This is a genomic window from Candidatus Poribacteria bacterium (genome assembly GCA_009839745.1).
Classification (GTDB): Bacteria; Poribacteria; WGA-4E; order WGA-4E; family WGA-3G; genus WGA-3G.
Genome location: VXPE01000088.1, coordinates 2,309 through 49,533 on the forward strand (window position 1 = coordinate 2,309; position 47,225 = coordinate 49,533).

Below are 47,225 nucleotides of genomic sequence, written 5' to 3' on the forward strand. Positions count from 1 at the left end.
CAGATATCGCCGATGTCCGATCAGAACTCAAGGCAGATATCGCCGATGTCCGATCAGAACTCAAGGCAGATATCGCCGATGTCCGATCGGATATTCAATCTTTAGATGATCGATTTCGAAATGTTGAAACCGCTGTAGCGGGAACGACAGCCGTTGCGACATACAAGAAAACATTGATTGACTGGTTATTTCGTATCGCAGCCGCAATCGGTGTCGGCGGTGCAATCAAGGCGTTTTTGTCTTGAAGGCGATCATGTCCGAGGCGCCGACTGGGGCAACGCGTCCGTGAGTGTTCGCTATTGAAGGAAACCCATCCAAGCCATTTTCCATTAGCAGAGGTTATCAAAATGTTCTATTCTAACAGATACACATGAATCGTCCTGTCTTTTGCCCGTGAAAACGCAGGCAGTGTTTTTACCATGCGTCCCCGTTGGCGAATCCAAGTGCGAACCCTCGCCTCAGCGTCAAAGACGTTAAAACTCGCTACATCCACAAGAAACCATAAGCGTTCCCTTTCCGAAGTTTTCCATTCTCTTTCAAATGCTTCCGAATCTTCTAATAACCCACCGATGTAAATGGGTGTTAATTCCGGAAGATAATACCGACCCATCTCAGGTTCTGAAAGCACAACTTTATCGGTCGGTTTCTTCTCCGCTTCTACGACTTCAAACGCCTCTCGCCACTGCGGTCTCCCACCGTTTTCAATTTTAAAATAGAGATAATCTTGCGACAGGAGTGTCACCAAAAGCACACACGGCACAAGTATACCGAGCGTGTTTCCCGATGCCGTCCCTGTTGCTTCCCAGACCCGTTCGCACCCACCTTTCCCTGTAGGAGCGAGCTGTGCTCGCGATTGCTGTGTCTTTTCACAAATTCGTTCGCACGCAACACCTGCCAGAATGAAATAGGCAGGTGTTGTCCAAAATAGGTAATAACCCGCAACGTTTTGGAGCTGCGATGCGATCAGAAAAAGAATTAACGGGATACCCGCATAACAGAGTAAAAAAAGCGTAGCTCTGTTGAATCGGGTCGCGATGGGGGCAAAAAAGGCGGTAACAGCGACTGGAATACTTACGCCTTGGACGAGCGTTAGCACGATATAGAGTGGACTCCGCTGCCAGACGTTGCGTCCCCATCCAGAGAAGAGATAACCTCGCACCTGTGGTAGTATGAGTGCCAACACCGGCACCGCGAACGGGAGAAAGAAAATGAGGAGATTCAACCACCGCTTTCTGTTGGAGTTTTCTAATAGGCAGATCAGGGTGTATGCCGCTAAAGCCGGAACGATCACAACGGCGAGCGTATGCGAAAGAATTAAACAGAGACAGGAAACGAGCGCGCCTATGGTTAAAAGCGTTGAATCGCGTTCAAGGGAGGCATAGAATAACCACCCCGTCAGGACACCAAAGAAAAAGGTGAAGACCGGATAACGCGCATTTTGTGCCCAGAACAGGTGCCAACTTGAGCATGCCACAAAGGCACTGCTCAGGAGTCCGATCCGCCAATTGAAAAGGGCTCGTCCGAACCCAAAAACCATGGGAATCGAGGCGATTCCGACCAGGCACGGAATTAAGCGGCTCCCCCACTCACGACTGCCAGCAATTGAGATTGATAGTTTCACTGCCAGATAGGGGATCGGGTTTGGGATAACTCGCCAACTGTCGCCTGAAAGGTTTTGTGCGTCTCGAACCGTGAAAACCTCATCAATCCAGAAACTCCACTGCCCAAGGTTCAAAAATCGGAGTGCTGTCCCGAACAATACAACAACGCTCAAAAACATAATATGCATCTTTTTTGGGCAATGTTTTGTTGAAAATTTCAGCATTTTTTTAAGAGTTTGTCTCGCAGTGAGAGTTATCCGTTATCTGTTATCAGTTTTAAAAATTGTCCGCTATCCATTATCCACTATCGGTTAAATGCTTGTGGTGTTTACATTACTAACAACTGAAAATGAGCGAAGCGAATGTACTGACAACCGATAACTATTAATTGGCACGCGTTTTGCTTTAAGCGAAAACAGGTGCACAATACGCACGGGTGAAAGCCTGTTCTCCTTTTATTCAAAAAGTGTCGAAAAGGAGAGGCAAAATCACTATATCACAAATTTATGCTGAAGTCAAACGGTCTCTTTCGCTATGAAAACCGCAGACTGACAGTATCGCACCGTGAAAGTACGTTGCTCAAATTTTAATATAACCTTGTAGACGCGTTTCAAAACGCGTATAAAGGAGATTTTGATGAAAACGCATACGTTTTGGATGGTTCGTTTGTTGGTAATGGTTTGTATTTTCGCAGTTGGTAGTATCCCAATGGCTTATGCAGACGCGCATGAAGCCGGTGAAGAGATGGCAGAAGAAGAAGCATCAGAGGTTTCTGGGTGGTTCCGGACGGATACAGATAGTTTAGGGACACAGATCTGGGTGGGTGCCAGCCATTCTCCAAGTTTCCTCGGCGGTCTTTCTCTGGATACCGATATTTACGTCGTTGGCACATTCGGTGAATTAGACATCGGACTCGGCATTCCCGTCGTCGATAGCGATGACCTGTCCCTTAGTTTTCTCCCCATGGTGGGTATTGGGTTTGATTACGCCGCCGCGGACGGCCCTTCTTCCTTGATTGCCCCGCAGCTGTTTACATATCTCACCGCGGGTTCCATCTATTTTGAATCATGGATACAAGGGTTCTTGAATTCCATGTTTGATTATGGTGACGATTCCTTTTACACACGCAATTTTGTCCTCTATTCGCTGAATGATACCGTTGCTATCGGTCCACAAGTAGAAGTGACCTTTGATTTGACCGCAAGCGAAATCAGTAGTATAGCACCCGGTCTCCGTGCCAATGTCGGCTATGGGGAAAATAACACGCTCGGCGTTTTTGTCGGATTTGAGACCCAAAAAGGTGAAGATGAAACAGGGATCACCGGCAGAATGACTTTCGTCCGTTCCTGGTAAGGATGGAAACTATCGGTTGTTAGTTATCAGTTATTTTAGTACCAAGAACGGGTTTGATGTATGAGTCTTTCTTCACTGACTGCTGACAACTGATAACTGACTGCTGCTCTACAAGGAGATATTTCAAATGAAAAGTAAGGTTATCATAACAGTTTTGGTACTCACCTGTTTGCTGAGCCTGAACGTTTTCGCCTTAAACGGATCCATTGAGGGTGAGAAGGTTTCTGACGCGAAGTATATGGCAGACACGTTGTGGGTGCTTGTTGCTGCATTTCTGGTTTTCTTTATGCAGGCAGGCTTCGCTATGGTGGAGTCTGGCTTCACCCGTGCCAAGAACGCCGTCAACATTCTGATGAAAAACTTGCTGGACTTCTCGATGGGTTCGATTGCTTATTGGGCGATCGGGTTTGCCATTATGTTTGGCACAGGTAGCGCATTCATGGGATTGAGTGGTTGGTTTGTCCCCGCTGATTCTACAGCGTTTGCTTCATTAGAGTGGAGCTCCGTCCCGACACACGCCGCTTGGCTCTTCCAGTTGGTGTTCGCCGCAACCGCCGCAACTATCGTTTCTGGGGCAATGGCGGAACGGACACAGTTCAAAAGCTACCTGATTTACAGCGTCTTCATCACAGGTATCATCTACCCCGTTGTTGGACACTGGGTTTGGGGCGGGGGTTGGCTATCAGACTTCGGTATGTCAGATTTTGCGGGATCTACAGTTGTTCACTCAACCGGTGGCTGGCTCGCCCTGACAGGTGCCGTCGTTTTGGGTCCCCGTGCAGGTAAATACGATAGCGATGGAAATCCACGACCGATTGCTGGGCACAACCTACCGCTCGCCGCACTCGGGGTCTTTATCTTGTGGCTCGGTTGGTTCGGATTTAATCCCGGGAGTCAGATGGGTGCGGATGCAGCCGAAATTTCAGGTATTGCCGTAACAACGAACCTCGCAGCTGCCGCAGGTGCCATTACTGCGATGATTACCGCATGGATTTTCCTTGGCAAACCCGATGCTGGTATGTCACTCAACGGTGCACTCGCTGGATTGGTAGCAATTACTGCAGGGTGCGCATCGGTGAGTCCTGTCTCCGCAGCGATTATCGGTGCACTCGGTGGTATTGTGGTCGTTTTGAGTGTTCTGATGTTTGAAAAACTTCGCATTGATGATCCGGTCGGTGCCATCTCTGTCCACGGAACGTGTGGTGCCTTAGGCACAATCCTCCTTGGATTTTTCGACAGTTCAAACGGGGTTTTCTTCGGTGGAGGCTTTGGACTCCTCTGGGCACAAATCGTCGGTGTCGTTTCCGTGCTTGTATGGTGTCTCGTTACTGGTTTTATTCTATTCTATGGAATTAAGGCTGTTACAGGGTTAAGGGTTAGTGAAGAGGAAGAACAAACAGGACTCGACTATGAAGAACACGGCGCGAGTGCGTATCCTGATTTTAATGTTTCCTCAATGCGTTAGATATATTTCAATGTAGTCTTCGCTCCAAATAGGACGGAGACATAAAACCGAATAGGAACGTCCACATGAAGTTTCACTTATATCCCTGAGTTTACTTCACGTGCTGTGGACGTTCCACTTTTTTTATTTACCACTTAACCGAAAGGAAAAATTAAAAACGTTTGATACTATTCTGATATTCTGATAAAATGCTGAAGTAATAGATTCTCAGAATTAATATCTCTTTCAAGAAACCGTGAGTGGGACACAACTACCTGTCCCTACAAAAATGGAAGAAGTAGACAAAGTTGTCTACTTTCAAAGAACAAAAAACAAGCAACATCTGCTTGTGCTGAAAGCAAGCCTTGGCTTGCGAGATTCATCGAATGGAGGATACAGATGCAACAACGATGTGCATCGCAATCTGCGCTTTTCACAGCAAGTTTTGGCTTGCAAGCTGCGCCAAAAAGCCGATCTGGTTATACACGAATTAGAACGCTAATTGTTATTTTACTGTTGTGTGGCGTGCCGAGTTTAGCGATGGCGCAAGAGACAGCTACCGCTGATTCAGGCGACACGGCTTGGATGCTGACGGCTACTGCCCTGGTGCTCTTTATGACGATCCCTGGACTTGCACTTTTCTATGGCGGACTCGTGCGCGTCCAAAACGTCCTCTCTGTGCTTATGCAATGTTTCGCATTGACAGGCTTGATTACGATTGTGTGGGTCGTCTGTGGCTACAGTCTCGCCTTTAACACTGATGGCATGGAGGCAGGGACCTTGACCGTCACTTCTTTTGTCGGCGGATTCGGGACCATGTTTTTACGCGGTATCGGTGTGGACACCCTCTCTGGGACTATCCCCGAAACCGTTTTTATTACGTTCCAGTTGACCTTTGCCATCATCACACCCGCCCTTATTGCGGGAGCATTCGCGGAACGGATGAAATTCTCGGCAATGTTAATCTTCTCCGTGGTTTGGTCGATTATAGTATACGCCCCCCTCTGCCACATGGCATGGTCAGGGGATGGTTCGTTATTTGGCGATATTATTGGCGCGCTTGATTTCGCAGGCGGGACCGTTGTGCATATTAACGCAGGTATCGCAGCTTTAATTGCTGCCATCTTAGTCGGAAAACGACTCGGTTACCAAACAACAGCGATGCCTCCACACAGTTTGACGCTCACCGTCGTTGGGGCTTCCATGCTCTGGGTAGGCTGGTTCGGCTTCAATGCTGGCAGTGCTGTTGCTGCTGATGGGGCCGCTGGTATGGCGATGCTTGTCACCCAGATTTCAACAGCTACCGCTGCTGTTGCGTGGATGTTTGTTGAATGGGCGAAACACGGAAAACCGAGTGCCTTAGGCATTGTCACTGGAGCCGTGGCTGGCTTGGTTGCTATTACCCCCGCCTCAGGTTCTGTCGGACCGATTGGCGCACTTGCTATCGGTATTGTCTCTGGCATTGTCTGCTTCTGGGGCGCAACCAGCCTGAAGGCACAACTCGGTTATGATGATTCTTTGGATGCATTTGGCGTTCACGGTATCGGTGGAATTGTCGGTGCCTTAATGACTGGCATTTTTGTCGCTGAGGGCTTAGGCGGTGTTGGATTAGCGGAAGGTATGACAATAGGCACACAAGTATGGGCGCAGCTACTCAGTATCATTGTTACTGTTGTTTGGAGTGGCGGGCTTTCATTTATTATCCTCAAAATTGTAGATGCCACAGTCGGCTTACGCGTAGAAGAGGATGACGAACGGATGGGGCTCGACCTGTCGCAACACAACGAACGTGGATACAACCTCTCATAGAGGCATCTGCTTTCTGATTTTGTGTGGTTAATGTAAGGGCGGATCCTTGTGTCCGCCCTTTTATGGTGCATTAGAAAAACCGGTAGGTGCGGTTTCTAACCGCACGGATCCGTCGGTGTACACTCAATTTTCCTATAATGCGCAGCTCACAAATACATATTGCAAAGTCTATCCAATGACCTGTGTGATTATATCCTCATCGGACAACTTATCTTTTTCGACAAGCAAGTTCTGACCTGCTCCGATATCCCCATAAACCTCAGTGATCCATCCCGTATCAAATACGTCACCAGTGTTATGGATAGCCAGCGGTCGCGGTGCGACAAGTGTTCCAGCTGTCCGAAGATCGCCTGCTTGACGGATGCTCGGTATCGGTAAGGTTTCCAAGAACGCCGCATCGCTGTTGAGGGCGTATGCGGCCGCATCCACGACAACGTTTTTGACCTCCGTAAATGCAGCTGCCAGTAAACTCCACAATCCCGCTTCCCCTATCCCGATCAGATTCACCTGTGAAACATCGCCTCTGTTTGTGAAGCAGTGCAGTGCCGTTACAATATCTTGCACGCGTAGGGCTGCGGTTGTTCGGTTATAGGTGGTGAAGTAATTGGTAGTTTCCGATCTCTCATAGTCGCTATGCTCACCCGTCCCAAAAACATCAATAACCAGTACTTTCTGGTCAGCACTGAGTAAATCCGTGATGAGCGAAGAAGGTTCGCCTGTCTCCGAATTGATTAAATTCGCCTTACCCTCTGGATGAACAATCAGTGTTACCGGATCGTGTTCTACTTGGGGTTCTCGACTAAATAGAAGAGCAGGGATGGCGTCCCCTATACCTTTTCTACCAATGACAAGATGTTTCGCGGATAAATTGGTATGATACGTTGTCGGAAATGCGCCGTCTGGTTCAACAAGCGTTACATCCGTGCTTTTCGGGAGGTGCAACCCGAGCGCGTGTTGTAACCCGCTACCTATTTCTTCGCGAAATGTTTGGAGTTCCGTTTCGTTCGTCGGCTTCACTTTTTCGAGGGCTTCTTGGGATCTGTTCGCCCAAACCGGTAGAAACTCGTCCTGTTTCATGGCGTGCGGCGGTAGATCGCGTTCCGAGAAAACCAGCAGTGCCTCATCTGGTTCAACTTCAAACGCCACCTCTTTAAACGCCGAAGTGTCCGCTGCTTCCAGAAACCACTTCGCGAACCATGCGTAGACCGCTTCACGGCTTTCCTTATTGTAGTTATGCTCTGCGTCTATCTGAACCTGATGTACTTTGTCTTCCGCATCGAAGTGCGCATAGATACTTCGGATAGCGGGATATTCAACCGTGGGTGTATTTACCGTCCAGTCGCCTGTCGCGGACACGAGTAGGAGTGGACGCGGTGCCATCAGCGCGCCGATTTCAATGTTACTCGCATCTAAACGCAGGTTCGGTGCGTTTTCACAGATACATCCGCCTTGCATCGTGGCTGAGATCATATTGACGGGTGCGGAGACCTTAATGCGTTCATCAACCGCCGTCAATATAAAAGTCTGTGTGCCACCGCCTGATGCCCCCGTACATCCAATACGTTCATTATCCACATCTGGTAGACTCTCCAAAAAGTCGATGGAACGGATACTGTTCTGGAGTTGAAGTCCCATCGCATTGAGTCCCCACAGTCCTTCGTGTATGCCGCCGTAATTGTGTTCTATCTGTTTACCGCTGTCGTTGTAGCCGATCATATCGTAAGCAAAAATGACGTAGCCCTGCTTAGCGAAGTTGATACAGCGACCGGGGATTGAACCCCGCTCGATACTCTCAAGCCTCCCGCGACTCCAGTGTCCATGGGGACTCACAATTCCTGGGAACGGACCGGATTTCCCAAGGGGTCGGTACAGATTTCCGGTCGTGAAGAAGCCGGGAAAGGGTTCAAAATAGACCTTTTCGATGGTGTAATCGTCTCGCTCGATTCTCCCGAAGATCTCGGCATTTAGGGGTGTCGGTTCGTGCATTGGAACCAAGCCGTTAGCGACACGAACCTGCTGACGCAAGGCTGCCGCTTTTTCAGTCCATTCCGCTTTCGTATAACCGGGAAAGGTATAAGGGGTGTTGAGGGTGCGCGGCGTGCCACCGCGGGCATCGCTAACACGCTGCGAAGCCTCAGCAAAAACGTGGGCGAGTTCGTGATGTTGTTCAGCCATTTTTTATCTCCTCCAAATGCTTTGCAATGAATAAATCCATGTAATGATACCTCGCAAATAGCGCATAGACTGTTTCCTCTTACCCCTACAGATTTCGCTGTAGCACGGTTGTTTACCTATGTTGTAAATTAAGTCGCAGTCAGTATAACAGGTCGCGAGGGCTTTGTCAAATTAATAAACGTCCTTGATTTTCCGAACACATTCTGGTATAATACAGTCAAAAAGGATATGTAGCATGAAAATTCTGGTTGTGGGGCAAGGCGGACGCGAACATACACTCGTCTGGAAGCTTGCACAAAGCCCACTCATTGAAAAAATCTATTGCACCCCCGGTAATCCCGGTATTGCTAAAATTTCAGAACTTATCTCGATGCCGGATCGGTTTACCGAGTTAGCGGATTGGGCGGAGTCCCAAGACATTGCCTTAACCGTTGTCGGTCCCGAAGCCCCTTTGGCTGAAGGGATCGTTGACGTGTTTAGTGAACGCGGGTTGAAGGCATTTGGACCGGATAAACGCGCAGCATACTTGGAAGCGAGTAAAGATTTTGCTAAGCAGCTCATGGTAAAAAACGGAATCCCGACAGCTGAACACCAGACGTTTACGGATGCCGAAGAAGCCATGGCTTATGTCGAAGATCGCAATGCTCCTGTTTTCGTTAAGGCAAATGGACTTGCAGCAGGCAAAGGGGTTATCCCCGGACGCACCTTCAAAGAGGCGTTACAAGCCGTCACAACAATTCTGGTAGACAGGGCATTCGGAGAAGCGGGTGATAGTGTCGTCATCGAAGAGGAGCTCATCGGCGAAGAAGCCTCCTTCACCGTGCTTACCGACGGCACTTACTGTCTCCCTTTTGTCAGTTCCCAGGACCACAAAATGTCCCACGATGGTGATACCGGCAAGAATACCGGTGGGATGGGGGCCTACTCTCCCGCGCCTGTTATCACACCAGAATTACACGACGATGTGATGCAGCGCATCGTTTATCCGACTGTCAATGGCATGGCAGATATCGGAAGACCCTTCAAAGGTGTGCTATACGTCGGATTGATGATTACCGATGCCGGTCCGAAAGTGGTAGAATTCAACTGTCGTTTTGGTGATCCTGAGGCTCAAGTCCTCTTACCTCGCCTCAAAAGTGATTTGGTGCCTTTGTTGATGGCGTGTATTGATGGAACGCTTGAACAGCACGCTGACGTGCAATGGCATGATGCGGCAGCCGCATGTGTCGTTATGGCTTCGGGTGGGTATCCAGACCCCTACCAGACGGGGATAGTTATCACAGGACTTGAAGATGCCGATGCGGTTGATGGCGTTACCGTCTTTCATGCAGGCACAAAGCAGAACGGTGAAAACATTGTCACGGATGGCGGTCGAGTGTTGGGTGTCACGGCTATGTCGGGCGGATTGCGCGATGCGATTCAACAGGCATATAAAGGTGTGTCCGCCATTCATTTTGATAACGCACACGTCCGAGATGACATCGGATATCGGGCATTGGAACGGTAACGAGATAAAGATATGGCAGCGGAACTCACCTATAAAATTGCCAAATGTTGTATGCCCCAAGAGGGGGACTCGATCACTGGGTATTTTAAGGAAGACAGCACGATAACCGTCCATCACGCCGAATGTAATGCGGTACAAGGCTTCCGATCAGAACGATTGTTGGCAGTCGCATGGGATGAGATTCGGACAACCGAGACGCCGACGGATTCCCTGACACTTCCCCCTGCGTTTGCTGAACTCGATGAGACCGATTACTTTATACTGAAACACCATCAAGAATTGGGAATGGACTATTCAATCGTTGTTGCTGAAACCTTGAGAATTCCGCTTGAAGAGATGCACCAACGACATCGTAAATTGAGGAACCTCGGTGGTTTGAAACGGGTTGCGGGGCGTATCATCCATTATCGAAAAAATATCGTCAAGGGAAAATGGATCAAGCACCGAAATCATACCTATTATGAACTGACACCTGAAGGCAGAACGTGGATCCAGGCGTTTGAAAATCAGCAAACTGCGTCAGGGACGTAGGCACACAGAAATCCCAAGACATATTGCTCACAAACCTTTGATTTTGAAAGAGAAAATAAAAATGGAAACGAAACGCGGAGGGCTTCATCATGTTAAATCAATTGCTGAACTGGGGTGTTGATGCACGACGACGTAGGAACCGCACGCGCTCTGTCATCTTATTATCGCTTATTCTACACATGATTTTCGCGATTGCCTACCTATTTCTCCCAATGAATCAACTCACCCAAGAACAGGCAGATGCCCTCGCTGTGGACCTGATTAACGATGCCGAACCACCCAGAAAACGGAAGCAGAAACCGAAACCACCGCTCACGAAGAAGATGTATGATCCCAACGAGGAACTTGCCAGAAATGCAGAGCAGAAAAAGATTGAAGCCGCTCGAAATAAAATAGATGAGGTCATGAAACTCAGTCCACGTGTTGTTCTCGAAGACGTAGAGGTCAACAAAGCGCCAGTGAGCGAGATTATTCCAGATTTGATGACGGATGCACAATTACGCGATGCGGAAGCCTCGAATCTCAGCAGACTTATCGCACAACCCGGACAGACAGATGGGCGCGGTGTTGTTACCGGCAGGGTCCGCGCGCGCGGCGACGGTATGGGTAGATTCCGTGGAGATGGACAAGGGGGTTCCGACGGTGGACTTCTCGGTGGCGGCGGAAAGGATGGTTCCGCAGACCGACTCGGCATCATTGATTTTCTCGATGAATTCGGGGGACCTAAAGATGTCGTCTACTGTCTTGATATAACCGCAAGTATGCAGGTACTCGGAATGAAAAAATTGCCACTGGCAATAAACGCTCTCAAAGATTCCGTGATGATGTTAGGGAACAATGACAAGCTGAACATTGTAACGTTTGCTGAAACAGCTGAACCTATGAGCGAGAAAATGCTACCGGCAAACGCTGCAAACATAAAACGCGTCTTGAAGTATCTTGACAGATTCACACCGGAAAGTATTCAGGGCAATACAGCAACGAATATTCTTGCTGCCCTTGAAGTAGCACTAACACTGAATCCATCCGTTATCGTCTTAATAACTGATGGACTTCCTACGACAACTGCCAACTATCCTATTGAAGTGAATAAGGACGTAATTCTTGAAAAGGTCCGAGAACAGAACGTCAACAACACAATTATCTATGTGGTCGCGCTGGAATTTGATTTCAAACTTTCCCATGCTGCCGCACTCCTTGTCTCTCTCGCTGAAGAGCACAACGGAAAGATAAAGGGTATTAATAGTGACCAATTGTTTGAATTCGCAGAACAGGATGGACTGACCGATTAATCACGAACAATCTTAATGCGTGGCACACACCCCCGAGAACTGCAATTCTATAAGGTTCCAAATGGAAAGGAACCTTTCACTGAATGGTTTATAGTAGATTTTGAAAATAAGTTTACACTTCTGCCCCCGGTAGGCGAGGTTTCCTAACCTCGCCGATGCAAAAAAGTGTAAAGGTAATTACGGGTTTTACTATAAAACCATTCGGGATAAAAGAGTACAAAGTAATATTCGGTCGAGATTTATCTATCTTGAGCAGGGTAATTTCGGTGATTACCGTTCTGTTGGTAGTGGTGTTTTTGAATTACGTATTCATGTCGGGGCGGGGTATCGTGTTTATTTTGCAGAGGTAGATAACACGATCGTGCTTCTGCTTTGCGGTGGTGATAAGTCATCACAGACACAAGATATTCAACGAGCAAAACCTTATTGGCGAGAATACAAGGAGGCACACACATGAGAAAACTAAGAAAATGGCGCGATGTTCTCATCGAAGATCTCGCCGCTGATCACGACGCTGCTATTGGATTTCTGCAAGCCGTATTGGCGGATTACCAAATATATGCAAACCCTGGCGCGCTGGTAAGCGCGCTCCGAGCGGTTATAGACGCACAGGGAGGGCTCTCGGAACTTGCCAAGCAAACTGGAATGGATCCACAAACGCTTTTGGAAGTACTCTCATGCGAGACGGCACCGCGCGTTGATATGCTCGTAACTATTCTTACCGCGCTTGGATGTCGACTTTCAATTGAACCCATAGAGAACAAGGACTTTCGTTCAGCGTGTGTAGAGGTGGATACTCGGGTTGCACCACCAGAAGCTATCAAATCCGATCCAGCACTCGCCACAGATAACAAATAGGATTGGACGCAATAAACTTAGTGAATTGACATAACATGAATCGGAGTAAAATATGAATCAAAAATCTGCTACGGGAATCGTTGAACAATTTCGGTTAGAGGGTAAAGTAAGTCTCGTCACTGGGGCGAGTCGCGGCATTGGGCTTGCAATGGCAGAAGGGCTTGCGGGTGCAGGTTCAGACCTCGTCGTTGTGGGCAGAGAAATAGAGACCTTGACCCCCGTCGCTGAACGGATTGCCGATGAAACCGGCAGAAACGTTCTCCCTATTCAGGCGGATGTCAGCGATCTGACAGAAATTGACGCGCTCGTCGCACAGACTGTGGAGACTTTAGGACGACTTGATGTCCTCGTCAACAACGCTGGCGTCAATATACGCAATCCTGCCTTGGAATTTACCGAGGCGGATTGGGACTTCGTTACGGATATTAATCTAAAAGGAGCATTTTTTCTCGCAAAAGCCTGCGGCACTGTCATGCAGCGACAAAAATCAGGTAAGGTTATCAACACGTTGTCGCTCACCTCAGCGATTGGGCTCCCCACGAGTGTCGCCTATACCGCAGCGAAGGGGGGACTCCTCCAATTAACGAAGTTGCTCGCCGTAGAATGGGCGGAGCACAACATCCAAGTCAACGGCATTGCCCCCGGCTTCATCCGAACCGAGATGACTGCTCCCGCACGCGAGGACAGCCGAAACCGATGGATTCTCAATCGCACCCCGGCAGATCGGTGGGGTGAACCTGAGGACTTGGCAGGATTAACAATTTTCTTCGCCTCTAATGCCTCTGACTTTGTTACCGGACAGATGGTTTTCGTTGATGGTGGGTTCATGGCGGGTAGCGATTGGAGGCGACAGTCTTAAGATGGCAAGAGATCCGGATACGGTGCAAGCCGAAAGTCTCGCAGCATTGGTAGAGGTGAAGCAGATCCTGAGCGAATTCGCGCTTGAAGACGTTTCACTTTTTGACCATACGCCAGTGTTGCGGATACAGGTTTCGGAAGCACAATTTACGCGTGCCCTCCAATTGCGGGAAACCTTAGTCGATCGGATAAAACCCTTGGGATACCGATTCATCGCACTCGATTTGGATGAATTATAGAACGTAAACAGTGAAGGAAAACACTTAACAATCCCAATGCTTTAGCTTTGGGTCAATCCCACGTTATCCGTGCCTTCGCAAGTGATTTTTATTTGACAAACACCGTAAAATGTAGTATAATTAGAGTATCCAACAGTGGGAGTCAATGCATTCTTCACGAACCTTCGCGAAGTGGCTCCCCGTCCAAAATGCATAGAGGACTCTGTTGGTTTGTTGGAAACTCCGATTTAGATACCGATATACCTATAGAGGCGTATATCGCCTAAACATAGATGAAAGCACTTTACGCTTTCGCGACACGTGCCAACTGGGCAGTCGCGTATCAGGGAATTCCACAACTCAAAAACTTTCCCTGTAGTCGGGTCGGTGGTGCGCCCCGCGGTTGCTTGCATCAACCGTGTCCCTTCGGTCAACAGGTCACCCTCTGGGGACTTATACCGTTGGAGTTCCTATAAGGAACAAAACGCTGCCAGTATGCCTTGTGGGAGGCTGGTCTTCTAAAAGAAGCCCACGCATTTATGCGTCGGGAGTGCATCACGAAGACGTGAAGGCAGGAAAGCTTGACCATCTGCGCAAGGAGGCACTTGAGGATGTTCGGGCAGGGAGATTCAAGTATCTCTAAATCAGGCTCAGAGTTTCCGGGATATATCCACAAGACAACACCTCGTTTTTGGGAGGGTTATCAAAGACATCCGATGAAAACCATTCTCGTCCTCTTGATGCTCTTATATGCAATCGCCTTGCCAGCTCTCGGGGCGCTCACCGACGCGGACCTTGATAAAATTCGCTTGATTGTCAAAGAAGAGATCTCGAAAGAAACCAAACCTTTGAAGGTTGATATTGATAAGTTAAAAACGGATGGTGCTATTAGGCAGACCGAAATCTCGAACCTAAAACAAACCGTCAATACCGGCTTTGCCAATGTTCAAAAGAATTTTGACAGACAAAATAACATCATTGCTTGCATCGGTATCCCTTTAGCGATTCTTGCCATCGGGGCAACTGTATGGAGCATCTTAGCACATAGGCGAAGCAGAAAAGATCAGACACTCGAAAAACAGATTGAAACGCTCACACAAGAAATCGAAACACTCAAACAACATCGAATCGTAAGTCCCTGACACCAATAGAATGTTACACTTTCCGCCGATTTATTCTTTTTTTAAAGTAGAGGATAAAACAAAAAACGCCTCTAAACCCTTACAACCACTGGGTTCTCTGACCATAACCGATGTACACCAAATGTTACACAAGTGTAACATTTTTAAGGCGAATTCTCGTGAAAACTGACAACTGATAGCGCAGAATCGCAGAGTTATTCCGTTTTACGATAAGTTAATTTAGTTTTCACATTAGTTGTCTCTCTAATCCTATAATCACAAAAATCACAGTTCAGACAGTGGACAAATATTCTGCACTTCCTACCCAACAAAAATTTGATTTTCACCCCGCAATGTGTTATAATTTTAAAGCGAAACTCGCGAACCAACGCTTCATGAAGCTGGATGTTCCTGCTCAGGGACCCGACAAAATCATGGGAGGGCTGAGTGAGATAAAAAGACGGCAAAATACATAAGGAAACCCATGCAGAAAACTGGACAAGACCCCTCACCCACAAAGCATCTTGTCGCAACATACCTCAGCGATGTCAAAAGTAAGGTCGATGCCTGTATTTTTGATTTTCTCCCGACTACCCACAAGCACCCGGATGTCCATCAGTTGTACCAGATGATGTTAGACTACCCGCGCCGCGCCGCGAAAGGGTTACGTCCCGCGCTCTGCATGCTCATGTGTGAGGCGTTCGGCGGTGATACACAGCGCGCCGTTAACACGGCTGCTTCCCTTGAACTCCTCCAAAATTGGCTCCTGATTCACGACGATATTGAAGATGGTTCCGAGCTGCGCAGAGGCGAACCGTGTCTCCATCAAAAACACGGCATTCCAATGGCTATCAACGTTGGGGACGCGCTCCATTGCAAGATGTGGGAGATGCTGCACCGAAACACGGAGATTCTCGGACATCAACTCGCCTTCCGAATTTTATCGGAATTCATACAACTCAGCAACCAAGTCGTTGAGGGACAGCACATTGAATTGAGTTGGGTGAGCGATAACCGCTGGAATCTCGATGAAGATGACTACTTAACGATGTGCATCCAGAAAACCGCATGGTATACCTGTATCACACCCTGTCGGGTGGGGGCAATCATCGGGGGCGCGAGTGAAACAGAAATAGATGGACTCGTAGAACTCGGTAAAGAGCTCGGCGTCGCCTTTCAAATTCAGGACGATGTCCTTAACCTGATTGGGGATGTCGGCAGGTATGGAAAAGAGATCGCCGGGGATATTAGTGAAGGCAAGCGGACCCTCGTCCTTATTCATCTTATCAATGCTTGCAGCTCCGCTGAAGCCAAGCAGGTGATTGACATCATGGCACGTCCCCGCGATGAGAAAACCGAGGCTGAAGTCGAGAGCGTGCTCCACTTAATGCAAAAATATAAATCCATCACCTATGCCCAACAGCGGTCTCAGGCACTCTTACAGGAAGCCGCTGGACGGTTTCAGAACAATTTTGCCCATCTCCCTGATGGACGGGCAAAGCAGTTGTTTTTCTCTTTAATCCGTTTTTTCGTTGAACGTGAATACTAATGAAAAAGGAGAACTAAATGAACGATATTTCCTCTGGTAAATTGCGGGGTATCATGAAACTCGCAGATGCGAATGGTCGCTTTAAAATGATGGCGATTGATCAACGGGGTTCTATGGTACAGGCACTCGCAGATGCGCTTAACAAGGATAACGCTGAAGTCCAATACGAAGATGTTGCAGCCCTGAAAACTCTGATTACTCGCATCCTTTCCCCAAATTCAACAGCGGTTCTCACCGACCCAATTTACGGGCACCCCTACTCTATTGGCGAGATTCCACGGGATGTCGCATTGTTGTTAGCCTATGAAGAATCAGGCTATGTCAGCGAAGGGGTTGCCGAGAACGAACGCCTCTCCAATCCGATTGAAAACTGGAGCATCGCTAAGGCACAGCGTGCCGGTGCAGATGCCATTAAACTCCTCGCCTATTACCACCCTGATGCCTCCGCTGAAACCCTTGAACACCAGCAAGCCTTTGTGCGTCATGTCGGGGATGAATGCGAAAAGCAGGATTTGCCGTTTTTGTTGGAATTAGTGAGTTATGCGCTTGAAGGCACCACCAAGAGCGTTGCCTTCGCAAAACAGAAACCCGACCTTGTGATTCGGAGCGTCGCGGAGTTCATAGATCCAAGTTACAAAGTCGACATTCTGAAGTTAGAATTTCCTGCCGATCTGAAATACACAGCGGATTATCAAGATGCCAGTTTTTACGCAGGAGACTCGGCGTATGAACTCGCTGAAGTGAAGGAAATCTGCCAGAAGTTAGATGAAACCTCAACACTCCCCTGGGTAATTTTGAGTGCCGGTGTGGATATTGAAGAATTCATTGAAAACGTTGATCTCGCGACCGGTGCCGGTGCGAGTGGTTTCCTCTGTGGCAGAGCCATCTGGAAAGATGCTGTCCAATACTATCCTGACACTGGGGCGGTTAAGCAGTTCTTGCAGAACGAAGCAACAACGAACTTCAAGAACGCGAACGCTGCGGCGGAGAACGCGTTACCGTGGTTTGAGCATCGCCAGTTTGGGGGTGTAGAAAACGTTCAGATCACCAAGCAATCCGCAACGTGGTATCAGGACTATTAACTTTACCGGTTCGACGGCAGCGCACTCTGAATTTTCTTGGAAATTTTTTGGGCGATCTGGAGGGTTGTTTCCTCGGGAACCTGCCCTCCTACTTCGGCAACCAGCACGACTATCGTCTGTTGGACGAACAGAAAATTCGCGCCAGCCTGCCACACAATATCACCCAGTTCATGTTGATCGTTTGCTGGAGGTTGATAGATAGAATCGCGTCCACCTAATTTCGGCACAGTCTGTGCTGAAAGCCGAAATCTGCCTTCATCAGCGGCTGTGCATGCTTCGTCGTGTGACTCGAAGAACCAGTAATTGATGACAACTTGCTGGGCTGCTGTGTGGTTTAACCACCATCTATCGCGCCAACCGAATTGGGCAATCGGTCGCCTTGGGGCTGTGGGAGAGTAGATTTCTTGGGCAGAAGCACGACGCGCGGCTACGTCCGCCAAGTCATCCGTTGTGAGTTGAATGGATTCAAGCGTAAATTCCATGTAGGTATGATAACATCTTTTATACCAAAATTTCAAATTAAATTATGAAGGTTTTTCCGGCACAAATCAACTAACAAAAAAGGACTGCATCAGTTCTCTGCTTCGTTTACGGAAAGCTACGGTTACAGAAATTATCTTAAGACAGCAGCCTGTAACAATACGCAGAAATACGCAGAAACGCCCAAGCAAGACCCCAAGCGAAAACACGCAGGCGGATATAAGGAAAACAACTCATAAACAGACCATCTTATTTTAACGTCTTGTGAACAATTAAAAAATGAGAATATTAGCGCGGTATATACTTAAAGAATTTCTTCCACCATTCATCATAGCACTTATCTGTTTTACCTTTATCCTCATCTTCGATGACCTTTTTCGGTTGACGAAGCTTTTCGTGCAAAAGGGGATAAGTCCGGTTTACCTTGTTGAGTTGCTCCTCTATGTGATGCCCGCTTCGGTTGTGTTATCTCTTCCGATGGCGGCTTTGGTCGCGATTTTACTTTCTCTCGGAAGACTCTCTACCAATAATGAAATTATCGCAATGAAAGCACACGGGGTCGCTTTCCATCATCTGATGCTTCCGCTTTTAGGCATAGCAGTGGTGCTGAGCGTCGCTGATCTCGCATTGATGGACTACGCACTACCAAGGGCAAATCTCGCTTACGCCACACTCAAACGCGACATTCAAAGACACAATCCGACGTTCGTTCTGGAAGAAGCCACCGTTATGAAGGAGCTGGAGAGAGAAGGCAAGTTATGGATGTACGAATCCACAGATGCTAAGAGCGGACGCATGCAGGATGTCAAAATATGGGATGGTATTTGGACTGGACGCCCTCGGTTCAGTCACGCGCAAGAGGGGACCCTCGGTTTTGAAAATGGCAGAGCCGTGCTCACGCTTTACGATGGACTCACTTATGAACCGACAACCGATAATTTAGATGGATATCGTATAACAAAGTTCCAGCAACAACAACTTGCACTGCAGTTGACCGAGGATCTGGAGCGTGGTGCCTTACAGAACCAAACACCACGGTCAATGACTATTGTCCAACTCAAGGCATTCATCAATAAGTTAGAAGCCTCCGTCCCAACGAGTCAGAATCCTGATTATACCCGTAGTAGACTCCGTTTGGCGGAGGTTGAATACCACAAAAAGTTTTCTATCCCTTTCGCGTGTTTAGCGTTCGGATTAATGGGCGTGCCCCTTGGGTTGATGGTAAAACAGGGAGGTAAGATGATTGGGTTTGGCATCGGCTTAACTGTCATCTTGGTTTACTACCTCCTGCTTCAAATCGGTCAAAGTGCGGGTTTGAACGGCATGGTATCCCCTGCCCTTGCCATGTGGCTTCCCAATATTGTTATTGGTGCGTTCGGCATTTTTCTGAGTGTCCGCATGATAGGCGAAGGAACGCTGCGGACGTGGCGTGCCCGAGACAAGCTGACGCTTGTCGTCAATAGGAAAGCCGAATCTTGAATATTTTAGATCGATACCTGCTTCGCGAATACCTGAAAGCCTTTTTTGTGGGGCTTTTATTTTTTATTGCACTGATTATTATCGTCCGTTTGCTGGATAAGGACATCAAGAAGTTTGATGATGATGTCGCTTATATAACGGCTGTTAAAATCGTTCTCTACCAAGCACCTCGTCGGATTATGGAGGTAGTGCCTGTTGCTGCATTTGTCGCTATCTTTTTTGTGCTGGGTAGGATGGTCCAAAGCAACGAGTTCACTGCTATGAAGGCGGGGGGGCTTAGCGTTTACCGGCTCCTCGTTCCTATTGTGATTGTAATGATCGTTATTTGTGGATTCTTCGCGCTTTTTTATAACCGAGTCGCGGCACCCGCCTTTCATGAAGCACATCTTTTACAAAATAACGTTAGACCGCGTCGCGGCAGAAACATCGTCTTCAAAGGCAAGGGCGACCGTATTTTTTACTCGCAGCGAATTGCTTTGGACGCACGTAAAATCCAACAACTCACCATCTATGAACATGATACAGAGGGGAAACTCGCTCGCGTAACCTTCGCAAAGGCAGCGGAGTGGACCGCTACCCACTGGCAACTAACGGATGGATACATTCGCCACTTTGAAGGCGGGATAGAGGTTGGTTATGATGCCTTCGATAGGCATGCGATTGAACGATACGAGGATCCTGCCCGTTTTATCGGGAGTGAAAAAGATCCGAGAGCGATGACCATTGAAGAACTCCGCCAGCAGATCACCTATAAGCAGGAAGCCGGACAGATTTCGCGCAAAGAGCAGGTAAAGTTGTATCACAAAACAGCGTACCCGTTCGCGGCTGTCGTTGTTGTTATGCTTGGCGCGCCTATTGCTATCCGTTTTGGGAGAGCAGGTTTCTTCGCGGGGCTCGTGATGGCTTTCTTCCTCTCTTTTATCTATTGGGCACTCTCCTTCGCAACACTTGAGGGATTGAGTGAAAGCGGAAAACTTCATCCCTTTCTTGCCTGTTGGGGCGCGAACATCCTCTACGCTGCTGTCGGAGGTATCATGATCTGGCGCACCCCGAAATAATCAAACCGACTTCACCGAACCGCAAGGAAAATTAGGCGAATAGTGTATGGGTAAACCCAGAGCCAATAGCCCGTAATGAAATGGAGGGCGGCTATACGGAGAGGCATATAAAAGTTCAAACCGACTTCACCGAACCGCAAGGAAAATTAAAAGAATTGGCAACTTCTTCTTCAAAATTCGCAGTTTCACGCCTATCCCTTTCATCCTCGCACTCCTCTATTTTGCTGAACCTGTGTGGTACACTGTAGGCATTGGCGCGTTGTTCATTGCTGCAGGTGAGTTTCTCAGGATATGGGCGGTCGGATATGCCGGAGCCTCCACCCGTGCGCGGACACTCGGTGCCGCCCGCGATCTCGTCACAACAGGTCCCTATAGTTACGTCCGCAATCCACTCTATCTCGGTAATTTCCTGCTCAGTCTCGGTGTTTGTTTTGTTGTGAATGTCTATTGGCTCGTAGCCGTGTTAGTTGTTGGGTATTTCCTCCAATACTTACCGATTATTGCAGTAGAAGAGTCGTATCTGATGGAATCCTGTGGTCCCGCCTATCAGGCATACCGAGACCGAGTTCCCCGCTTTATTCCCAAACTTCGTTCCTATCCCGAACCCTCTCCACACGATTTCTCTTGGACACGCGCCATCAAAAGCGAAAAGCGGACTTTAACAGCGATTGCCTGCGTCATCGGCTTGATGTTCACAAGACAGATTATAGGTACACTATAGTAACCCAATTTTAAAGTTAATCAGTCCTATCCGCATAATTTCTTTGTAAAGCAGTTATGGTCGATCCTAAAAATAAATAGACACAACCCCCTCTTGGTAGGGTTCTGCTTGGATGTTTCTTCAAGATTTCCTATTAAGCATGGGCCTCACTCTACTCTAAGTTTAAACTCTATTTTAAAGGTATAGAGATCCTTCCCTTCTGCATTTAGTGATTTTTCTACTTCCTCCCAAGTCATTAATTTCTCTTTCAACACATCCTGATATTCCTCCGGTGCTCCATTATCTTTGGCCATTTCCAAGTTTAGCCGGCTAAGTTGCAGCATATCAGGTAGCGCGGCTATGCCTGCACGATCTATCCTAGATACAAGATGTGCCCACTCAACCGACTTCTCGTGATTTTGAAAGGTTATCTTAGCGTGTTGTGTTAGTTCTATTAACGCTGAATCAGGATTTTTCTTCTTCAACTTCATATAGTTTCTCAAATGCATTCTCGCAGGATCATCATGAGAATGATCGTGACAACCTAACACTATTACACAAATGAGTGATGCTATTAGAATTTTCATTCAGACGAACCCTGTTCCTGATTTTTACTAAGTCTTTCTTTAACCCTTTGCTTAGCTAAGTTCACACGGTTACAGCAATCACAATCTTTTTTTTGTAGTTCTTCGCTTGTAGGATTATTGGTTGAATCAACCTGCGGACTGTATAACAACATACCTATTGCAAGTAAACAAATCATCCCAAATACGATTAGTAGTATTCTGTATTTCAATTCAGTTATCCTCAACTCTGATACCGTTGAATCTGACAGTTGGTTCATTTGGGTCACGCCCGTGCGATTCTTCTATTTTTTTTCTATTTTCCCAAAACTCCAATCTGCCTTTCAAATATTCAACTTGTTGTTCGTAGGGGCTGCTTTCTTCAGCCATTTGAATTTCTAATTCTACTCTGCGGATCATATCCATTACAGATACTTTGCCTTGTGTATCCATCTGGAAGATGAGTAGTGCCCATTGTTCAGACAAAGGGTTACCCCACCAAGAAATCTTAGCTGCCATTTTGAGTGCTACAAGAGCATCGTCTGGATTTTTAGTTTTCAGTTCATTGTATCGTTTAGCATATCTTACAAACTCTTTACCGCGTTCTTCTTCCGTTAATTCCTCAATTCTTTTTTCTGTAGTAATAATTTCGTCTTCACTATAATCAGGTTCAGTTACTACAGTGTCTGTATTAGAACAGCCAATAAAAAATATGAGTAGCAACACGACAGGAGTACAGACTACATATTTCATTATGTATCCTTTTTTGTAGTGTATATTCAAAAAAATGAATATACACTACTTTTGGGGCTAATCACAAGGATCTCCGTGCGGCCAGAATTTTCCGTGCCAGAAATCATCGCAATCAGATTCTTCTTCCCACACCCAGACATCGCCACCGGCTTTCAACGCAGCCCACGTATTACTTTTCTTATAAACCAATACAGTGGTGCAGCAAGAATGATGGGGCCAACTGTCAACTGTATGAGTAGTGATAAAAGTGAGACTAACCACTAATATCGCTGCTATAACAATTCCAGTCAAAATTTGAGGCTTCATAGTGTACCCCTTCAAATAGAATTTAATATGCAAGAAAAGTATACAAAAAAACATTAATTTTGTCCATCAAAAAATTTCAAGACTGTGAAGTGCCAATGTTTATTCAGACCAAAAATTAGCAAATTTAAGACGAGTATTGTCGTTCAAATTCGATAGGAGTCAAATACCCTTTCTATGGGACATTTTTGGGTGATGTTGAAACTGTAAATCTGTTTCGGAATTCACAATTTTTCTTGACATTATTTTCACAATAGGGTATCATGAAAAGCGATGATGTTGTTCGACTTTCAGATGTATGTTCACGAGTTACCGCCCAGATAACCTGAGACACACAGTTTTTCAGAAATAGAAGGAGACGCATCTCATGAAAAAAATAGTATTCTCGCTCATGATACCTTCCGTCCTCCTGATACTGTTGGTTCTGCCGGTTAACATCGCCTCAGCGCGAGCGTTTAACAACGATTTCGAGACGGGCGACCTCACGGATTGGGAGCCAGATGGAGAGGCATTCGATTTCCAACCTACTTGGGGAGATAATCCAACAGCACGAAACCGCGGTCAACCCTCTGAACATCAAGGGGATTGGTGGTTAGGTTTATACGAAAAGTACCAAGGTCCAGATAAAGGGAAAAAACTCGGACAGAATCCGGGTGCTACGCAAGGCGATGGACCGCAAGGCACCCTGACATCAATTGAGTTCACGATTATCGGCAAGACGATGAACTTCCTTATCGGCGGCGGCAATCACCCGTGGAAGGATGCCCCTGCTCCATGTTGTGTTAACCTTGAGATTAAGGGAAAAGTCGTGCGCACAGCAACAGGGAAGGCTACCGAAACAATGGCACGCGTAGAGTGGGATGTCGCCGAATTCAAAGGCGATACCGCCCAAATTGTTGTTGTGGATAACAATAGCGGCGGATGGGGACATCCGAATTTTGATGATATACATCAAGCCGATTCCAAAGGAAAGAATATTCCGTGGGAACAGGTCCTATCTGTCGATGCTCGCGGGAAGTTGGCTGTCACTTGGGCACAGATGAAAAAGTACTATTAGGTTGAAGGTTGAACAACATCATCGTTCATTCATTCATTATCTAATACCATTTCTGATTGAAAATGCTTCAATAAACGAGATCTTTGTAGCATAGGCTGTTAGCCTGTGCAGTCTTTGAGGCGATCTGTCAATGCGATATAATCTCTTAGAAATGGTATAATAGACAAAATTCGCTTTGCTCAATAGCGACTATATCTGCGCCAACCCCGCGCGCTCCCGGAAGCGATTGAACGTTTTCAGAATTCCACGTTCCATCGTGTAATCAGGCGTAAACCCCATCTCCTCAGCGATAGGTGTTGCGTCGTAGTCCCACGAGATTCCAAACACCCCTGGCTCCAGCTCAATCTGGGCATCTGGCACCAAGGTCTTGAGGTATGCCACGCCGTCCTTGACAGGTCGGATACCGCCCTTCACATTGAAGACGCGTGTTTGCGTTGTTCGACAGGTACAAGAGATAACGATCGAACGAGACACATCCTCTACATACTGCCAATCCACGGCATCATCGCCGAACGGACAGACGTGTGGTTTACCTAACGCCACTGCTTCGATCATTTGCGTCGTGAATGAACTCATGCCCCGGGTTCTACCGACCCCATAGACCGCAGTAAACCGAAGTCCGATCGAATCCACACCGTAGGCATCAAAATAGTGCATCGCGTATCTTTCGTTGAGGGATTTGCACGCCCCATAGATAAACTTTGGATAGTGGGGCGCATCATTGAGAATCTGTTCGTGGTTGTAATCCTCGGGTGCTCCAAAGACAGCCACACTGCTTGCCCACACGACACGTTTGAGTTTGAAAATACGAGCCGCTTCCAATATGTTGATCGTGCCTTCGCAAACCACCTTTAACGCTTCTGGTGGATTCGCATTGCACGCTGGCACCTGCCACGAGGCGAGATGGATGATCCGATCAATCTCATGGTCTTGGACAGTGCGTAAGATATGCGGCAGATCGGTGATGTCCCCCTGCACAAAGGTGAACCCTTCAAGGTGTTCATCCGTGAGGACCATTTTCGGAATCGTTAGGTCGTAAGCAAAATCGTAAACGACTACCTTTTCACCGGCGGTCAATAGGTCGCGGATGACGTAAGTACCGATGCACCCCATGCCACCGGTGATCAGATATGCCATAATTTTTCTCCTTCTTTTCAACGGGCGCGATCGGAGGACCGCGCCGTTTTACCAAGTAGGGACGAGGTAACCGCGCCTCTACATGAGAGGCGTTTCCACATTCACAAGGATGTCTTCACCCTCCACTTTAACAGGATAGGTGGGTAATTTCTCCTCACCCGGCCACACACATTCGCCTGTCGTCACATCAAACTCCCACATGTGGAGTGGGCAGGTAACACAGTTGTTATCTAAAAAGCCGTAACTCAAAACCCCACCGAGGTGTGGGCAGATGTTGTTCATGGCGTAATACTCGCCTTTCACATTGTAGATACCGATGAAAACACCTTCAACTTTCACACCAATACATTTACCGGGTTCAATCTGGTCGGTTGTCGCGGCTTTTATAAATTGTGACATAATGTCTCCGTCTTTTCGTGCCTTTTATGAAGCACGAGGTTGAAATCGCAATTGATATCGTTACTTCTAAAGAGTTCCGGTCCTCGGCTTTGGTTTCAAATAGAGTGAACCGCCTGCTACCGAAACCAGCTTACTAAATCACACGAAATTTGTAGCCCCTATTCTTTGTGAATTAGGCATCATCCATTGGATACAGACTACATCCGCCATCCACGAGTAGTACTGTTCCAGTCATATAATCTGCAGCTGCGCTGCAGAGAAATAGAAATCCGATCGCTCCGCACCCGCCGGAGATAACGATGTGTCGTCCAGCGAGTGCATCGTTACGGAAAGCCATTGCCAGATTCTCCTGTTATTTCGTCATTACCTTACCTTCACCACGCGGATCCGTCCCACCGTCATGATGCGTTCCATCGTCCGAGACGCGAACACCGTGTCCTGGACCCCCGATACCTGCACTCCGGGTGACTTCGTGCCCGAGTTCGCGTAGTGCTGCGAGCGTCTCTTCACCCGCACGAGGTTCGACTTGGATCGGTTCAGCACCGTCTGTATGGAGGCGTGGCGCGTCGAGTGCGCTTTGCATCGATCCCCGCAAATCGAAGAGACTCACGCTAATGTTAAACTGATTGTTCGGGATGGTTCTGCCGCCGGGGATACCGTAAGTAGCGAAAGGTTTGCCATCCCGCGTGGCGAGAAACGGTGCCATGTTGTGAAGTGGGCGTTTACCCGGTCCCACTGAGTTCGCAATTCCCGGTCGGGGATCGAAACGTCCGACACCGTGTCCGAAGAGGAGTCCTGTGCCTGGGACTGTCACCATTGAACCGAAGCCACCCCCGTGCGTTTGCGTAAGAGATACCATATTCCCCTGTGCATCCGCAGTAGAGATGTGACTCGTGCAGTTCATCGGTTCGTGGTAGACCACCTCTCCTGGTTGCGGTGCTTCAAGCCCAGCCTTCAATTTTTCACTGAGTGTAGCCGTGAAACTGTCGGAGAGTTCCGTTTCAATATCTATATCAACGAAAGTTGGATCCCCAAATCGACGGAGTCTTTCGGGCCAGCAGACTTTCATGGCTTCAGCGAAAAGATGGAACCTTTCAGAGACAGACATCGCTGCGACGTCAAACCCCTCTACCAACCGAAGCATCTGTAAAGTGGTCAGGCCACCAGCACCGAGCGGTGCTGTATAGACCGAGTAGTCTCGATACTGAATTCTGTAAGGTTCTGTGATGATCGGACGGTAGTTCTTGAGGTCATCCACGGTTAGGCATCCACCTAATTCCTGAATGTGGTTTGCGATTGTTTCCGCTATAGAACCTTCATAGAATGCGGCGTGTCCGCCTTCAGCAACCGCTTCCAAAGTTCGGGCGAGTTCGGGATTGGTGAGTGTTTCCCCTTTCTTCGGGGGTCTACCATTTTTGAGGAAAACACGTGCCGTTTCGGGGAAGTCCTGTTTCCATCGTTCCGCATTTCCTGCCATCCCCCCGCGGTTCGCGCTGTTCGGCGCATAACCGTAGCGGGCAGAATTGATGGCGGGTTGCAGGACTTCTGTGAGTGGCAGACTCCCGAACTCCTCTAAAGTCGAGCATAAGCCAGCGACGACCCCCGGCACACCGATAGACAAGGGGCCGTGAACGTTTACACGTCCGGGCACTCGGTAGCCAGCAGGCACATCGGGGGCATCTTCAATCGTAAACATTTCCTCGGAAGCAGCAGCCGGTGCTGCAGTGTTGTAGTCTATTGCGATGACATCTTGCCTCTGCTTGCGATAGATAAGAACACAGCCTCCGTAACCCGCGATACCGTTGTGCGAAGGCTCTACAACACCTTCCGCAAAAGCAGCGGCAACAGCGGCATCAACGGCGTTCCCACCCGCAAGGAGCATTTCAAACCCTGCTTTCGCAGTGCGAGGGTGTGGTCCAGCGACGGTCCCATATTCCCGTTTGTGTAAATTCACAGGTTTGTTCCTTTTTCTGCTTGGCTTCTACCAAAATCTGTAGTCCCTAATGAAATGGAGGTGTTCCTGCTTGGGGTCTTTGCTAATGTAATACGCGGAATTCTAAAAGTTTTTCACAGAATTGTCAAGTATTTCGAGCAATGTAAACGTTTTTTCACATATTATAACCCACATTGCTACTTACAACGTTTTAGACAGGGATATGGCATTTTCGTTTAAAAATACAAGGAATTTCCTCTAATTCTGGTTTTCTATGGGGTCCTATCCCTACAATTCTTGCTGATTTTCCATAAGGTGGCAACTTAGGTTATTATAGTAAAATTTGAAATTTAAGGGGACATTTTTGCGGGTAGGGCAATTTATAGTAAACGTAAAAAATAATCTCTAAAATTACGGATTTGAAGATCGCACCAGCAAAAGAACTGAACGCCTCTGGAGTTTTATTTGACATACCCTCCGAAACCGTGTATAATACAAAGTAGCGTATACAAAAAAGGTCTGCGCGTTAGCGTTCTGAGTTAGATTGTGTCGGTTTGGAAAGCCTGTAGTCCTTAATGAAATGGGGAGCCTGCAACAATACGCAGAAATACGCAGGGTTCTTGAGAGGGTATCTCTTCAGATTCAAGAAACGCACTTTAAAGATAGAACGACCGTAATTTCTCCGCAAGGTATAATTAAAAAATGTCTCTTCGTAGGCGATCTCGCATCGTTGCGATGCAAATACTGTATCAGATCCAACTCACCGCCTCGCCAGTACCAATCGTTACAGAACGGTTTTGGGAAAGTCAAGACACATCGGTAGAACTCCGACCTTTCGCTCTGGAACTTGTTAAAGGCACGACTGCGCATCTGGAAGCAATTGATACAGTCCTTCAAAACACATCCAAAAATTGGCAACTTCACCGGATGCCTGTCGTCGATCTCTCTATTCTGCGATGTGCAACTTATGAGATTCTCTATATCGACGATATTGATCCAGCAACCTCGATCAACGAGGCGATTGAGATCGCTAAATCTTACAGCACGCCAGACTCCCCTAAATTTATCAATGGTATCTTGGACAATATCCAAAAAAGTGCCAGCAATTCCAAAACGTGAGCCCGTCATGTAATGGAGGGGGGCTTGGGGTTTTTGATAGGGGTTTTTGATAGGGGTCTTTGCTTGGGCATTTCTGCGTATTTCTGTGTATTTCTGCGCATTTCTGCGTATTTCTTCAGGTCTAAGGAATGCGCTTTAGCGTTTAGAGACAGGTTGCTTCCCCGCAAGGAAAAATTTAAAAAAGGACAACTTAAAAATTTGAAAAACTTGACGTTTTGTTTGCTACTCCTGCTTTCAATGCCTGTAAACGCCGCGCAGGAATTCAAATTCGTTAATGCGTTCGGTGAAAAAGGGGTGGGCGAAGCGCAATTTGCTAAAACCTTGTTCATGGCGTTTGGACCTGATGGTGCTATTTACGTAACGGATACAGATAATTTCCGAATCCAGAAGTTCAATGGAACTGGGGAGTTCGCATTTGACATCCAGATGAAGGCGGAGAGCGAGTTTCGGTTCATTAACCCTACGGCTATCGCTATCGGCACGGATAGTAGTATCTATGTAATGGACTGGATGTTCGTGGAGATCTCAGACGCACACCTACAAGAAACACAAGGTCCTAAGGTCTTTAACTACGGTCCATGTATCCATAAGTTTGACGCACAGGGTGTATTTGTCACAAGTTATCCGATCCAAGATTTGAGCCAACGGATAAAGCCGCTTGAAGTCGCTGCCCCTGGTTTGGACGCAGACGGTAATTATGCCCTGATTATTCCACAGGGAAACACGAAACGAGAATTCTTATTAGCAATTGACCTTCACAATAACCTCTATGTTTGCGACAGAGATGTCCCGAATAAGCTTATTGTCAAACTTGATGTGAACGGCAAAACCGTTGCCCGCTATTTCCTTGATCAACCCGGCGCAGGACACGTCGCGCAGCCCACGGATATGGCAGTGGATAAAGTTGGGAATCTCTATGTTGTTGATAAAAAGGGGCATCGGGTCCTGAAATATAACGCCGATGGAAGGTTCGAGCGTGACTTTGGCAAATATGGCGACGCAGCGGCGGAATTTATCGCACCTTTTCGGGTAGCCGCATTGGCGGACGGAACGCTCCTTGTCGCGGATACAGCGAAGTACTTAAAGGACTTCGCCTCCACGCTTCCGAAACGGCTTGACGATCCGACGCGACGCTACGATGGCTATACAAGGCAGTTTCGCTACCGGCTGCGGCGCATCCAGCGGTTTACCACAGATGGCACCTATATACAGAAACTTCTTGTCCCGTTTCGACGAGAAGTTGAGACAGATGTCGCACTCCAGCTCAAAGGTATTGACGGACATGGAAACCTTTACTATCTGAATCCAGCAGAATTGCGATTTAGGAAATACGCACCGACCACGTCATTGATATCTTCAATGTTTCAAACGGAACTCAAACTCCGGTATACACGCGACCTACACGACGTTGAAATCGACAACCAAGATGATTTGGACGCAGATCTTTATACCAAGTCCGATTTTGATGAACAGATTATTCAGGATACGGCGCATGCAAATTTAATTTTTTCTTATGATCTCAATGAATCATACCGCATCGCATTGTCAAACCGACTCACTTACGTCCGAATGACCGATACGAGTTATTACCGGGCACGGGATTTTGAGGACTTCCGCGGACGCTTCAATCAAGACGATCGGGCAACTGAGAACACTTGGGACGATCGCATTCAGCTTGATTTTACATGGGTTCGTGATCACAGTCTCTACAATTATCGGGAAGTACGAGCTTTTGCCTACTTTAGTGCCATCCGCCTCGATTTCATCAACGATGCCCTTGACAGTTTCAATTACCGCTTCTTTGACTTCAACGCGAATCTCTCCGACTGGGGAGCCGGGATACATTACGACTTAAGTCGAACGTTCCGCTTGAATTTTGAAATCACACATTTCTTCGGCAAAAACCGATATACCTATATTGACGAAACGAATATCCTCTACGCCACAGGTTTTCAGGAAGGCGACCTGACACGCGCAGTTTTGTTTATAAATGGGATCTTTTAAAATCGTTGCAATATATCCCAAAATTAGGTATTATCAGACTTGAAACCCTATCGTTCAAATTCTGAAATCTATTGTCGCTAAGTATGTAAACATTCATACCTAATAGGAGGAATGACCATGGCAACTTTTGGAACGGGTGATTATCAGTATGAAGTCGTGGAAGGGTGGGGGATGATTCCGCAACTCGGGCTCGTTTCGGGCGTAGCGTGTGATTCCAATGACAGAGTCTATGTCTATAATCGGAGTCCACAGCCGGCTATGCTCGTTTTTGAGGCGGATGGCACATTCGTAACTGAATGGGGTAAGGATATTTTTCAGAAACCCCACGGTATTTGGATAAGTCCCGACGATGAAATCTATACCACAGACACGGTAGATCATACCGTCCGGAAATTTTCGCTTGATGGGGAGTTATTAGAGACATTCGGCACTGTTAACCAACCCGGAGCACCGGGAGGACCTTTTAATGAACCGACGCGTGCTGTCCTTTCAACATCTGGAGAGATGTACGTCTCTGATGGCTATGGACAGTCGCGAGTGCACCGAATGACTGCCAATGGCGAGGTTATCGTCTCATGGGGGGCACCCGGCACGGGACCTGGAGAATTTAACCTCCCACACGATGTTACCGTCGACCATAATGACCGCGTCTATATTCTTGATCGTGGGAACCTTCGCTGCCAGATTTTTAACAACAACGGCGAATACTTGACGGAGTGGACAGACCTCCGTTCCCCGAACGATCTCTTCATTGATAGTGATAATATCATTCACATCGCTGAAGGTGGACAGCGTATTAGTATCATGACGCTTGAGGGTGAAGTCATTGGACGATGGGGCGAGAAGGGAAATGCTCCGGGACAGTTCAGTGATTCCCCACACGGCATCTGGATCGATTCCAATGGGAACATCTATGTCAGTGAAGTCGTCGCTGATAGACGTTTCCAGAAATTCGCAAGGATTTAATAAGTGTTGAAGAAACTTTATTTCTCTTTTAGCAGTGTAACTTGCAAGCGTGTATTGCAAGCGTGTATTATTTTTATCGGTGTTATGGCGTGCGCATTCGTTTTTGGTGATGAAGGACATGAGCATTCAGGGGACCGGATAAAAGAATTAGTAACCCAACCACTTACGCTTCAACTGGCGATTGTTGCCCTTGTTGTTTCGTTTGTGTTAGGGGGATTGCATGCTTTAACACCCGGACACGGCAAAGCTATAGTGGCTGCCTACCTCGTCGGTTCTAAAGGTAGGGTCATTGATGCGGTGTTCCTTGGGCTTGTCGTTACCTTTACGCATACCTTCAGTGTTATAGCACTCGGAGTCGTCATGTTGGTAGCCCAAGAGTTTGCACCGGAGGATATCGTTCCGTGGTTGAGCCTGTTCTCTGGTGCTTTGATTGTTGGTATCGGGGCATGGCTGCTTGCCAGAAACATGAAGCAGTATTATAGCGGTGGCGCGCACAGCCGCGGTCATAGTCAAACACCCCATCCGCATGATCATTCACATGACCACGACCATCCGCATGCAGACGACCACGATCACGAACACGATCCTTCACATGAGCATTCGCATGATGATGACCATGGACATTCACATGATGATGACCATGGACATTCACATGATGATGACCATGGACATTCACATGACTACACGCATACACACAGTCATGGTGGGCGGACGCATAGTCATGCACCTCCAGAACGAACAGGTTTTTGGAGTTTACTATCGCTCGGTATCTCTGGGGGTATCGTGCCCTGCGTCGATGCGCTCATCGGACTCCTATTCGCGATTAGTCTTGGCAAACTTGTATGGGGCTTAATTATCCTCTGTGCTTTCTCATTCGGGCTTGCTGCCGTGTTGGTTGCTATCGGTATTCTAATGGTGATGGCGAAACCGTTGATTGCGCGGTTTACAGGCGAAGGTATTTGGCTACAACGCCTACCGATTATGAGTGCTGCCGTCGTCATTCTGCTCGGTGCGATATTAGTGTTCAAGGCATTTAACACTATCGGCGTTCACATTTAAGATATAGGACTTACGCACTTCCGCGGTAGGTGCGGTTTCTAACCGCACCGAGTGCGTCATATAAACCTAATTCTCTGATTTTGCGTAAGTCCTGAAGATAGATATTGTGCAAGTTATGTCGAAAAAAAGAGGAGCGGTAATCTATGCTCAGCACTGTTGGAATATTAAGTCCCGGTGATATGGGGCACACCGTCGGGGATGTGCTTCGTCAAAACGGTTTGCGTGTTATCACCTGTCTGGAAGGAAGGAGTCAGCGTACCCGGCAGCTTGCTGAGAAAGCAGGCATTGTGGATGTCCCAACATATCCACAATTCGTCACTGAAGCCGAGCTTATCCTCTCAATCATGGTACCTGCACAGGCGATGTCCGCAGCGTCTATCGTTGCAGAAACGCTGCAGCGGGTCGACACACCCTTAGCCTATGCCGACTGCAACGCCATCGCACCACAGACGGTTCGTCAATTGGGGAACCTCATCACCTCGGCGGGTGGAACGTTCGTGGATGCGTCCATTATCGGGCCACCGCCTCGCACCCCAGGATCAACGCGGTTCTACACATCGGGACCCGACCTTAATCTATTTTCAGAACTCAACAATCATGGGTTAGATATACGGGCAATCGGCGCAGAGATAGGATTCGCCTCAGCGATTAAGATGTGTTACGCCTCCTTAACCAAAGGATTGACAGCACTCTGCACCGAATTGCTCACAGCGGCATCCATGTTGGGGGTGTCAGAGGCACTCACTGCAGAGTTTCAATTGAGCCAATCCGCACTCTTTGAAAGGATGGAAAAAGGACTACCGAGCATGCCACCGAAAGCGAGACGCTGGATCGGTGAGATGGAAGAGATTTCAGAAACCTTTGCGCATGTCGGGTTGACTCCAAATATCTTGACAGGCGCAGCGGACATGTATCGCTTCGTGGGTGACACGCATCTTGCAGATCTTCCACCTGAGGCACGGGACGAGTTTCCGACCTTGGCAGAACTGATTGAAATCTTGGCGGCGAACCTCAAATCGGAATAGTGCTTCCTTAATTCAAACACGAAAAACGTTAAAGTCCTAACTCACATTCTTTATCCGCAAGGTAAAATTAAAGATACCATTGCGCTTGTGCCCTGAAAAACTGGGCATACAACCCATCGTTTGCCAGTAGCGTCTCATGGTCCCCATCCTCAACGATTGTTCCATTATCGATGACAAGAATCCGATCGCAGGAGCGGACAGAGGAGAGACGGTGCGAAATTAACACGGATGTCCGTCCGGCACTCCGCTCAATAAATCGTTCATAGATCGCCTGTTCAGCGAGCGGATCGAGGGCAGCAGTCGGTTCATCGAGGACAACGAGCCATGGGGTTTCCCGCATGAAACTCCTGGCTGTTGCCAAACGCTGCCATTCGCCACCGGAGAGATCGCGCCCGCCAAATGTGGGCCCCAGTGTTGTTTCGTAACCCTCTGTGAGTCCATCAACAACCGAAGCTGCACCCCCCGCAATTGATGCCTCTTCCATACGTTCGGGATGTTCTAAATCTCCAAAGATAATGTTTTCACGGGCAGTGAGATGATAACTGGTGAAGTCCTGAAAAACCGCACTGCAATGCGTCAACCACGCTTGACGGTTCTCGTCGTTTAAGGAGACATCCCCTACGTGAATTGTGCCTGCCTGTGGACGGTAGAGTCCCAAAAGGACACGTGCCAATGTCGTTTTTCCTGCCCCGTTGGGTCCTACCAGTGCGACTCGCTCCCCTTTTTTCAATGTCACGTTTATATGATTTAGCACAGGGACTTGCGTATTTGGATAGAGGAATGAAACATTTTCTATCCGAAGATATGGAGGTTCTTCAGCAGCCTGGAATGGATTCGTGTGAGCTTCCGAAAGGTGTTCGCCACCTATCTTTGCTTTGATTGTGTCCGAGCCGCGATCTAAAAACGGATATAAATCTCCTGACAAACGGAGCATCTCGTTTCCTATCCACTGAAAATGACTAACGACTTCGTTCCAGATACCATCCAATTGAACGAGGGCGGCGGCAGCAGCGATATAGGTCCCTACCGTCAATCCACCCCGAAAGACTTCCAGCAACAAGAGAATAAGCGAACACGCGTATAACAGACCGCGTGCTATGTCGATCGCAAGATGTGCGAAGAATTTGCGGCGTTCAATTACCTGTTGTTCTTCTATTAACGCCGTCCATAAATTTCGCCAGCGTGTTATCCATAGGTCCTGCGCTTGGTATAACCGAACTTCTTTGCCTGCCCCGCGATCCGTCAGAATTCCTTCTAATGCGTCTCGCTCTCGCCGTTGTGGCGTTTGTTCTACATCAAGATTGTAAGCACTGGCGGCAAAGCGTGAACCGCTCCACCAAGAAGCTAAACCTGTGACCATAGGAAGCAATGCCAGCAACGGATGATAACGCCAAAGCACAATACCGAGTGCAACGGCACTGATTAATTGTTGGAGACTGTCAAAGATCCACCAGACAATCTCATCGAGTTCTATACCGGACATTGCACGGGCTCGCGCCAGTGAATTTTGAAATTCTGGGGTCTGGAATTCAGTCAGTTCTATTGTATTGGATTTCCGAACGATACTCTCATTCATCCACGCCTCAATGTTTGCTCCGACGTGAAGACGTAGCGGTTCCCGTAAATGATCGACAAGGATACTCAGAATTTGTAAACCGATCAGTCCTATCAACCACGGAACGACTTGTTGCCACCAGTCAGCATCTCCTATAGCGGCGGTGATTGCATTGACTAAGCGTTCCGTCACAAAAAACTGACCGGCAGGCACCACACCGAGCAACAGCGTGAGCAGCAGGACACCCAAAAGTGCCAATGCACCGTTCTGCCAAGTGATTGAAAAAGTTCGGATATAGGCGACGATGCTGTCTTTAACGACGGATCCCCATGATTTCAATGTTTTTTTAACGTTTCCCATTTTTTAATTCTTCCTTGCGGTTCGATCAAGACAGATGACTTCCGGGCTTGTAAGCAGTTTCTACTGATACCAGTGTGCCTGTGCTCTAAAGAATTGGGCGTAGCGTCCATTTCTGGCAAGTAACGTTTCATGTGTGCCGTCTTCAACAATACGTCCGGCATCCAGGACCAAAATACGATCGGCGAGACGGGCGGATCCGATTCGATGTGAAATCAGGAACGTCATTCGACCTGCCGCGAGTTCAACAAACCGTTGGTAGAGTTCGACTTCAGCCTGTGGATCCAACGCGGCAGTTGGTTCATCAAGAACGAGGACTTGCGGATTGCGTGCCAAAGCCCGCGCAAGCGCGACTTTTTGCCATTCTCCGCCGGATAACTCGGCACCTTCGCCATCTTTGCCGAGGGAAGGGTCCAGATATGTATCCAATCCGTTTGGAAGCGTTTGAAAACGATCCTCGATGCCAACGGCATTGATGACACTCCAGAGGGTATCATCGTCAATATGGAGACCTGGCGGACCCGGCACGAGTTCTTCCCGCACCGGTCGGCGGAACCGCGTAAAATCTTGGAAAACGGCGGCACAGTTAAGGGCAATCTGTTCCGGGGCAATTGACTTCACGTTCATATTGTCATAACGGATTGTTCCATCGTCGGGCTGGTATAGTCCGAGCAATAGTTTGATAAGTGTCGATTTTCCCGCGCCGTTAACGCCTACGATACTCACGACTTCCCCAGGACGCACGTGAAAATTTATATCCTGTAGCACATCATCAGTTGCCTCCGGGTATCGGAAACGCAGATTACGAACCTCTAATCCTTGTTGTAAAGGCTGCGGAAACGTCTCTGTTCCCGCTTGTGTGCGCGCCTTTTCTGCGCGTTGTAGGAAGAAATGCAGGTCCCGAAGCAGGGGTAAATCCCTGAATATGTTTTGTATGCTTCCCAGCAATCCCTCCATATTTCCTTGAAAGGTTGACGCTGCACCGGTAAGCACAACGTAATCTCCGAGCGTGAGATTCCTGTCTACAATGCGCGCCGCAAGTATACCGATTGCTACCGCATACGCAACGATTTCGGCGACAGTTGTGCCGATGGAAGCCCGTATTTCTGTCCAAATCATTGAGACGGATTCTTCCCGCCATTTACGGTGGTTCGTTCGCCAGCGTCCAAAAAAGCGATCAAAGAGTCCGTAGAGTCTGACCTCCTGTCCAGATGATGAACCGAGGAGTAGACCGATCATGTAATCCATCATACGACGGACAGGTGTTGTATGGTAATCGTAGATGTATTGCTTTTCGGCTGTTTTAACTTTGAACCACGCGGAAGGGATTGCGGGTAACACCACCACAAGCACAAGGAGCGGGTCGGCGATCCAGAGGAGAACACCGTATCCGACGAGGGTTACGCAGAGTTGTCCAATCTCTGTGAGAAACCGCAGAAAATTGGTGAGTCGATGATCCAGTGCCTGTCGCGCCCGTTGTATCAGATCGTAGGTTTGTGGCTGATCGAACAGGGCAAAGTCAATATATGTTGCGGCTTCAATCAAGGCATGTTGTTGATGAACTTTAATACGGTTCTGCATTTTCCATCGCAAGTAACCGTCATAAGTGCCACTTATATTTCTGAGCGTCGCCAAAAGGACGAGTGCAATCACCCAAGGGGCTGCGGTCTCTAAGCTGGGTTCTGCCTCCTGAGCAAGAATGGCTGTGATGAAGTTCACCAGCCCCCGGCTTGCCCAGAGGATACCAATAGGGATAAGTCCGTGGATGAGTGTTAGGAGTGCTTGTGCGATAGCTCCGAATGGACTAACATGCCACGCCACAAAGAAAAAACGGCGCAACGTCTTTACGGCGGACGGACGAGGTTCTGATTCTGTGTTGGGGGGATGTGTGTTGTTGCTATCCATTTTTTCGCTCCACTTGGGTATGCAAGTCATCGCATCTTTTCAGGTGGATTGCAATCTTTTAAACAGATGCTGCTGCCTGACTTAAAATTCATATACAAGTCCAGCACTGATATTAAAGGGAAACCGCACTAAACTCCTATATTCCGGGGATTCCAAGTCAAAGGGGAACTCGTCCAAATCACCCTCAAGTTCAGCTGCTTTGAATTCCTCAACAAGTTTATCAGCGAAACTGAACTTTGTCTTGTTTGGGCTGTTGTAGACATTCCAGATTTCAGTAAACGCTGTTACAGGGAGTCCCCACAAAGTTCTTTTGCGACTAAAACGCAGATCTAAGCGGTGATACGCCTGAAATTCGGTCGGGACAATCGCACCTGCGACATCAGAAAGGACTGGATGCATCCCTAACGTCACAGGATCTTGAATCATCAGAAGCGTGCTAAGCGGGACTGCAGAGGTGCCGCTGGAATATTGCCACTTCGCGCCAATCTCTGTTTTCGTCGTAGGACTGTAGTTGGCAACGATGCTAACGATATGCGTATTATTGAAGAGGAAGGGTTTGTAGGGATCGTTGGATGTCTCACGCCGTTCAGCGTGGGTATAGGCATAAGATAACCATCCAAAGAATTTTTCGCTCACGCGGTGCCGCAGGAATATTTCTGCTCCATTCACAAATCCTCTTCCTTGATTGAGGTATGCCGTTGTAACCGCTGCGTCCGAGTCATCAAAAAGTGCGTCAACATTGACGGATCTCGTGACTAATTTTTCCATCTCTTTGTAATAAATCGCGAATCTAAGCTCCGTTTGTGGTGATAACTCGTGTTCTAACTCCATAACATAGTGCTGGGTTAGACTCGATTTTAAGTCTCTATTTCCGTTCTCCTTTAGCACCTGATAAGCGGATGGACTCTGTTCATATCTGCCGTAAGCGAATCGAAGTGTAGTATTTGTTGGCAATGTGAGACTGAGACTCCCACGCGGCTGAATTGAGATCTGTTTTGTCAAATTGAGATAGTCGAACCGGACGCCAAATGCCACGGATAAGAACGATAGTGGATCATAACGTGCCTGCAGGTATCCCTCAGCACGCCGAAATATGTAATGAAATTCGTCAAATTTCTGAACCCATGACGGTTGCGCGTCGCTTTCAAAATCTATGTTTTCTGCAGAAAATGTGCGTGCAGAACTCTTAGCCGGACTAAAGGCAAGAAGGAATCCCGGTTCAAATTGGAGTCTCGGCGTTAATTTATAATACACATCTTCGCGAAGCGTATACGTTGGGGCACTAACTTGGACCTTGTAGATAAATTTTTCATCAGTAGATTTGTCATTTTGGTTCGATCCACTATCAAGATTGATATTGAGGAAATTGTGGAAACGCGTTAGGGAAAGATGGGATGTAAGTTTATCAGTGAAATTGGAGCGGAGATGAATGCCTTCCGCTTCAAACCCGTTTTTGAAATAGGCGGAAAAATCGTCTAATTCTTGTGTCTCTTCCGACTCCAAATTAGAAAAGTCAAAATGATCTGTCGCTCCCAAACCGTTGAGTGTGAGAGAGTGTTTCTCTGTGAGTGCATAAGCAAATTTGAGTTGGTAGTCCGACCAAGTTGGAAATGTCCAATCAAAGAAAGGTCCCAGTATAAGATTAAGGCTATTGAATCGCCCCGCAACGGACGCGTAACCTCTGTTCCCGATGTTGGTTTCAACAAAAATAGAAGGGGATAAAATGTTCAGGTCTATTACACCTGCCCACCTCTTTTCCAACCGTTCGCGCGAACGGATGTCAATGACCGATTGTGAATCTAATCCAAATTCGGCACCGTAGCCGCCAGCGTAGATACGGATGTCCTCAATACTGTCCGAGTTAATCGTTGAGATGAGACTGCCAAAGTGGAACGGGTAACCGAGTGGGGTTCTGTCAAGGTAAAGAAGCGTCTCCCCCGGCGCACTTCCCCGAATATAGAGGATGCCGAAAATATCGTTGGGGATACCGATGCTCGGCAGTGTTGTGAGCCCCTTGAACGCATCACGTCCAGTTCCGGGGATCCGTGTCAACTCGCTGCCACGAATTTCCTTGCGGCTCATCGTCGAGGGTAGCCGTTGCCCTTCTACAAAAATGGGTTTAAGTCGTGTTGCCGCCTCCGAACCATCGAGGGTTTCGACAAACGTTCCTTCTGTATTGATGGAAAATCGCCTGCGGAGCGTCTCACCTGCGCGAATCTTAATTGGAATTTCTGTGGATGTATTGTGAGTTGGATGGGATATGGACAGTGTATATGTCCCGACGGGAATTTCAATGAACCGAAAGGCACCATCTTCACCTGTTTTTTGAGACTGATCGGTTTCAACGATGCGGACCTCTGCTTCAACCAAGGGAACATCAATATCGCGTTGGTAGAGGGTGCCTTCTATATCACCTGTGCGTGGAAAGATTCGCTGATAGATGCTTCTTTTCGTTTTTGGGGATGTATTTTCTTTAGCATTGTCCGTTCCAGCGGAAACAGAGAACGGTATCATGAGCATAATACATAGAACAGAATATAAGCAAAATTTCATGAAAAAGTTTTTTTCACCTCCACTTGGAACCTGAATTGCAGACTTTAACGCTCAATTAGACGTTCCCGTTGACACAGAAATCCAGTTTATCAATTTCTTCATTTTCAGAAAAAGAATGAGAAAATCACTTGACATAACTGAGAAAAACCATTATATTAAGGCACATCATGAAACTCTTATCTATAAACGTCTCAAAACCGAAGCCTATTCAATACGGCGGTAAAACGGTCCAGACTGGGATTTTCAAAGAACCCGTGTCAGGCACCGTCATGCTCAGAGAGAAGAACATCGACGGTGATGGACAAGGCGATCTGCGGGTCCATGGGGGCACCTATAAAGCCATCTACGGCTATCCGTTTGAACATTACGCCCACTGGCAACAGGCGTTGCAAAGAGGCGACTTGACCTACGGGCAGTTCGGCGAGAATCTCACGGTTGAAGGTCTACTGGAAACGTCAGTTTATATCGGCGACATCTTTCAGATAGGGTCAACGGTGAAATTACAGATTACGCAACCGCGCGTGCCGTGTTTTAAACTTGCGTATAAGATGGGACTGCCGGAGTTCCCCAAGCAGTTTTTAGAGAGTCGACGCGTTGGCTTCTATTTTCGAGTGCTTGAAGAAGGCAAAATCGCGGCTGGAGATACGATTGCCCGCATTGAAGTTGCCTCAGCGTCGATGAGCGTTACAGAAATACTCAACCTACGCTATTTTGATAGGGACAACCGCGAGAAAATCGCACGCGCCAGAAAACTGTCTGCCCTCTCGCCGAGTTGGAAAAGGGATTTTACAAAAATTTTAGCGCAATGAATATCTTTAAAGCAACAACCAAACGCGAAACGAGCGAAGCAGCAGCACATCTCGCAAGTAGAAAACTTCGAGAGGCATTGGATGCAAATGGACATGCCAGTTTCATCGTTGCAACGGGCGCGTCTCAATTTGATTTCCTTGCCGCATTGACTGCTGATAAAACGATTGATTGGGACAACACAACGATGTTCCATCTCGACGAGTACATCGGCATTCCTGAGACACATCCCGCCAGTTTTCGCAAGTATCTGCGAGAACGGCTCGTGGACATCGTTCATCCTGGAACCGTCCATTTCTTGGACGGAGAAGCAGGCAAACCGCAAGCCGAATGTGATCGACTCAATCGGATTATCTCGCAACATCAGATTGACGTGGCGTTTGTAGGTATCGGTGAGAATGGACATCTCGCCTTCAACGATCCACCGGCGGATTTTGAGACAGAAGATCCGTATATCTTGGTGGAATTAGATGAGGCATGCCGGCTGCAACAGGTCGGCGAGGGCTGGTTTGCTGGCATTGATGACGTGCCGACCCAAGCAATTTCAATGTCCATTCGTCAGATCATAAAGGCGAAAACGATTGTTTGCACTGTGCCGGATGAACGAAAGGCGGAGGCAGTGCGGAATTGCTTGCACGGCGAGATAACGCCATTGCACCCTGCTTCGATTTTACAGACGCACTCAGAGTGTGCGGTATTTCTGGACACCGGGTCGGCATCGTTGCTGTAGAAAGTGGTAAAAACTCGCTGCTGGAACCTAACGCGCTGCTTTAATCTGTCCGCAAGTGACAGCGAGTTTGTCACTTGCCCCCATTTTTTAGGACATTACAGCCGTTGGGCAATCGTTGTGATGGGCAGTCCATGGTGGTAGTGTAAGAGAAAGACGCGACGCGGACTTCTGCACCAACGCAGAAAAGGCTTCCATCTCGCCAGATTGCACACGCTGAAGGTAAAACGAAGCGCAAAGCACAGGACGCAACGACTTCCCATCACGCCCTTGCTCTTGGACCTCGAATGCCATTCAGATTAACCCCCTATATGCCAACGGCTCCCCTGACACGACGTCGAGGTATTCGTACATTTCTGATACGTATGACCACATCGCGTACACGTCCGCGTCGCATGCCACTCATTTGCTGTGCCACACGTCCAGTAACTATGACCCGCAGCACACGTCGCGGCATGGGAACTCGAACCCCCACAATTCGTCCAGGAGTTGGCGGGACACGCCGATGTGGGTTTCGGTTTGGGTTTCGGAGACCTCGGTTGGCAGCGCCCACTCTCATGCCAAGAGGTTGCCGTGCCACACGTGTAATATGTATGACCGTAAGAACACGTCTTGGCATGTGAAACCGAGCCCCCACAGTGCGTCCAACTATTCGCAGGACACTTGACGCTCGGCTTGGGTTTGGGTTTCGGCGTTGGACTCGGACTCGGACTTGGGGACGGACTTGGTGAGGGCGTGGTCTTTGGCGTTATCGGTGTTGTCGGTGTTGTCGTCGTCGACGTATGATTTTTATGTACCGCAACGGCGTTGACATTACACGCCCAATACTATCCTTCGGACACTCCCGCAACTGGTGCTTCGCCTCTTGGCAGGTGTAATCCCAATGCCCGCAGCTGTATTTCGCACGCACATGCCCCGGCATATCGTGACCACACGCCGCTTTCTCTTTCTTTGGCAGCAGACATTGATCGAGTTGGAACTGTGCGGAGTCGAGGGCGATCTGCGCTTTATCGCGCTTTGATTTTGCAGCATTAAACTTCGCTTTCAAGACGGGATTCGCGAGGGATTTTATTATCGACTCTATGGGGACTTTCAGCGGATCCGGGGAGGGCGGATCCGGGGGTGGACTCCACGGGTCATTAGAAGGCGGGGTTTTTGGCAGCTCTATGGGGGTAACAATCTTTGGCAGCAGTCCTGATGCGACGGCAACTTCAAGTGAGACTCTCTGAATTCGCGCTTTGCCGCTTCCAAAGTTTCTTCCGCAGTATCACGTATTGCCTTCAAGTCATCACATGCCAACGTAGCAACCGCGGAGGCGATGATCGCGACGATCAAGACAATGCCGAAAATGTGAATATGTTTCATCAGAATACCCTCGCTTAGTGCGTATGCTTGGGTTTCGGATAAATAAGTTCATCACGATTCAGGGCATCACTGCGTTGGGTGTTGTCCTCCAACTGTGAGAAGATAACCTTTGTTCTCTCGATATCATTGAGGCGTTCGGATTCAGGGATGTGTGTCGCTTCGGCGACCGGGCTGTAGTTGTATTTTTCAAAAAGTTATTCTAATTGCTTCATCAAGTAATCATGTTCAGCCGTGAGTTCGGAATATTTATCTGTGATTGCTTGATCGGCGAGCCGCCACTCGGCAAAGCGTTTTGCATCGTCAATGACGGCTTGGTCTTCGGTGCAGTCAGGATACTCCTTTTTATGCTTTTGAATGTATGCATTGACGGCATACTTATAGGCACGTCGGTCATATTCTTCATCTGTCACCGCGCCACGTCCCGCGAGATCGGCAGCAATATCGGCTTGCGTGTAGTTTTCAGGATACCACACACCGTCACGCCATGTCTCGCCGGAGTCCGTCTCGGCGACGGAACTCTGTTCACCGGGTGTGTGTGCATCGGCGTGCCACTCTTGGCCATGCCAGTGTCCGCTCTCGGCGGTTTCCCCCGGCGGTGGCGGTTTCGGTGTCGCAGGCTTTGACGTATCAACAGGGTCAGCCGTGACAGGGTTGATAATCTTCACGGGGGCTTGACTCGCAACGTGCTGGTATCCCCAAAATGTGACACCAATGGCAACACCTATCAAAACGAGTAGAACAGGGATCCAAAACTTTTTTAATAACATCTTTTAAAACTCCTTTAGTGTGTGTGCTGAGGCTTCGGTTCAGTAGGTTCTTGCTGATAGAATTCATCATATTTGTTGAACGCAGCCATCCTTCTTTTTGTCCACTCTTTTACCTCAATGAACATAGAAGCTGCTTCTTCAGGTGTTAGATTGTCGATAAACGCGTTGCGTTCTGACTCGGGCATGTCCATCAGGATCTGATAGCTGATACCAGAAAACTCATTTTTTTCGTGGCGGATTCTCTCCCATTCTGTATGAAGTTCATCCACTTCTTCGTTCCACTTTGAATATGTTTCTATATACCACTTTGAGTATCGCGCGGCATCTTCCCAGACTGCCTCGTAGTCTTGGCAGTCAGGATATTTCGCCCAATGCAGTTTGATCTGGGTTAGCTTCACGCGCTCATAGGTAGCGAGTTCTGCGTCTGTGAAGTCCGCCAGATCGGGATCGACGATCTCCTCGAAGGAACCATCTTCAAATGGAATCTCCTCTGCTATCACAGGTTCATGCGGTTCAGCGTGCCACGTGCCATCGGCGTGGAAGTGTCCACCGCCTGTCTCGGTTTCTACGACTTCAATGCCGGATGCAGTTTGTGTTGCCATCTGTGTCGGTGTCAACGATTTTACGCGGGAAGCGGTCTCGGCAATCTCGCGTTGCCTCTGAACTTCAAGGTGTTTCAGATACAGAATGCCACCGGCGATAATAACAACGATCAAAAGCAATGTTCCAAATACCACACGTCTGAAAAAAACATCTTTTAACATTTTTCTTTACTCCTTTATTCATTGAAAAATCACAATGGGTTAGTTGAGTAAAAAGGGTTTCATGCGTTTCCAAATCGCACGCTCACCGTCTTTTTCAATGAGTATCTGCTTTGCCTGTATATCAAGCACTTGGTATCCAGCGAACATCGACCCGACACCGACGGTTTTCTGATCGCCAGTGGCGATGTTCTCAACAATCGCTGTCGCTTTCGACGGCTCATCACGGGTAAACGTGGCTATCAGGTTCACACTTGCCCCAGGGACAGGCTTTTTGTGTAATACCATTTCTGATTGAAATTGTAGCATAAACTTCAGTTCGTACATGCTTGTAGCATAGACTGTTAGTCTGTGCACTCAGGGGCTGCTAATGCAATATAAACTTTTAGAAGTGGTATAAGTCTGTTCCCAATGGGGCAAAGAGGTTATTTCTTATAATGGTTTGGTAGAAGTCCGAGTCGATGGACTCCGAGAACGTTGTGCGGGGCGGTTGAGTGACCTCGCTCCCCTGTGGTGTCGGTGCAGGTCTCTCCGGGAGTTGCGGTGCTGCTTGTAGGCGATAGATGCCAAACAGACAAACAACACACACCACGAGACAGAAAAACAACGTCCATTTGTCGGAAAACATGCCTTGACTCCTTAGGGGGTTTCAATGTCTCTACTGGGGAGGACTACCGACGGGTGTCAACAACGCGAAGCTCAGGCAAACTGTCCCGTATAGGGTGCTGGTTTCCATTACGTCATCTCACACACAAAACGTGTCCTCTGCTATAATAGAAACCCGCGCTGCCGTAAGTAATGGTACGGCAGCGCTAAGCGATGCGGGTGCTCAATCACCTGCGTCGCCTCTATAAAATAACGCCAGTTTGAAAAAAGTCCGATAAGTCAAGAAAAATGCCCATTTAACCAAAAATATCCCATTTTCACGGCGTTAACCCCCTAAATCCCCCAACTCCCCTGACAAGAGGAGAAGAGGGGATCTTCTCCCCTTGTCTTTCTCCTCTTATCAGACCGGTTCAGGGGGACTTTAAGAGGGAATGCGTCTATTCTAAATATTTATCAAACTCACGTTAAAATAGGAACGCTGCCCTGTCGTTCTCTTTTCGAGCCCGACACCCGCATTCTATAAAAAAACACAAAAATTGCCAAGCAAAAAAGATGCGAATAAGGTATAATAGTCTTTAAATCTCATCACGGGAAGCGTTCATGCCCAAAGACATGAATCCGAAGTTAATCTGTCAGGCGCGCAGACTGCACTTCAACAGCGATTTGTTAGGGGACATCGCTATATTGCTCGATGTCAACCCCAACACGCTCAGCAAATGGCGAAAGACGCAGATATGGCAAGACTATTACGCCAAACTTCTCGACGAATAGGAACTCGCACAAGGCGGACACACAACGAATCAAACCGCCACACAGGACACTTAAAAGGAGATAAACGATGGTTCTTCGGTTAAAAAACGACAAAGTTATTAGTTTAACTAAAGTTTGGACAATTTTAAGGAATAATTAAAAAATGAAAGAGGTCATCAGAGTTGGGATCATTGGTGTCGGTGGGACAATGAGTAGCACGACCGCTATTCTCGCCGCAGAGCCGAACGTAGAACTCGTCGCTTTGGCGGATCCGGATCCCACCCGCAGGAAACGGGTCTTGGATGGGATTAAAGGGGTCCGCGTTTTCGATGATTATCGGCAGATGTTTGACACCTGCGATTTAGACGCAGTCTGCATTGGGCTTCCAACGTGGATGCACGCCCCCGTCTCACAGGAAGCGGTGCAACTTGGGTTACATGTGCTCTGCGAGAAACCCCCCTCAAACAATGCGACAGAGTTAATACCGGTCACGCAGCTTGCCGCAACTAAAGGTCTTGTTTATATGTTTGTCCGTCAATCGCGGTTCACAGCCCAGTTGATGGAGGGGCGCAGGCTTGTGCAAGCTGGAGAACTCGGCGACGTATATTACGCGGAGACTCGGTGGATACGCACGCGATGGTGTTCCGCACGGGGATGGCGGCACGACAAAGCGAAAGGTGGCGGGGTCCTCCTGGATCTCGGTATTCACGCCATTGATAACGTCTGGTTTATGATGGGCAATCCGCGTCCGACAGAGGTCATGGCTGGAATGTATTGCACTTTTTCTGACCTCGCACCTCCTGAACAAATTTACACCGCAGATGATGCAGCGTGCGGGTTTGTGCGGTTTGAGAACGGGTGCACCTTGCATTTTGCTGTCGCGTTTTCGATGAACACCACAAATCGGCAGACGCCAGCAAAGGGAACCGATCTGGTCAAAAGCGAGACGCAGGAGTTCCAACTTTACGGGACGAAGGCAGGACTCGAAAGCGGAAAACTCCTCGTTGGGACACCGGACGGTGTTAAGGTCAAACCCATAAAAGCACCGCCACAAAAAGCGGATGATATAACCCTTCAGGCGAGAGAATTCATTCGGGCGATTCGAGACGGAGATGAACCCCTTAATTCCGGTTCGCAAGCAGTAATGCTGATGCAAATGCTCGATGGAGCAATGAAATCCAGTGAAATCGGCAGTGCTGTTACGATTTTTTAATTTTTAATTTTACCTTGCGGTTAAACAACGCTCGTTTAAAGTTTTAGGGCGTTCCTCAAATCCGCACTCCATTACATTACGTGCTACGGGTTTTGATGTTATACTGGACAAATTCTCATGAGGGTTGTGGAGCCACCAGGTGTCTGCCTATAAGCGGAGCGGAAGGCAGGGCAGAAACTTAATGGTTAAAAAACCTGCAAGGACACTGCAGCCCAGGGGGACATAATTAAAAAATGTCTACGCGACGTAATTCGGAAATACCTCAACAGAACGGACTCACACCTCAACAGAAGCAGCAATTTCATGATGATGGGTTTCTGTTCGTCCGAAATGTGCTGCCAAATGAGACTCTTCAGCCGTTGATTAATGAGTTAACGTGAGTTTGAAAAAAGTTTAGTCTTTAGAAAAGCACGGGTAAATCGGTGC

General features: G+C 48.0%; 45 protein-coding genes and 1 pseudogene (1 of these 46 cut by a window edge). 28 read left to right on the plus strand and 18 right to left on the minus strand.

The window, feature by feature from the left end; all coding sequences use genetic code 11:
• On the plus strand, positions 1 to 105 hold the end of the coding sequence (locus F4X88_14185; protein MYA57439.1) for a hypothetical protein. It extends 168 nt beyond the left edge of the window; 105 of the gene's 273 nt are visible here — the last part of the coding sequence; the start codon falls outside the window, past its left edge; the stop codon is at positions 103 to 105.
• A gap of 247 nt (positions 106 to 352) precedes the next feature.
• Here F4X88_14185 and F4X88_14190 read toward each other — a convergent pair whose 3' ends face one another.
• Positions 353 to 1,825, minus strand: a complete 1,473-nt coding sequence (locus tag F4X88_14190; protein MYA57440.1) for a glycosyltransferase family 39 protein — start codon at positions 1,823 to 1,825, stop codon at positions 353 to 355.
• A gap of 412 nt (positions 1,826 to 2,237) precedes the next feature.
• Here F4X88_14190 and F4X88_14195 point away from each other — a divergent pair, with 412 nt between their 5' ends.
• The 3 genes from F4X88_14195 to F4X88_14205 all read left to right on the plus strand — a co-directional run bounded on the left by F4X88_14195 (position 2,238) and on the right by F4X88_14205 (position 6,207).
• Positions 2,238 to 2,954 (plus strand): hypothetical protein, encoded by a 717-nt coding sequence (locus tag F4X88_14195; GenBank protein MYA57441.1) that lies wholly within the window; start codon positions 2,238 to 2,240, stop codon positions 2,952 to 2,954.
• Positions 2,955 to 3,081: 127 nt separating this feature from the next.
• Positions 3,082 to 4,419: an ammonium transporter gene (gene amt / locus F4X88_14200; GenBank protein ID MYA57442.1), complete on the plus strand. Its 1,338-nt coding sequence runs from the start codon at positions 3,082 to 3,084 to the stop codon at positions 4,417 to 4,419.
• 519 nt (positions 4,420 to 4,938) lie between these two features.
• The gene (locus F4X88_14205) at positions 4,939 to 6,207 is read left to right on the plus strand and encodes an ammonium transporter (GenBank protein ID MYA57443.1); all 1,269 of its coding nucleotides are present in this window, start codon (positions 4,939 to 4,941) and stop codon (positions 6,205 to 6,207) included.
• A 168-nt stretch (positions 6,208 to 6,375) separates the two neighbouring features.
• On the opposite strand, the gene F4X88_14210 is transcribed toward F4X88_14205, so the two are convergent.
• Positions 6,376 to 8,382 (minus strand): hypothetical protein, encoded by a 2,007-nt coding sequence (locus F4X88_14210; GenBank protein MYA57444.1) that lies wholly within the window; start codon positions 8,380 to 8,382, stop codon positions 6,376 to 6,378.
• A gap of 235 nt (positions 8,383 to 8,617) precedes the next feature.
• On the opposite strand from F4X88_14210, the gene purD reads away from it, so the two are divergent.
• The 11 genes from purD to F4X88_14265 all read left to right on the plus strand — a co-directional run bounded on the left by purD (position 8,618) and on the right by F4X88_14265 (position 17,398).
• Entirely contained in the window at positions 8,618 to 9,889 is a 1,272-nt protein-coding gene (gene purD, locus F4X88_14215; protein ID MYA57445.1) for a phosphoribosylamine--glycine ligase, read from the plus strand.
• 12 nt (positions 9,890 to 9,901) lie between these two features.
• A complete protein-coding gene (locus tag F4X88_14220) occupies positions 9,902 to 10,420 on the plus strand; it encodes a DUF2250 domain-containing protein (GenBank protein MYA57446.1) in 519 nt (172 codons plus the stop codon).
• 89 nt (positions 10,421 to 10,509) lie between these two features.
• Positions 10,510 to 11,712 (plus strand): VWA domain-containing protein, encoded by a 1,203-nt coding sequence (locus tag F4X88_14225; GenBank protein ID MYA57447.1) that lies wholly within the window; start codon positions 10,510 to 10,512, stop codon positions 11,710 to 11,712.
• 199 nt (positions 11,713 to 11,911) lie between these two features.
• Positions 11,912 to 12,169, plus strand: coding sequence for a type II toxin-antitoxin system RelE/ParE family toxin (locus tag F4X88_14230; GenBank protein MYA57448.1), 258 nt, complete (start codon positions 11,912 to 11,914; stop codon positions 12,167 to 12,169).
• Complete coding sequence (locus tag F4X88_14235) at positions 12,166 to 12,570, plus strand: helix-turn-helix domain-containing protein (GenBank protein MYA57449.1); 405 nt, start codon at positions 12,166 to 12,168, stop codon at positions 12,568 to 12,570. The genes F4X88_14230 and F4X88_14235 overlap by 4 nt, the downstream gene beginning before the upstream one ends.
• 52 nt (positions 12,571 to 12,622) lie before the next feature.
• Positions 12,623 to 13,429 carry a glucose 1-dehydrogenase gene (locus F4X88_14240; protein ID MYA57450.1) on the plus strand — a complete coding sequence of 269 codons (807 nt, stop codon included), beginning with the start codon at positions 12,623 to 12,625 and terminating at the stop codon, positions 13,427 to 13,429.
• A gap of 1 nt (position 13,430) precedes the next feature.
• Entirely contained in the window at positions 13,431 to 13,667 is a 237-nt protein-coding gene (locus tag F4X88_14245) for a hypothetical protein (GenBank protein MYA57451.1), read from the plus strand.
• 272 nt (positions 13,668 to 13,939) lie between these two features.
• Complete coding sequence (locus F4X88_14250; protein MYA57452.1) at positions 13,940 to 14,122, plus strand: hypothetical protein; 183 nt, start codon at positions 13,940 to 13,942, stop codon at positions 14,120 to 14,122.
• 135 nt (positions 14,123 to 14,257) lie between these two features.
• Entirely contained in the window at positions 14,258 to 14,788 is a 531-nt protein-coding gene (locus F4X88_14255) for a hypothetical protein (protein ID MYA57453.1), read from the plus strand.
• A 463-nt stretch (positions 14,789 to 15,251) separates the two neighbouring features.
• Entirely contained in the window at positions 15,252 to 16,316 is a 1,065-nt protein-coding gene (locus F4X88_14260; protein ID MYA57454.1) for a polyprenyl synthetase family protein, read from the plus strand.
• Between the two features lie 17 nt (positions 16,317 to 16,333).
• Positions 16,334 to 17,398, plus strand: a complete 1,065-nt coding sequence (locus tag F4X88_14265; protein ID MYA57455.1) for a DUF2090 domain-containing protein — start codon at positions 16,334 to 16,336, stop codon at positions 17,396 to 17,398.
• Between the two features lie 2 nt (positions 17,399 to 17,400).
• Here F4X88_14265 and F4X88_14270 read toward each other — a convergent pair whose 3' ends face one another.
• Positions 17,401 to 17,880 (minus strand): hypothetical protein, encoded by a 480-nt coding sequence (locus tag F4X88_14270; protein ID MYA57456.1) that lies wholly within the window; start codon positions 17,878 to 17,880, stop codon positions 17,401 to 17,403.
• A gap of 277 nt (positions 17,881 to 18,157) precedes the next feature.
• On the opposite strand from F4X88_14270, the gene F4X88_14275 reads away from it, so the two are divergent.
• The 3 genes from F4X88_14275 (at position 18,158) to F4X88_14285 (ending at position 21,136) form a co-directional block, all read left to right on the plus strand.
• The gene (locus tag F4X88_14275) at positions 18,158 to 19,357 is read left to right on the plus strand and encodes a YjgP/YjgQ family permease (protein MYA57457.1); all 1,200 of its coding nucleotides are present in this window, start codon (positions 18,158 to 18,160) and stop codon (positions 19,355 to 19,357) included.
• Positions 19,351 to 20,415, plus strand: a complete 1,065-nt coding sequence (locus tag F4X88_14280; GenBank protein ID MYA57458.1) for a YjgP/YjgQ family permease — start codon at positions 19,351 to 19,353, stop codon at positions 20,413 to 20,415. The genes F4X88_14275 and F4X88_14280 overlap by 7 nt, the downstream gene beginning before the upstream one ends.
• 145 nt (positions 20,416 to 20,560) lie before the next feature.
• On the plus strand, positions 20,561 to 21,136 hold the full coding sequence (locus F4X88_14285; protein ID MYA57459.1) for an isoprenylcysteine carboxylmethyltransferase family protein: 576 nt from the start codon (positions 20,561 to 20,563) through the stop codon (positions 21,134 to 21,136).
• A gap of 146 nt (positions 21,137 to 21,282) precedes the next feature.
• Here the strand turns inward: F4X88_14285 and F4X88_14290 are convergent, their stop codons facing one another.
• Both F4X88_14290 and F4X88_14295 read right to left on the minus strand, forming a co-directional pair.
• A complete protein-coding gene (locus F4X88_14290) occupies positions 21,283 to 21,702 on the minus strand; it encodes a hypothetical protein (GenBank protein ID MYA57460.1) in 420 nt (139 codons plus the stop codon).
• A gap of 210 nt (positions 21,703 to 21,912) precedes the next feature.
• Positions 21,913 to 22,431 (minus strand): hypothetical protein, encoded by a 519-nt coding sequence (locus F4X88_14295; protein ID MYA57461.1) that lies wholly within the window; start codon positions 22,429 to 22,431, stop codon positions 21,913 to 21,915.
• A 670-nt stretch (positions 22,432 to 23,101) separates the two neighbouring features.
• On the opposite strand from F4X88_14295, the gene F4X88_14300 reads away from it, so the two are divergent.
• Positions 23,102 to 23,791 (plus strand): hypothetical protein, encoded by a 690-nt coding sequence (locus F4X88_14300; GenBank protein MYA57462.1) that lies wholly within the window; start codon positions 23,102 to 23,104, stop codon positions 23,789 to 23,791.
• A 189-nt stretch (positions 23,792 to 23,980) separates the two neighbouring features.
• Here the strand turns inward: F4X88_14300 and F4X88_14305 are convergent, their stop codons facing one another.
• The 4 genes and pseudogenes from F4X88_14305 to ggt all read right to left on the minus strand — a co-directional run bounded on the left by F4X88_14305 (position 23,981) and on the right by ggt (position 27,281).
• On the minus strand, positions 23,981 to 24,928 hold the full coding sequence (locus F4X88_14305; protein MYA57463.1) for an NAD(P)-dependent oxidoreductase: 948 nt from the start codon (positions 24,926 to 24,928) through the stop codon (positions 23,981 to 23,983).
• A gap of 78 nt (positions 24,929 to 25,006) precedes the next feature.
• Complete coding sequence (locus tag F4X88_14310) at positions 25,007 to 25,327, minus strand: Rieske (2Fe-2S) protein (GenBank protein MYA57464.1); 321 nt, start codon at positions 25,325 to 25,327, stop codon at positions 25,007 to 25,009.
• Between the two features lie 172 nt (positions 25,328 to 25,499).
• Positions 25,500 to 25,595: pseudogene (locus F4X88_14315) on the minus strand (SDR family oxidoreductase).
• A gap of 84 nt (positions 25,596 to 25,679) precedes the next feature.
• Entirely contained in the window at positions 25,680 to 27,281 is a 1,602-nt protein-coding gene (ggt, locus tag F4X88_14320) for a gamma-glutamyltransferase (protein MYA57465.1), read from the minus strand.
• Between the two features lie 681 nt (positions 27,282 to 27,962).
• Between ggt and nusB the strand changes: the two genes are divergently transcribed.
• The 5 genes from nusB (at position 27,963) to F4X88_14345 (ending at position 33,433) form a co-directional block, all read left to right on the plus strand.
• The gene (nusB, locus tag F4X88_14325; protein MYA57466.1) at positions 27,963 to 28,379 is read left to right on the plus strand and encodes a transcription antitermination factor NusB; all 417 of its coding nucleotides are present in this window, start codon (positions 27,963 to 27,965) and stop codon (positions 28,377 to 28,379) included.
• A 12-nt stretch (positions 28,380 to 28,391) separates the two neighbouring features.
• Positions 28,392 to 30,383, plus strand: coding sequence for a hypothetical protein (locus F4X88_14330; GenBank protein ID MYA57467.1), 1,992 nt, complete (start codon positions 28,392 to 28,394; stop codon positions 30,381 to 30,383).
• 111 nt (positions 30,384 to 30,494) lie between these two features.
• Entirely contained in the window at positions 30,495 to 31,349 is an 855-nt protein-coding gene (locus tag F4X88_14335; GenBank protein ID MYA57468.1) for a hypothetical protein, read from the plus strand.
• A 3-nt stretch (positions 31,350 to 31,352) separates the two neighbouring features.
• Positions 31,353 to 32,408: a hypothetical protein gene (locus F4X88_14340; GenBank protein MYA57469.1), complete on the plus strand. Its 1,056-nt coding sequence runs from the start codon at positions 31,353 to 31,355 to the stop codon at positions 32,406 to 32,408.
• A gap of 143 nt (positions 32,409 to 32,551) precedes the next feature.
• Positions 32,552 to 33,433 carry an NAD(P)-dependent oxidoreductase gene (locus tag F4X88_14345; GenBank protein ID MYA57470.1) on the plus strand — a complete coding sequence of 294 codons (882 nt, stop codon included), beginning with the start codon at positions 32,552 to 32,554 and terminating at the stop codon, positions 33,431 to 33,433.
• A gap of 67 nt (positions 33,434 to 33,500) precedes the next feature.
• Here F4X88_14345 and F4X88_14350 read toward each other — a convergent pair whose 3' ends face one another.
• The 3 genes from F4X88_14350 to F4X88_14360 are packed head-to-tail and all read right to left on the minus strand — an operon-like array spanning position 33,501 to position 39,803.
• On the minus strand, positions 33,501 to 35,348 hold the full coding sequence (locus tag F4X88_14350) for an ABC transporter ATP-binding protein (GenBank protein ID MYA57471.1): 1,848 nt from the start codon (positions 35,346 to 35,348) through the stop codon (positions 33,501 to 33,503).
• Between the two features lie 60 nt (positions 35,349 to 35,408).
• On the minus strand, positions 35,409 to 37,280 hold the full coding sequence (locus tag F4X88_14355; protein ID MYA57472.1) for an ABC transporter ATP-binding protein: 1,872 nt from the start codon (positions 37,278 to 37,280) through the stop codon (positions 35,409 to 35,411).
• 51 nt (positions 37,281 to 37,331) lie between these two features.
• Entirely contained in the window at positions 37,332 to 39,803 is a 2,472-nt protein-coding gene (locus F4X88_14360) for a TonB-dependent receptor (GenBank protein ID MYA57473.1), read from the minus strand.
• Positions 39,804 to 39,970: 167 nt separating this feature from the next.
• Between F4X88_14360 and F4X88_14365 the strand changes: the two genes are divergently transcribed.
• Together F4X88_14365 and F4X88_14370 are read left to right on the plus strand one after the other, a co-directional pair.
• Positions 39,971 to 40,612 (plus strand): MOSC domain-containing protein, encoded by a 642-nt coding sequence (locus F4X88_14365; GenBank protein ID MYA57474.1) that lies wholly within the window; start codon positions 39,971 to 39,973, stop codon positions 40,610 to 40,612.
• Positions 40,609 to 41,340: a glucosamine-6-phosphate deaminase gene (locus tag F4X88_14370; protein MYA57475.1), complete on the plus strand. Its 732-nt coding sequence runs from the start codon at positions 40,609 to 40,611 to the stop codon at positions 41,338 to 41,340. Before F4X88_14365 ends, F4X88_14370 begins: the two co-directional genes overlap by 4 nt.
• A gap of 87 nt (positions 41,341 to 41,427) precedes the next feature.
• On the opposite strand, the gene F4X88_14375 is transcribed toward F4X88_14370, so the two are convergent.
• Complete coding sequence (locus tag F4X88_14375) at positions 41,428 to 41,631, minus strand: hypothetical protein (GenBank protein MYA57476.1); 204 nt, start codon at positions 41,629 to 41,631, stop codon at positions 41,428 to 41,430.
• 454 nt (positions 41,632 to 42,085) lie between these two features.
• Complete coding sequence (locus F4X88_14380; GenBank protein MYA57477.1) at positions 42,086 to 42,385, minus strand: hypothetical protein; 300 nt, start codon at positions 42,383 to 42,385, stop codon at positions 42,086 to 42,088.
• A 134-nt stretch (positions 42,386 to 42,519) separates the two neighbouring features.
• Here F4X88_14380 and F4X88_14385 point away from each other — a divergent pair, with 134 nt between their 5' ends.
• A complete protein-coding gene (locus tag F4X88_14385) occupies positions 42,520 to 42,720 on the plus strand; it encodes a hypothetical protein (protein MYA57478.1) in 201 nt (66 codons plus the stop codon).
• A 176-nt stretch (positions 42,721 to 42,896) separates the two neighbouring features.
• Here F4X88_14385 and F4X88_14390 read toward each other — a convergent pair whose 3' ends face one another.
• From F4X88_14390 to F4X88_14405, 4 genes are read right to left on the minus strand one after another with little or no spacing between them, the layout of a single operon-like run.
• Positions 42,897 to 43,469, minus strand: coding sequence for a hypothetical protein (locus F4X88_14390; protein ID MYA57479.1), 573 nt, complete (start codon positions 43,467 to 43,469; stop codon positions 42,897 to 42,899).
• A 14-nt stretch (positions 43,470 to 43,483) separates the two neighbouring features.
• The gene (locus tag F4X88_14395) at positions 43,484 to 44,233 is read right to left on the minus strand and encodes a hypothetical protein (protein ID MYA57480.1); all 750 of its coding nucleotides are present in this window, start codon (positions 44,231 to 44,233) and stop codon (positions 43,484 to 43,486) included.
• Between the two features lie 39 nt (positions 44,234 to 44,272).
• On the minus strand, positions 44,273 to 44,587 hold the full coding sequence (locus F4X88_14400; GenBank protein MYA57481.1) for a hypothetical protein: 315 nt from the start codon (positions 44,585 to 44,587) through the stop codon (positions 44,273 to 44,275).
• Positions 44,588 to 44,615: 28 nt separating this feature from the next.
• Positions 44,616 to 44,858, minus strand: a complete 243-nt coding sequence (locus F4X88_14405; GenBank protein MYA57482.1) for a hypothetical protein — start codon at positions 44,856 to 44,858, stop codon at positions 44,616 to 44,618.
• An 891-nt stretch (positions 44,859 to 45,749) separates the two neighbouring features.
• Here F4X88_14405 and F4X88_14410 point away from each other — a divergent pair.
• On the plus strand, positions 45,750 to 46,799 hold the full coding sequence (locus tag F4X88_14410) for a Gfo/Idh/MocA family oxidoreductase (protein MYA57483.1): 1,050 nt from the start codon (positions 45,750 to 45,752) through the stop codon (positions 46,797 to 46,799).
• The last annotated feature ends 426 nt before the right edge of the window (positions 46,800 to 47,225 follow it).

Bases quoted from the DNA above. Each gene is read 5' to 3' on its own strand.
- F4X88_14190 (MYA57440.1), bottom strand. From the start codon at position 1,825: ATGCTGAAATTTTCAACAAAACATTGCCCAAAAAAGATGCATATTATG.
- F4X88_14195 (MYA57441.1), top strand. From the start codon at position 2,238: ATGAAAACGCATACGTTTTGGATGGTTCGTTTGTTGGTAATGGTTTGT.
- amt (MYA57442.1), top strand. From the start codon at position 3,082: ATGAAAAGTAAGGTTATCATAACAGTTTTGGTACTCACCTGTTTGCTG.
- F4X88_14205 (MYA57443.1), top strand. From the start codon at position 4,939: ATGGCGCAAGAGACAGCTACCGCTGATTCAGGCGACACGGCTTGGATG.
- F4X88_14210 (MYA57444.1), bottom strand. From the start codon at position 8,382: ATGGCTGAACAACATCACGAACTCGCCCACGTTTTTGCTGAGGCTTCG.
- purD (MYA57445.1), top strand. From the start codon at position 8,618: ATGAAAATTCTGGTTGTGGGGCAAGGCGGACGCGAACATACACTCGTC.
- F4X88_14220 (MYA57446.1), top strand. From the start codon at position 9,902: ATGGCAGCGGAACTCACCTATAAAATTGCCAAATGTTGTATGCCCCAA.
- F4X88_14225 (MYA57447.1), top strand. From the start codon at position 10,510: ATGTTAAATCAATTGCTGAACTGGGGTGTTGATGCACGACGACGTAGG.
- F4X88_14235 (MYA57449.1), top strand. From the start codon at position 12,166: ATGAGAAAACTAAGAAAATGGCGCGATGTTCTCATCGAAGATCTCGCC.
- F4X88_14240 (MYA57450.1), top strand. From the start codon at position 12,623: ATGAATCAAAAATCTGCTACGGGAATCGTTGAACAATTTCGGTTAGAG.
- F4X88_14245 (MYA57451.1), top strand. From the start codon at position 13,431: ATGGCAAGAGATCCGGATACGGTGCAAGCCGAAAGTCTCGCAGCATTG.
- F4X88_14250 (MYA57452.1), top strand. From the start codon at position 13,940: ATGAAAGCACTTTACGCTTTCGCGACACGTGCCAACTGGGCAGTCGCG.
- F4X88_14255 (MYA57453.1), top strand. From the start codon at position 14,258: ATGTTCGGGCAGGGAGATTCAAGTATCTCTAAATCAGGCTCAGAGTTT.
- F4X88_14260 (MYA57454.1), top strand. From the start codon at position 15,252: ATGCAGAAAACTGGACAAGACCCCTCACCCACAAAGCATCTTGTCGCA.
- F4X88_14265 (MYA57455.1), top strand. From the start codon at position 16,334: ATGAACGATATTTCCTCTGGTAAATTGCGGGGTATCATGAAACTCGCA.
- F4X88_14270 (MYA57456.1), bottom strand. From the start codon at position 17,880: ATGGAATTTACGCTTGAATCCATTCAACTCACAACGGATGACTTGGCG.
- F4X88_14275 (MYA57457.1), top strand. From the start codon at position 18,158: ATGAGAATATTAGCGCGGTATATACTTAAAGAATTTCTTCCACCATTC.
- F4X88_14290 (MYA57460.1), bottom strand. From the start codon at position 21,702: ATGAAAATTCTAATAGCATCACTCATTTGTGTAATAGTGTTAGGTTGT.
- F4X88_14295 (MYA57461.1), bottom strand. From the start codon at position 22,431: ATGAAATATGTAGTCTGTACTCCTGTCGTGTTGCTACTCATATTTTTT.
- F4X88_14300 (MYA57462.1), top strand. From the start codon at position 23,102: ATGAAAAAAATAGTATTCTCGCTCATGATACCTTCCGTCCTCCTGATA.
- F4X88_14305 (MYA57463.1), bottom strand. From the start codon at position 24,928: ATGGCATATCTGATCACCGGTGGCATGGGGTGCATCGGTACTTACGTC.
- F4X88_14310 (MYA57464.1), bottom strand. From the start codon at position 25,327: ATGTCACAATTTATAAAAGCCGCGACAACCGACCAGATTGAACCCGGT.
- nusB (MYA57466.1), top strand. From the start codon at position 27,963: ATGTCTCTTCGTAGGCGATCTCGCATCGTTGCGATGCAAATACTGTAT.
- F4X88_14330 (MYA57467.1), top strand. From the start codon at position 28,392: ATGGAGGGGGGCTTGGGGTTTTTGATAGGGGTTTTTGATAGGGGTCTT.
- F4X88_14335 (MYA57468.1), top strand. From the start codon at position 30,495: ATGACCATGGCAACTTTTGGAACGGGTGATTATCAGTATGAAGTCGTG.
- F4X88_14345 (MYA57470.1), top strand. From the start codon at position 32,552: ATGCTCAGCACTGTTGGAATATTAAGTCCCGGTGATATGGGGCACACC.
- F4X88_14350 (MYA57471.1), bottom strand. From the start codon at position 35,348: ATGGGAAACGTTAAAAAAACATTGAAATCATGGGGATCCGTCGTTAAA.
- F4X88_14355 (MYA57472.1), bottom strand. From the start codon at position 37,280: ATGACTTGCATACCCAAGTGGAGCGAAAAAATGGATAGCAACAACACA.
- F4X88_14360 (MYA57473.1), bottom strand. From the start codon at position 39,803: ATGAAATTTTGCTTATATTCTGTTCTATGTATTATGCTCATGATACCG.
- F4X88_14365 (MYA57474.1), top strand. From the start codon at position 39,971: ATGAAACTCTTATCTATAAACGTCTCAAAACCGAAGCCTATTCAATAC.
- F4X88_14370 (MYA57475.1), top strand. From the start codon at position 40,609: ATGAATATCTTTAAAGCAACAACCAAACGCGAAACGAGCGAAGCAGCA.
- F4X88_14375 (MYA57476.1), bottom strand. From the start codon at position 41,631: ATGGCATTCGAGGTCCAAGAGCAAGGGCGTGATGGGAAGTCGTTGCGT.
- F4X88_14390 (MYA57479.1), bottom strand. From the start codon at position 43,469: ATGTTATTAAAAAAGTTTTGGATCCCTGTTCTACTCGTTTTGATAGGT.
- F4X88_14395 (MYA57480.1), bottom strand. From the start codon at position 44,233: ATGTTAAAAGATGTTTTTTTCAGACGTGTGGTATTTGGAACATTGCTT.
- F4X88_14405 (MYA57482.1), bottom strand. From the start codon at position 44,858: ATGTTTTCCGACAAATGGACGTTGTTTTTCTGTCTCGTGGTGTGTGTT.
- F4X88_14410 (MYA57483.1), top strand. From the start codon at position 45,750: ATGAAAGAGGTCATCAGAGTTGGGATCATTGGTGTCGGTGGGACAATG.